Source organism: Flavobacterium cellulosilyticum, from assembly GCF_004349355.1.
Classification (GTDB): domain Bacteria; phylum Bacteroidota; class Bacteroidia; order Flavobacteriales; family Flavobacteriaceae; genus Flavobacterium; species Flavobacterium cellulosilyticum.
In genome coordinates, this window is sequence record NZ_SMFK01000001.1 from 807,401 (window position 1) to 865,071 (window position 57,671).

Sequence of the window (57,671 nt, forward strand, 5' to 3'; positions counted from 1 at the left end):
GGATTTTACTGTTCCAAAAGTAACGGGACAACGAGCAATTGCCGCATATTTCATATTAGGCAAACGAAAATCGAGTCCAAAAACAGCACTTCCATTTGCGTATTTCTCAACATCAATGCTTTTTAAGCTTTTGCCAATGTATTTGTAGTTTTTTGGGTCTTTGTAGGTAATCTTTGTTGGCGCTTCAATTGATTTTGCTATTTCGACCAAATCACCAAAGCCTATTTTTTTGCCACTAGTATGAACAATAAAATGATTTTCTGCACGACATTCGCTTTCGGGTACGTTCCATTTTTTGGCTGCAGCCGATAGTAAAATCATCCTTGTTGTAGCTCCCATTTTCAACATGGTATCATATAAATAACGGACACTTCGAGAGCCATCGGTGTTTTGATCTCCATATTTTTTATGTCCAATAGCTTGTTTTACGGTTACTTTATTCCAATCCGCTTCCATTTCATCGGCAATGATTGAAGTTAATGAAGTGCGCACACCATTTCCCATTTCTGAGCGTGAGGCTATTAAAATTAAACTTCCATCAGCATTTAACTCGACAAATAAATTTGGAATAAAACTCGCCGCTAAAGCGTTTTCTCCTTGTGCAAATGCTGAAAAATTACAGGCTATAATTAGTCCACCAGTCCCTAAACCGATGTTTTTTATAAATGATCTTCGACTTATGTTTTGAATTTCACTCATTATTTCTGCAGTTTTTTAAGTTCAACTGTGTGACGAATGGCTTGCTTGATGCGTGGGTAGGTTCCACAACGGCAAATATTGGCACTCATAGCGTCGTCAATATCGGTATCGGTTGGGTTAGCATTCGCATTTAGTAAAACAGTAGCAGCTATCAGTTGACCTGGCTGACAAAATCCACATTGAGGAACATTAAACTCAGCCCATGATTTTTGTAGTAATTGTAAATTTTCGGTTGTGCCCTCAATAGTAGTTATGTTTTTTCCAACCACTTCAGAAACGGGAGTTAAACAGGAATAAATAGCTTCGTCGTTTATTAACACTTTGCAAGCTCCACAAGCTCCTGCCCCACATCCGTATTTAGTTCCAGTAAGTCCTATAACGTCCCTAATCGCCCAAAGTAAAGGCATTTCGGGAGCTACATCAATGGTGTATTTTTTCTTGTTTATGAGTAATGTCGCCATAGTTGAATTTTTAGTGAAAAAAGAACTCTAAATTTAATTTTTTTTAATTTATTTGTATTTAAATACTTAACTTATTTTTATATTATTTTAAGTTGAGGTGTAAACTCCCCACAACGCCGCTCAATAAGCCATTAAAATCAAAGTTTTCACTCAAACCAATTCGAACAATCACTAAATCGTTGCTTGGAAAAATAGCAACCATTTGTCCTTGAAAACCGCTGCAATAATACATGTCTCGTGGAGCATCAGGGAATTTTCCGCCGGCGTTCAGCCAAAAGTGAGCTCCATAATCTCCTTTGGAACCCTTAGTTGGAGTCGCTACATAGTTTATCCAACTTTCTTCAAAAAGTGGTTCTCCGTTCCAGTTTCCTTTGTGTAAATATAACAATCCCAATTTTGCCCAGTCCCTTGTTGTTGCCCAGCCATAAGAAGAACCCACATAATTTCCTGCCATATCGGTTTCGATTACCATCGAATGCATCCCAATTTTGTCAATTAATGCAGAATACCAAAAATCTAAATATTCCTGATGAGTTTTGAATTGCTTTCGCAAAATGCCAGATAGCAAATTAGTAGTTCCAGAGGAATAATTCCAATGAGTGTTGGGTTCATATAGTGCCGGTTTTTGAATTTGTGCTTGGCTCATGTCTTCAGACAAGAAAAGCATTTTTGTGGCGTCCGAAATTTTAGTGTAGTCTTCTTCCCATTCTAAGCCGGAGTTCATGTGTAGTAAATCATTGATGGTGATTTTGGCTCGTTTGTCTTTTGCCCATTCGACAATTGGAGCGGGTTTATTGATGTTAATTTTTGCTTGTTTTTGTAAAATTCCATACAATGTTGCTGCAATACTTTTGGTCATGGACCAACCCAATATTTTAGAATTTTTATTGAAACCCACCTCGTATTTTTCGGCGATAATTTTGTCTTTATAAATCACGATAATTGACCGGGTTCTCTTCTTTTTCTCTCCTTTTGTATCAAATGCATTGGCGATTGTCTTTTCTAACTTAGCATAATCTATATTGGAAAAAAAAGTATCTTTCGGTTCATGGTTTCCATAAGGAAAAGCTAAGTTGTTTTTGAATTGTATTCTTTTTGGAACTTCGTAAGCTTTTGAAATATCAAAATTGTCGTTGATTAATGTCGCTCCTAATCCTTCGCGATAGATGGCTTTTCGTTCTTTCAACCCAAAAACAGAAGCACTAGCAAATTTTCCTTTTTCATCAATTGTGTTACTCGCTAAGTCAATAGGGTCAAAATCATTGTCCCCTTTTTCAATCATTTCTTGAGAACGATTGTCTATGAAATGTCCTGATGCAACACTTTTGGCTGAAAATCCCGAAATTAAAGCCAGTTTGGGATAATTAATATATCCTAAATAGATGGCAACTAATAAAAAAGAGATGCCAAGAATTTTGACTGTTTTGTGCATACAAGTGAATTATAAATCAATGCAATTTAATTTTTTTTAGCCACGAATTCTCAAATTTTGTTATGAAATTACATCAAAATTAACACAAGTAAATTGGCGAATACGTGGCGAAACCAATTTAGTTTTATTACTTTTGTATTTAGAATTTTTCTAAATAAAGAAATGCCAATTTTAAATGGTGTTATCTTAATGATTGTTAATTACAGGCATTGAATATGACCTATAAAGTACAATATAAAGCAGATACAATGTTAGATATTAATAAAGTTAGAGCCGATTTTCCAATACTCTCTCAAAAAGTAAACGGAAAACAATTGGTTTATTTTGATAACGGCGCCACCTCGCAAAAACCACAAGTTGTGATTGATGCAATAGCGCAATATTATCAAGAAATCAATGCAAATATTCATCGTGGAGTACATACTTTGAGCCAATTGGCAACTGATGCTTATGAAGTATCACGAGCTACAATTCAAAATCATATCAATGCCAAATTTGCTCACGAGGTGATTTTCACCTCGGGAACAACGCATGGAATTAATGCTGTCGCCAATGGTTTTGCTTCAATATTAAAGGTTGGTGATGAGGTTTTAGTTTCGGCCATGGAACATCATAGCAATATTGTACCTTGGCAAATGTTGTGTGAGAAAACAGGAGCCACATTGAGAGTGATCCCAATGAATGAAAACGGCGAATTGATTATGGCCGAATATGATAAATTAGTATCGGAAAAAACTAAAATCGTAACGGTAAATCATATTTCAAACGCTTTGGGAACGATCAATCCAATCAAATACATGATTGATAAAGCGCATGAATTTGGTGCTGCGATTTTAATTGATGGAGCACAAGCCGTTCCACATTTAAAACCCGATGTTCAAGAATTGGATTGTGATTTTTATGTGTTTTCTGGACACAAAATGTGTGGGCCAACTGGAACTGGAATTTTATACGGTAAAGAAGCGTGGTTGAACCAATTGCCTCCATATCAAGGTGGTGGCGAAATGATAAAGGAAGTCACTTTCGAAAAATCTACTTATGCTGATTTGCCTCATAAATTTGAAGCAGGAACGCCTAATATTGCAGGAGGAATTGTGCTGGGAACTGCAGTTGATTATATGAATTCCATTGGTTTTGAAAACATTCAACAACAGGAAAAAGAATTAGTAGAATACGGTACCAAGCGATTATTAGAAATTGAAGGATTAAAAATTTACGGTACTGCCAAGGAAAAAACATCTGTGATTTCATTTAATGTTGGCGAAATTCATCCATATGATATTGGTACAATTGTGGATAAGTTAGGAATAGCTGTACGAACTGGACATCATTGCGCACAACCCATCATGGAATTTTTTAAAATTCCTGGGACTATTAGAGCTAGTTTTTCATTTTATAATACAAAAGAGGAAATAGACGTTATGGTTGAAGCAGTCAAAAAAGCACAACTAATGCTTTCTTAAAACAATAGAAATGAAATTATATACGATGCTGTTTTTGAGTTTATTTCTAAGCAAAAGCTGTTCAAGTCAATCACAACAGGATTGTAAAGATGCAGTTTTAGAATATACAGCCAATACGAGAGGTTTTTATCAAAAGATAACCATCCAAAACCAAACGGTGATGGTTTCGAAAGATAGAAGCGGTAACGATAAACCGATTACCACAAATATTACAGATAAAGACTGGAAAGAGTTGGTTGGTTATTTTGAAACGATCAATTTGGATAGTTTGCCAACTTATAAAGGGCCAAGTCAAAAACGATTTCATGATGGGGCAGCAATCGCCAATTTGAAAGTTGTTTTTAAAGGTAAGACTTATGAAACAAGTTCTTTTGATCATGGAAATCCACCAGTTGAAATCAAAAAATTAGTTGATAAAATAAATACCTTTGTTAAAAAATAATAATGACAATAAAAGAAATACAAGAAGAAATAATAGATGAGTTTTCGATGTTTGACGATTGGATGCAGCGCTATGAATACATAATTGATTTGGGTAAAAATTTACCATTAATCCAAGAAGAATTCAAAAGCGATGACAATCTCATCAAAGGATGTCAGTCGAAAGTGTGGCTCAAAGGAGAACAGGATGGTGACAAAATTCTTTTCACTGCCGACAGTGATGCCATTTTAACTAAAGGAATTATAGCCATACTAATTCGTGTTTTTTCAAATCAAGCTGCAATGGATATTTTGAATGCTGAAATGGATTTTATAGATGAAATTGGTTTAAAAGAACATTTATCACCCACTCGCGCCAATGGATTGGTTTCGATGATAAAAAATATAAAAATGTACGCATTGGCATTCGATGCAAAAAAATAAATCTCCTAACATATAAGGCAATTAAGGTCAAATAAGTTAGAAAATATATTTATTAGCATTAAAAAAATTATGAAAAAAACATATTTAAAAAATTTAGTGTATCAAGTGAATGGAGCTGCAATTGAAGTTCACAAACATCTTGGACCAGGACTTTTAGAAAGTGTATATCATAATTGTCTAAAAAAAGAATTAAATTTAAGAGGAATTGAATTTAAAACTGAACTTATAATTCCTGTTAATTACAAAGGATTAGATGTAGAGGCAGGCTTGAAATGTGATTTATTAGTAGAAAGTAGTTTGGTAGTAGAGTTAAAGGCAGTAGAAAAAGTTATGCCAATACACGAATCACAACTATTAACTTATATGAAACTTTTGGAAGTACCAATAGCATTAATTATAAATTTTAATGTTATGCATATTTTTAAAGAAGGACAGAAATCTTATGTTAACGAATTATATAGATATTTAGAAGAATAATTAACTAATCACTTAGGACATTTAAGTTCAAAATTAAATCAAAACAAAAACTTAATGACCTTAAATTCCTTATATGGTTAAAAAAAATAAAAATTATGGAACAAGCAATAGACACTAACTTATTAGGAACTGAAATTGTAGCAAAACTTAAAACAATCTACGATCCAGAGATTCCTGTTGATATTTACGAATTAGGATTGATTTACGACGTTATGGTTAGTACGGATTTTGAAGTAAAAATTCTGATGACGCTTACTTCGCCAAACTGTCCTGTGGCAGAAAGTTTACCTAGAGAAGTAGAAGAGAAAGTAAAATCGATTGAACACATTAAAAATGCTGAAGTAGAAATTACTTTTGATCCACCATGGAGCAAAGATTTAATGAGTGAAGAAGCAAAATTAGAACTAGGAATGCTTTAAAATACAGTCATAAAGTTAAAAGTCATAAAGTTTCAAGTCAGACTTTATGACTTTCGAGCTTTGACTTTAAGACCTAATTATGGAAGAAATAGTAAATAAAGTAGCCAATAGTGCCTTGGAGGTTTTCGATCTCGAAGATTATTATCCAAAGGGAATTCGTGTGCAAATTGATATTTCGCAATGGCTTCTTGAAGGATTTCTTTTGAAAGAAAAAGACTTTAGAGAACATCTAAAGTCCCACGATTGGGCACAATATCAAGACCAGTTTGTTGCTATTAATTGTAGCACAGGTGCTATTGTTCCTGCTTGGGCTTCTATTTTGGTTGCGGTGCAATTGGTGCCTTATGCCAAGAAAATTGTAAACGGAACAATTGAGGATTTGGACTCTGCTTTATATGAAGAATTACTTTCTAAAGTAGATTATTCAGTGTATGAAAATAAGGCAGTGATAATCAAAGGTTGCTCGAAAAAACCAGTGCCTATGCGTGCTTATATTATAGTAGCACAGTACTTGCAATCCTATGCCAGAAGTATAATGTATGGAGAAGCTTGTTCTGCAGTGCCCTTGTATAAAGCTTCTAAAAAATAAATTTAGTGACCTAATTATCAATTCAGTTAATAGAAAATTTGAGCGTTTTTTTTTATATTTGTTAGACTAACAAAAAAATGAAAAATCATGAAAAATCTTCTGCTAAGTGTTGTTTTTTTAGTTTCCATTTTCTATGTTCAAGCTCAAACTTCAGAAAAAGAGCTTCTCAAAAACACTGAAAAAGCAGTGAAAACCATTGCAGATACGACAACAAATGGATGGGAAAATAAGGGTAATATTTCCTTATTATTCAACCAAGCCAACTTTAACAACTGGATTGCTGGAGGCGAAAGCAGTCTTTCAGGAAATATAGGAATCAATTATGAGTTCAACTATAAACAAGATTTAGTAACTTGGGACAACAAGTTAATTGGATCTTACGGAATGCTGCGAACAAAAAATTCAAATTTTGAAAAGAAAACGGACGATCGTTTTGAATTCAACTCTGTTTATGGAAAAAAGGCCTTTGGAGATTGGTATTATTCTTTGTTCTTAAATTTTAAAACACAATTTTCTGCGGGATATGTTTACGGAAAAGATAGCAACGGCTCTGAAACGAGAGTGAAAAATACGGAGTTATTCTCGCCAGCATATCTTGCTTTTGGACCTGGATTATATTGGAAGAAAAATGATAAAGTAAAAGTAAATTTTGCTCCAATAACTTCTAAATTAACTTTTGTAAATAGTAAATATACTTCTGGATTGGGCTATATAGACGGAAGTTATTTTGGCGTAGATGCCAATAAAAGCATACGATATGAACTTGGGTTTTATGCTGCAGGGTATTACAAATTAAATTTAATGAGTAATGTTAATGTTGAAAATATCTTAAGCTTATATTCTAATTATTTAGACAAACCTGGAAACGTAGACATTGATTATCAAATTAATATTTTAATGAAAGTCAATCGACTATTGACTGCAAATATTACATTTCATGCGATATATGATGATAATGCTTTTCAAGGTTTTCAAACTAGGGAAGTATTTGGTTTAGGACTTAATTATGGTTTTTAATTTATAGTACACTACATAAAAAAGGCTGTTCAGAAAATATTCCGGACAGCCTTTATTGCGTTTAATTAACGTCTTCCATGGTTTTCATGTTTATAATGTCCTTTTTGGTTGCGATCGTTTGAAGCATATCTATTTTCTTTCCAGTTTTCACGGTTATTTTCATGGTCATCTTCATGGTTATTTTCATGATACTCTTTACGATCATAATTTCGATTCATGACATGACTATGATTTTCACCTCTATACCCTTCATAATATCTCCTTCTATCATTATTGAAGTTTTGATAAGGATGGTGACCGTGATAATCATTCAAACTTACTCTATATCCATTTCGGGCATCATAATTTCTATATTGATAAGGTAAGTTTCTAGTACGTATCCAACTTCCTCCATCTAAATAAACATATTGACAAGCACGAACATCATAATAAGTTTCAATGTCAGGTAGGTAATAATATTCTACAACGACATTTTCTGTATGGTGATATACCGGAGGAGTCCCTATGTTTAGATTAATTGAAATTTGTGCATTTGAAGTGCTTGATACAAATAGAATTATTCCAACGGCAATTAATTTCAAAGTTTTCATGATTTCAATATTTTTAAATTATATTTTTTATTCGTTTCGTTTATATATTTACAGAATTCCAACAACTGTGCCACAATATGTTTTTAAAAAATAATTGGGCTTAATAACTTATCTATTATTCGTATATTTTAAATTTAAAATATTGAATATTACTAGGTTGTGGTTCATTCTTAAAGATGTTTTTTTTATTGAAAATGGTTTTTTTATTTACCCGTAAATAAGTGTTGAGTTCGCAATTAGGATAGTATTAGAAATCCTTTTAAGTAACGCAGTGAAATAAAAGATTATTTCATCTAACAGATATTTTTTTTTAGTTCAGTGAACTTACTTTATAATGAAAAGCCTGAAACTGTTTTAAGGATTGTAGCAGGGTCATGCCCAAAAAAAAATCCCTATTGAAAGATGTCAAAAGGGATTCGTGAATGTAATATTAGCGTAAATTATTTTTCTTCTTTTTCAACAGCATCCTTATAATCTGGATACAAAAACTTATTGTAAGGAAAACGAGTAATGTGAATCTGTCTTACGGCTTCATAAACCCGTTCACGGAATTCTTCAAAATTTTCTTTCTCAGTAGCTGAAATAAACAAGGCGTTTTCCTCACCCACACGGCTCATCCAGGTGGATTTCCATTCTTCGAGAGTGAAGTGACGCGGAGTCTTTTGAGTCATTAAATCATCTTCGTCAATGGTCAAATGTTTGTAAGCGTCAATTTTATTGAAAACCATAATTATTGGCTTATCATTCGCTTTGATGTCCAATAAAGTTTGGTTTACTGAGGCAATGTGATCTTCGAATTCGGGATGTGATATGTCGACAACGTGCAATAACAAGTCGGCTTCGCGAACCTCATCAAGTGTGCTTTTGAAAGAATCCACCAGTTGAGTGGGTAGTTTTCTTATAAAACCTACGGTGTCTGAAAGTAAAAAAGGAAGGTTTTTTATTACTACTTTTCGAACTGTTGTGTCTAAAGTGGCAAAAAGTTTGTTCTCTACAAAAACATCACTTTTCCCAATGGCATTCATCAAAGTCGATTTTCCCACATTGGTATAACCTACTAAAGCAACACGAACCATTGCGCCGCGATTGCTGCGTTGGGTTCCCATTTGCTTGTCAATGGCTTTGATTTTGTCTTTTAATAAGGCAATTCTATCGCGTACAATACGTCTATCGGTTTCAATTTCCGTTTCTCCAGGTCCACGCATTCCAATTCCCCCTTTTTGACGCTCAAGGTGAGTCCACATTCCAGAAAGGCGAGGCAATAAATATTGGCATTGCGCCAATTCTACTTGAGTTCTAGCGTAGGATGTTTCAGCTCTTTGCGCAAAAATATCAAGAATTAGATGGGTTCTATCTAAGATTTTACAATCTTCAATAAGTTTGGATATGTTTTTTTGTTGTGAAGGTGTCAATTCATCGTCAAAAATCAGTGTCGAAATACTATTTTCTTTTACATAAAGTAATATTTCTTCTAATTTTCCAGTTCCAACAAAAGTCTTTGGATTAGGGCGCTCCATTTTTTGTGAAAATCGTTTCACCACTTCACCACCAGCAGTATAGGTCAAAAACTCTAATTCGTCAAGATACTCTTTGAGTTTTTCTTCACTTTGATTTTGAGTGACGATCCCTACGATTGCGGTTTTTTCGAAATTTATTGTTTCTTTTTCTAACATAATTATGAATAAGCTACAAATTTAATGATTTGAAAGGGACTTATTGACTTATGGGTATGTTTTTAATATTTCCTTAGGATTATGAGTTTAAGCTTACTCCATTTCCTTAACTTTTTTTACTAAGAAAGCGATCAAAATACCGAACATACCAATAAATGCAAATGAAAATTGCAGACCGAAAACTTCAGCAATGTGACCAATAACGGGTGGTCCCATCAAGAAGCCTAGAAAACTTACGCTTGAAACGGCTGTCAAGGCTTCGCCTGTTGGAATTGTTGGATGTTTTCCTGCGATACTATAAAGTGTAGGTATAACAGTAGAAACTCCTACGCCTACTATCATAAAAGCAATGGTACACGGAATGATATAGGGCAAAAGTACGGCCATAAACAATCCAGTAGAAATCATAACACCACTAATTTGCATCACCGTTTTTCGACCAAATTTATTAATTAAACGATCTCCAAAAAACCGTCCGCTTGCCATCATAATCATAAAAGAAGTATAGCCTAAAACGATTAATGAACCAGGAGCCTTTACTATATCTTTAAAATACACACCGCTCCAATCGAACATAATTCCTTCACTAGCCATACTGCAAAATCCAATAACTCCCAATAAAATCAATGATTTATCGGGTTTATTAAATCTTTTTTTCTTGTCAGGACGTTTGGTTTCTTTGGCTTTAACTAAGTATTTTAAATTTAATGCAACCAATAACAAAACAATTGCGCCAACAATTAGAAAATGAGAATAAGTTGTGATTTTCAAAGTTAGCATTCCAAGGCCAACTAATGCACCGGAAAATCCAGCCAAACTCCACATGCCGTGAAAAGAGGACATAATAGTTCTTTTGAAAAGTCCCTCGGTATAAACCCCTTGAGTGTTTAGAGCTATGTTTGTTAAGTTGCCTGAGACACCAAAAAAAACTAATCCTAGTCCCAATTGCCATGAATTATGAGCCAAACCAATATTTGTTAAACTGATAGTATACAATAAAACAGCTAAAGGAAGTACACGATGACTGCCAAATCGAGTCACCAGTTTTCCTGAAAAAATCATCATTATTAACTGTCCTACTGGTAATGCAAAAAGGATTGTTCCTAATTGTCCATCACTCAAATGTAAATCAGCTTTGATCGTTGGGATTCGACTCGCCCAACTGGAGAAACACAAACCCATACCAAAATAAAATAGAGAAACTGCCCAACGAATTCTGTTCAGGTAGGATTCTTTCGCATCACGATAGGATTTCTTGTATTTGCCTTTCGCTTTATATTGGCCAATAAAATTAAAATATTGCAAAACGTTTTTATTTAAAATTGAATCCGCAAAAATACAAAATCAAAATGTTTTTTATTTGTTTATTTCTCTCAATAAGGTTTAGTATAACGTTATTGTTTATAAATTGATTGCGCTTTTTTGCTGGTTGCTTAGTATCGCGGCTTCAATAATTTGCATTACGTTTACGCCATCTTGTGCCGTTACAGGCTCAATTGTATTGTTAATTAAGGATTGGTGCACTTCATCAAAATAATCGTAATAATTACCTTGAAGCGTTGGTATAGTATCTCTAAAGATGCTACCATTGAGTTCTGTATGCAAGATTCCTTCTTTGGTTTTAGGTTCTGTTCCCCAAGTTGTAAAATTTGGTTTTTTTCCTAATTTAAGTTCGTCTTCTTGTACATCACCTCGCGACTTTAAAAAAGAACCTTTTTTTCCGTGAAAAATAAAGGAAGGAAGCGCTTCTCGAATAAAGTATCCAGCCTTCAATCGTACTCTAAATTCAGGATAATACAACAAAATATCAAAATAATCCTCAACTAATGTGTTTTCTCTTGTAAATCGAACATCAGCAAAAATAGCTTTGGGCATACCAAACAATACTAAAGCTTGATCGATAATATGGGGTCCTAAATCTCTTAAAATCCCAGAGCCAGGATTGGCAGTTTCCTTATGTATTTTAGGACTTAAATCAGGTGTATAACGATCATAATGTATTTCGGCTTCTACGATATCGCCAAGCAAATTATCAGAAAGCACTTTTTTTACCGTTTTGAAATCACTATCCCATCTTCTGTTTTGGAAAACGAACAATTTCAACCCTTTTTCTTTTGCAAGAGCATCTAATTCCTTTGCTTCGGCCAATGTGGAGGTAAATGCTTTTTCGACCAAAGCATGTTTTCCAGCCAACAAAACTTTTTTGGCATATTCAAAATGCGATGCTGTAGGGGTATTTACCACCACTAAATCGATGGATTTGTCTTCTAAAATGGCTTCTAAACTAGGATAGCTTATCGTATTTGGATAATCGGATTGGATGTTCTTACTGCTTCTCTCCCAAGATCCTAATAGTTCAAAACCAGGATGAAGCTCCATATATGGGGCATGAAATACTTTACCTGACATTCCGTAGGACAATAACGCTGCTTTTATTTTTTTCATAATTAATTTTAGATTTTAGAGTGTAGATTTTAGATTAGTTGGAGAGGAAAGTTGATTTTAGATTTTCTGTCGATTTCAAGTTCAATACTTCAAATTAGAGGTTTGGCATATATTAACACAAAATCTAAACTCTGAAGTCTGAACTCTAAAATTTATTTAGCTCTTTCGTATTGTATTGGCCACTGAATAGTAGCATTCAATTCATTAGCAAAGTCTAACGCTAAATTAGGGTTTCTCAAGGATTCTCTGGCAAATAAAACTAAATCGGATTTTCCGGTGGCAACAATAGATTCCGCTTGACTTGCTTCTGTTATCATTCCAACTGCGCCAGTTAAAATTCCTGTTTCTTTTTTGATTCTTTCGGCAAAAGGAACTTGATAATTGGGTCCCAGAGGAATTTGCTGATGAGAAACCAAACCACCAGAAGAAACATCAATTAAATCGACTCCTTTTTCTTTTACAATTTTCGAAAGCTGTACTGATTCCTCAATATTCCATCCGCCATCTGCCCAATCTGTGGCTGATATTCTAATAAATAGAGGTAAATTGGCTTGCCATTCGGATTGTACGGCTTCCAGAACTGCTAGAAGAAATCGAGTTCTGTTTTCGAAACTTCCGCCGTATTCATCCGTTCGGAAATTAGATAATGGCGAAAGGAATTGATGTAGTAAATAGCCGTGGGCTGCGTGGATTTCAATTACTTGAAAGCCAGCTTGCAATGCTCTTTTGGTTGCCGATTTAAAATCAGAAATTACTTTTTGAATTCCTATTTTGTCTAATGAAATTGGCGGTTTTTCAGTGGAATGATATCCTATAGCACTTGGAGCAACTGTATCCCAACCGCCATTGGTTTCATCCAGTTTTTTGTTTCCGTTCCAAGGTTCTGAAACACTCGATTTTCTACCAGCATGTGCCAGTTGAATTCCAGGAATTGCATTTTGAGAAACAATAAATTGATTGATGGATTGATATTTATCGATGTGTTCCTCTTTCCAAAGACCTAAATCACCTGGAGATATTCGACCTTCGGGAGAAACAGCAGTCGCTTCCTGGATGATTAAAGCTGCTCCACCGCTGGCACGACTGCCAAGATGTACTAAATGCCAATCATTAGCAAATCCATCTTGGGCTGAATATTGACACATTGGAGAAATAGCCATTCGGTTTTTGAACTGAATACTTTTAATTTGAAGAGGGGAGAATAATTGTGTTGACATTAACTATTTGATTTATCATTTTACAATTTTTTCAAAAATTATAAAATTTAGTTTTGAAGGGTAAAGTTAAATGACATGTAAGTAAGATAAAAGTATAATCGTATATTTATTAACAAATTTTTATCGTCTTGGCCAAAACTAAATCTTTGCAACTAAAATAGAAAGGCTTACTTTTGTGCGCAATACAGAAATTAAAAACAAGAAATGGAAATAGTTATCAAGCTTTCTCAATTTTTATTGAGCTTATCATTACTGATTATACTTCACGAATTAGGACATTTTATCCCTGCAAAAATATTTAAAACCCGAGTAGAAAAATTCTATTTGTTCTTTGACGTAAAATATTCATTGTTCAAAAAGAAAATTGGCGAAACCGAATATGGTATTGGCTGGTTGCCACTTGGAGGTTATGTTAAAATATCAGGAATGATAGATGAAAGTATGGATAAGGAACAAATGGCTTTGCCTCCACAACCATGGGAATTTCGTTCGAAACCAACTTGGCAACGATTAATAATCATGTTAGGAGGTGTTACCGTAAACTTCATTTTGGCTTTCATTATTTATATTGGAATGGCGTATGCCTATGGTGATTCGTACCTTAATAACTCTGAAGTAAAAGACGGAATTAGTACAAGCGAAGTAGGTAAAGAGTTAGGATTTAAAACAGGAGATAAAATAATTGCTGTAGATGGAGAAAAAATACTTCATTTTGATGAAATTCCTATGAAGCTATTGTTTTCAAAATCGGCTTTGATTGTGCGTAACGGACAAGAACAAACCATCAATTTCCCAGTAGACTTAATTGATAAAGTTTTAAAAGGTGAAAAACGGCCTTTTATTGGGTTGAGAGAGCCTTTTTTGGTTGCTTCGGTTCCAGACTCCTCTTCAAATAGTAAATCACTTTTGCCAAAAGACATCATACAATCTATGAATGGAGTCACTACAAAATATGCGGATCAAGTTAAAGACTTTTTAGAAACCAACAAAAACCAGACCGTTGATGCGGTAGTTTTAAGGGATGAAAAAGACGTTCCTGTTAAGATTAATATCAACAAAGAAGGTAAATTGGGAATTATGACCGCCTCTTTAGGATCTAAAAGTTTGGAGAAATTAGGTCTTTATAAATTCAGTACACAAGAATATGGTTTCTTTGAAGCTTTTCCAGTAGGAATTACAAAAGGTGCAAACCAATTAATAGGATACGGAAAACAGCTCAAAGCGATTTTTAATCCAGACACAGGTGCTTACAAAGGTGTGGGTGGTTTTAAAGCCATTTTTGACATTTTTCCTAGTACATGGAGTTGGGAAGTTTTCTGGTCCATTACCGCTTTGTTATCAATTATGCTAGGAGTCATGAACTTATTGCCAATTCCAGCACTTGATGGTGGTCATGTAATATTTTTATTATACGAAATGATTAGCGGTAAAAAACCGAGTGATAAGTTCTTAGAAAATGCACAAATGGTTGGTTTCTTTCTACTTATAACCTTGTTGTTGTTTGCCAATGGAAATGATATCTACAAGGCAATTATTGGAAAGTAGAAAAAAAGAAAAAATTTTTATTTTTTTCTTGCAGAAATCAAATTTAGCACTATCTTTGCCACCGCTTAGACAAACAAATAATATTTGAACTAAGCATAAAAAAACGTTCATTCATTAGTAGAATATAAATATACAGTTTCCTTCTTAGCTCAGTTGGTTAGAGCATCTGACTGTTAATCAGAGGGTCCTTGGTTCGAGCCCAAGAGAGGGAGCTTTTTAAAAAGACTTTACAGCAATGTAAGGTCTTTTTTGTTTTATAGCTATTGTGAAATCAGTACTTACAGTAGTTTTAGATAAAAAAAGAATTTTTGTCGTTTGACAAGTTTGATAAGTTATTGTATGAAATTAGTTTAATAGAGTAGTTGTCGAATTAAAATATAATTACCCTTATAGCTGAAGTTAAAAAATGGTTTTAATTATTTAAAGTTTGGTTTAATAGTTTAAAAAAAAATGGGCAGAATTAGAATATTTATCATTTTTAAAAAGATAAAAAAATTCTAATTCTGCCCAAAATAATTACTTAAGCAATAAAACAAATTGCTTAAGAGTAGTACTTGTTTTTAACTGTTTTTCACACTAACAAATAAACCAGCAATAGTAAAACTCAATTTTAATTTAGTTCCAGAAGTCTTAGTAATATAGATATCATAACTTCCGTCAGATTCTAAATGAGCTTCTGTAATAATAGCGCCCGGATAATTAGTAGTAATATATGTTTTTATATTGGCTATTAAATCTTTTACTATAACAGCCATCATTTCAGGACCATGATTGTTATTTGAATCAGAACCTACTACGAATGCACCAATTGAGCTGAAATTTAATTCCAATCGAACACCTGCTGCGGTAGTAATATGCACTTCGAAACCACCATTCCAATCTTTTTCTGCCGATGTAATTGTGGCCCCTGCATAATTGGTTGTAATGTAAGTAGTGATATCAGCCAATAGACTTGTAATTTCAATTGAAGTCTCGTGATTGGAATGATTATTGCCATTTGAGCTAACCGAAACAAAATCACCTGCAGCACTAAAATTCAAATTCAAATTGGCGCCAGCAGCAGTGGTAATTAATACATCAAAACTACCATCAGACTCTTTATGTGCCGATGTAATTGTAGCTCCAGTATAAGTGGTCGAGATGTAGGTTGTTATACTTGCAGCTAAATCAGCAATAGCAACCGGTGTTTGATGGTCTCCATGATTGTGATTGTGATTTCCATGTAATTTAAATACATGAGCGGAAACAAAAGTACCATCTGCGGTAAATTCCAATTTAATTTTGCTGCCATCAGCTGCCTTAATAAATACATCAAAACTACCATCAGATTCTGAATGTGCGGCTACTGTTGTAGCTCCTACATAATTAGTTTCGATATAAGTTTTAATTGCTGGCAATAAATCAGCAATAGCAACAGTCGTGTCTGTTTTTGTAGACACTAATGCACCTTTGGCTGTAAATTTCAATTTAATAATTACAATTGAAGTTTTGGATGTTGTTCCTGGCGCTAGTGAAACATAAGTTACATAAGATCCGTCGGAGTTTAAATTTACTTCGGTAGTCGTCGATCCTGCATATTTTGATGCAATATAAGACGAAATTGTACTTGGCAATGCAGCAGCAGAAACTACTTCATAACTTGAGTTTAATGCAGTAGTGTTTGCGCTTGTTGAAGCGGGGTCGTTATTAGTACAGCTAAATAGTACGCATGATAACGCTAATGCGAAAAGGGATTTTAGATTGTTTTTCATTGGGTTAAAAATTAAAAGTTAGGTAAATATTATATCATATTTTTTTTAATTGAATTGCATTCGTTATGTATAGAACATTTAGACATAAAATAACCCTACCTTTCTTTTGATGTTTTTTAAAGAAATTACATATATAATTAATTTAAAAAAGGCAATCCATTTTTATCACAGCTTATGTAATGACATTTATCGGGTTTTTGTAGTGTAGAATAATTGGTTTAGCAATTGTTAATCAAATAATTAAAAATGGATTGCACACGTACTTCCGTCTGTTTTTCTAAAAGAGAGTAGATTAATTAATGATATTTTAGTATCTTCGATTTTAATGGTTCATAAATACGAGAACTAAAAAAGCAAAATCATGGCGAAATACACATCAATACTACTTTTTTCTATTTTTGTTAGTTGTAATGCACAACAAAAACAAAACGATATTCCATTACTTGATGAAGTAAAAAACTACACTTTTGAAACTGTAGCCTCCGGTATTCCTATTCCTTGGGGAATGGCTTGGTTACCTGATGGAACGATGCTAGTTACAGAAAAAAGTGGTATAATTTATCATATTGTAAATGGTGTAAAAACCGAAATTAAAAATGTGCCAAAAGTATATAACCGCGGTCAAGGGGGTTTACTTGATATTGTCTTGCATCCCAATTATGCTAAAAATGGTTGGATTTATATCACTTATGCTTCAACTGAAGGCGAAGGCGAAGGAGGCAATACCAAACTCATTCGTGCCAAATTAGAAAACGAAAGTTTGACACAAATTGAATCATTGTACAAAGCAGGTCCAAATACTACTAAAGGACAGCATTTTGGTTCACGAATCGTCTTTGATAAAGACGGTTTTCTATATTTCTCGGCTGGAGAAAGAGGAAATCATTTTGTGAATCCACAAGACATCACCCGTGATAACGGAAAAATATACCGATTGAATGATGACGGGAGTATTCCAGCAACCAATCCTTTTGTAGGGCAAAAAGGAGCAAAAGAAGCCATTTATTCCTATGGACATAGGAATCCACAAGGCATGGCAATAAATCCGGTTTCAGGAGAAATTTGGGAACACGAACATGGGCCTCAGGGTGGAGATGAAATTAATATAATAAAAAAAGGAGCGAATTATGGCTGGCCAGTTGTTACTTATGGGATTGATTATGATGGAACAACTATAAGTACTCAAACTGAAAAACCAGGTATCGAAAATCCTATTTATTATTGGGTTCCTTCAATTGCACCCAGCGGAATGGTGTTTGTAACTAGCAATCTTTATCCAGAATGGAAAGGACATTTGTTGGTAGGTTCTTTAAAATTTCAATACTTGGAATTGGTAAAATTAAAAAACAATACAATCATTGGAAGACAAAAAATTGGCACTGATATTGGACGTGTAAGAAATGTAGCACAAGGCCCCGACGGCTATATTTATATTGGGGTAGAAGGGAAAGGAATTCTTAAAATTATACCAAATTAGTATGACAACATTTAAATATATTTTGGGGTTACCCCTTTTGCTATTGTATGCTTTTTATTTTTCAAACTCTAAGTCAACTCGTGGTTTTAGTACTGAAAAGGAATATCTGACTATTGAAAAAGTAATTCAGAAAAAAACGGACTTACAAAAAAGTATCGAAAAAGGAAAAGAAGTGTATGCTGATTTTTGTATCCAATGCCACATGGCAAATGGGAAAGGAGATTTGAAGAATTTCCCTCCTTTAGATGGCTCTAATTGGCTAATTAAAAATATAAATCAAAGTATTCATGCGGTGAAATTTGGGCAAACGGGTGAAATACTAGTTAATGGTAAAAAATTCAACAATACTATGCCTTCCATGGGATTGTCAAATCAGGAAGTTGCTGATGTAATGAATTATATTAGGAACTCTTGGAGCAACAAACAACAAAAAATGATTAGTCTCAAACAAGTGGAGGCTATTAAGCAATAAGTTATTACCACAAATTAAAAAAGCAAAACATCTAAGGATTTATTCATCAAACTACTTATGGACTTCAAGACTATAAGTAGTTTAGTTATAAAATACAAGAGGTACATTCGTAAGTTGGCTTCCTGAATAATTGACATCTCCAACTACAAAATCTTTAATTTTCACATCTTTATATACCCCAGAAAGTTGTTGCGGTATCAAACTGATGTCAACAAACTCTTATCTATTTAAAGACGCTACGCAATAAAAGGAAATAAATTAATCGCTTTGATTATCGCTTTGATTTTTTCATTCGCTCAAGTAAGATTAAAATGTTAAGTAAAATTAATATGGAGCCCCGTAGTTCAACGGATAGAATGGGAGTTTCCTAAACTTTTGATTCGGGTTCGATTCCCGACGGGGTTACAACTAATGATGTTCTATTTTTTAATAAAAAATAAGTATTATCTGTTTTTTAGTTGAATTTATTTTTAACTATATTATTCTTTTGCATAGTTGATGGATCTATAATTAGACGCTATAAATAATTTCAATTTCACATAAATAAAACTTTTAATATTAGTTAACAAAGTCTCATATTTACCTTAAATATAGTATTCTTTGCTCTGCTAATTTTGTAATTGAATAGACTTTATGGTCACCTATAATCTTTCTTTTATTTACAACTTAAAGTTAGATTTTAAATTCACTTTCATGTTGACAGGTAAAATCTTTTCACAATAGATAAAACGGAATAGTTACAGTCCCTACAGGACATTAGGATTAGATTGACTTGATTTATTTCTACCAATATTTTGCTCCTAAAGGAGCTTATCTCGTAGAGGTTAAATATTGGTAGTAAAACAGTTGTAATATGTGCTTTGTACCTTAGGGACTGTTTTTTTAAAAAGAATTAATTTTATCGGGCAATAATGATTCACTTTATTAAAAGCAGTTAAAAAACACATTTTTAAACTTATCCAGTCATTTTATTACTGTCTTTGTTTGTTATCAAAAAGTTAATTTTATTTTAAATGAAGAAAAGTACAGTTATAAATTAACAATGAATTAAATTGTTAAAATTAAACAATTAGCTTATATTCAAACACATACGACTAAAATAGCGGCATATTGAATGGGTTTAAATTATAAAAAGGTTAAGCTACTGAAATGCATGGTTTTTAAAAAAGCGAAATATTTAGGTTTGTAAAAAATTTAAGTTGTGCATAATAAAAACATTTTTCTACTTACTCTAGTCCTTTTTATTGTTTCTTTTTTTAATGTAATTTATGGAGGCGAAATTAAAGGTAAAATAATTGATAGTACTACGAATGAACCTATAATTGGGGCAACTATTTTTCTGACAAATAAGGCATTTGGCTATTCTGGTTTTGATGGAAGTTATTCTATAAAGAATGTGCCTGAGGGAACTTATAAAGTGGTATGTAGCAATATGGGATTTGCTGATCAAGAGAAAACTATTTTTGTACCTACTTCAATTGTAGCATTGAACTTTATTTTAAAGGAAAAGCAAACATCACTTAAAGAAGTTGTGATTGCTGCCAAACAAAATAAAGAAGGAGAAAAATATGCTCTAAACAGAGAGAAAAACTCTCAAAATATTTTAAATGCGATAAGCGCTAAAACAATCCAACTACTTCCAGATATAACTACCGCAGCTGTTTTACAGCGTATGTCGGGTGTTTCGCTAGAGCGCACCAGTAATGGAGAAGCGCGATTTGCCATTATTAGAGGGATGGACAAACGGTACAATTACACACTGGTTAACGGAATCAAAATTCCTAGTCCTGATGATAAATTTCGATATGTGCCAATGGATATGTTCCCGGCTGATTTATTAGAACGTTTAGAAGTCATCAAAGCATTAACACCAGCAATGGAAGGAGATGCAATAGGTGGAGCGATGGATTTAATAATGAAAAATGCTCCAAACAAATTGACAATAACTGCTAATCTTGCAACAGGTTTTAGTCAATTTATTAGCGATAACGGCTATGAAAATTTCGATAAAAATGTGATAAACAGCAAATCTCCAGCAGCTATTAATGGGCCTAGTTATATTGCTACTCCCAACGATTTTACTTACAAAAATTTTGATTACAACAAAAAAAGTTTACCCTTAAATACCAACTTAGGATTTTCTATAGGGAATCGTTTTTTGAAAGATAAAAAACTGGGTGTTGTCGTGGCAACAAGTTATCAAAATGAACTTAAAGGGACTAATAGTACTTGGTTTAAACCTGAAAATCAACCAGCACCAGGCAATGTTCCAGCATTTACCGATCTGTATTCTAGAAGGTATAACACCAACCAAACCCGTTTTGGAGTCCACACCAAATTGGATTATATTCTAAATGCTAAAAATAAAATTAGTCTTTATAATGTATATTTAAAATCTGAGGAAACTCAGAATCGTAAATCAATTGACACCAGTTTATCGATAGGTAGATCGGGAGTAGGAACAGGAAATACTTATAAATTATACCGTTCAAGATATATCAAACAAAGTATTTATAATAGCACTTTGCAAGGGGAACATCAATTAAATAATCATCTGAGTACGGATTGGTCAGCAGTTTATTCTTTGGCGAAAAGTGCCACACCGGATTGGTCTGAATACCAAACTGTAGAACGTGTTGGATACGATATCGATCACAATCAAACCGTAACACCAGTGGTTTTAAATATACCATTTAAAAGGATTTGGATGGATAACTCTGATAGAGATTATGCAGGCTATTTAAATTTAAAATACAAAAGAGAGTTATTTAACAAACCAATGGTTATATCCGTTGGGGGACTTTATAGAAGCAAATCAAGAAATAACAATTACGATGAATATAATTTAATTCCAAATAGCTCCAGTTCAGGTGAAGCCATTCCTTATGATGGTGTTTTATCTCCAGATAAATTTCATTTTAATGGTGATTCTGCGGCACAAGGAAGCCCTAATAATGCATTGAATTATGATGCTACTGAGAAAATAGCGGCCTATTATTTTCAGGATGATATTCAAATTAATGATAAATTTTCGATTCTTGGTGGGTTACGAATAGAAAACACAGCCCAAACCTGGAAAACAGCGCAGGATGCAACAATAATTGCAGGAGCAATTGGATCAATTACCTATACCGATTATCTACCAAGCATTCATTTTAAATACAAATTAAGTGAAAAAGAAAATCTTCGATTTTCCTATTTTAGTGCCATAAATAGACCTGGTTTCTACGAATATATTCCTTTTAAAATAGATGGAGAGGATTTTAATTTGAGTGGTAATCCAAATCTAAAACATGCAGTCGCCTCTAACTTTGATTTTAGATATGAATTATTCCCAAAAGGATTAGATCAGTTCTTGATTGGAGGTTTTTATAAAAACATTCAAAACCCAATAGAATCTGCTATTTTATTTTCTGGAACTTCTAGCGCCACTTTAAAACCAATAAATTTCGGTACTGCCACAAACTATGGAGTTGAGGTAAATATGGCGAAGTATTTTGGAAAATTTGGGGTGAGTGCTAATTATACCTACACCTATTCAAAAATAACGACTTCAAAATTGTTTTATAATAGTTCGTACGTGAGTGAAGAAACAACTCAAACAAGACCATTGCAAGGGCAATCACCTCACATAGCCAATGTGTCATTATTATACAAAAATCAAAAATCAGGTTTAGATGTACAATTGGCCTATGTCTACACGGGTAAAAAAATCACCTTGGTTTCCCCCTACAAAGATTTAGATTATTGGCAAAAAGGGATATCACAACTTGATTTTTCTATTGAAAAAAAGGCATTTAAATATTTTACTTTCTATAGTAAAATTACTAATCTTTTAAACACTCCAGTAATTGTTCAAATCTTGCAACCGAACATTTATACCACAGGAAATTTTGCACTACCCAATCAAACAGATCCTAACAGAGTTACCGTGCAAAAAGATTTGTATGGACAAAATTTCACTTTTGGAATGCGCTATAAATTTTAATAATAAACAACTAAACTTTAAATAAATTAAAAAATGAAAAATAAATTAAATCTTGGAATACTGGCTATAGCAGTAATAGCTTTATCCTCTTGTAGTAATAATGACACATCTGTAGTTTCGGTGCCGCAATTTAAAGCTGGGACAACTATTACAGGCGAAACACTTACAGGAAGTGTAAAAGGAACGATGGAATCAGGCAAAACATACTATTTTGCTTCAAAAGTTACCATTAATGCCAATGATACCTTGGTTATGCAAAGTGGGGTTAAATTGTTAGCAACAAATCCTGCAGCGGAACTAATTGTTAAAGGAGTTTTTATATCATTAGGAACTAAAGAAAAACCAAACTGGATTACAGGTAAAGCAGCCGATTTAAACCCAAACACTTTCAAATTAACAACACTTCAAGATCCTAACACGGACCCAGCTTTGAAACCAGATGGTAAAATGTGGGGAGGAATTCAATGTGAGGCCACTTGTAAATTATTAGACATTAAATGGACGCATTTGGATTTTGCAGGAGGAACAGCTGATGATTTAAATGTGGATCAAGGATACAAATCAGGCGATGATTTATTCAATATTAAATTCAATAACCCTGATGGAATTTTGATCTTAGAAGATTCTTGGATTTATGGATCAACTACAGATGCTGTACGTGCCAATGGTGGTAAAGTACATATCATGAGAAATACTGTCGAAAAAGTAGCCTATAATGATGGAGATTGTTTCAATGTAAAAAATTCAACTGTAGGTGATATGGCTTATAACTTAATCATAGGAACTGCCAAAGGAGGTACAAAAGCATCTAACAAAGGGACTTACGGAAGTGTGCAAACTGAAATAAATATGTACAACAATACCTATGTTTCTGGTGGTTTTAGAAGTGTAGATCCAGATCGTGGCGCCAATGCAAATATTGAGCAAGGTGCTAAAGGTAAAGTATACAACAACCTTTTTGTAAATTGTAGAACAGGATTGCGTATTCTAGAAAATCCTGCTGCCGATTTTGCTAATTGTTTTTACGGAAATAATTTAAGCTACGGAGATACTGCTGCAATTGTAAATGAGTTTTACCCAACGACACATGCAACGACTCCTCAAACTACAGATATTCCTTTACCTTCTTCTTTTTTACCAGCTGGTTATGTGAATGGTGCGGTATACAGTGCTCCACAATTAGTAGGTAAAAACAATCCTAAATTTGTTAATTTCCCATTGCCAGTTGCTGATGTTTCTAAATTAACATTATACAATTTTCAAGGAACTTATGACTTTCATTTAGCGTCAGACTCTCCTGCAATAGGAAAAGGAAATACAGCATTTTCTGCTGTAAATGCAACGGCTTCTTTAACAAATTTACAATTAAAAGCCACTGTTTCACCTCCAAGTGTTGACTTAGGAGCTTTTCCTAAAAATGGTTCAGGAAACCAACATAATTAAGAAAGTTAAATAATTAAGACAGGCAGCGGGATTTCCTTCTGCCTGTATTTATTTTCAATACACTTATGAAATTACGTATTTGCTTTCTATATGTGTTTACGCTAGTAAACGCCTTTTGTTTTTCTCAAAACAAAGAAAAACCTTTTACTTTTTTTGTACTTGGAGATATGCCTTACCATTTGCCAGAGGACAATGCCAAGTTTGAAAATGTTATTAAAGAACTCAACAAACAAGAACAGGTTTTTAATGTTTTTGTGGGTGATTTCAAATCGAGTAAAACGCCTTGTTCTGATGTTGCTTTTAATAAAATACTGGGCTATTTCAACAGCTTCAGAAAACCGTTGATTTATACTCCTGGCGACAACGAATGGACCGATTGTGGAAAACCACAAGCAGGATCATTCGATACAAATGAGCGTTTGTCTGCAATTAGAACACAGTTTTTTAAGGATACTTTGCATAGTTTGGGAAAATCGAAAATGGAATTGATTTCAGAATCTTCCAATAAAGACTATGCCAAATTTGTCGAAAATAAAATGTGGGATTATAATAAAATTTCGTTTGCAACAATTCATCTTGTAGGTTCCAATAATAATTTCGATACCGACCCATCAAAATCAAATGAGGAGTTTTTTGAACGTTCTAAAGCTGATGTTTTTTGGTTGAACGAAGTTTTCGAAAAAGCAAAAGCAAACAATAGTTTAGGGATTGTCATTTTTGAACATGCCGATATGATAACACCCGATAAAGGAAAAGAAGGCTTTGTTACTTTTCTAAAAGAACTTCAAAAACTTGTCGAAGCCTATAAAAAACCGGTTTTATTAATCAACGGAGATTCTCATGAATATAAAGTGGATAAACCGTTATATGAAAATGAGGAATTGAAAAAAGCGGTTCTCAATTTTACCCGATTACAGGTTTTTGGCGAAGCCGATATGCATGCCGTAAAAGTGACAGTCAACCCAAAAAATCCAACACTTTTCGAAATCAATCAATTTCTAATTGAAGAAAACCAGTAAATACAATTTAATAGAAAATGAAACGTACTTTTAGTTTTATCCTTGCTTGTTTAAGTCTATTATCAGTTAGTTGTACGAGCAATTCAGTTACTGATGAAAGTGTGCCAGAAGTTGTAATTCCAGAGCCTGTTCCTGCAGTTGTTAAGTCAAATTTAGTTACAGAAGTTGGTTTTATGTGGACATTCGCAACAGAGTCTTCGGGAGTTGTTTTGTCGGATGGATTCATTTATACCCATAACGATTCAGGAAACTCAAGTGTTTTTTTCAAAGTAAACCCTACCGATGGAACTCTAATTCAAACTATAAAAGTCACTAATTTTTCGAACGTAGATTGGGAAGATATTACAGCTGATGATGATTTTATTTACATCGGTGATTTTGGGAACAATGATGGCATTCGTAAAGACTTAAAAGTATTAAAAATCAGTAAATCGCAATTTAAAAACGCAACAGATGCTGTAGTCTACGTAACTGCCGAAGCGATTCAGTTTTCGTATACCGAGCAAACTAGTTTTATAACAACAAGCACACATAATTTTGATTGTGAGACTGTAATTTCTAAAGGAGATTCTCTTTACATTTTTACAAAAGACCGAGGCGATAATGCCACTCGAGTTTACAAATTATCCAAAACACCTGGGGAATATGCTTTAACTGCAATTGGGGGTTATAATGTAAAAGGATTGGTAACAGGAGGCGATTACAATGCTCAAACAAACGAAGTGGTATTAATAGGTTATTCGGCCTCGGGACATAAAAATTCATTTATTTACTTATTGTCTAATTTTACTGCGGATTCCTTTTTTTCAGGGAAAGTGGTTGAAAAAATAATTGGAAATTCGACCAATGATTGGCAAACCGAAGGAATCACTTTTGGCTCTGCCGATGGGAAAAAACTATTTCTTTCTTGTGAAACTACGGCTTTTACCAAATCTGAATTATACACTACAGATAAAACTACTTTAGGGTTCTAATTTAGAAGTAATTTGATATAAAATAGATCCAAAAGGCTATCGTCACAGATAGCTTTTCGGATTTTTAAACCATTAATTAATAACAATATCATCAATTTGCATTGTTGTAGTTATTCCGGTAGTACCATCATATTCAAAAATAAAATAACCATTTCCAGTTAAAGAAGTTGGAATTAGATACGTTCCACTGCTAATGAAAGCAGGAGCATAACTCGAAGTGTTTCCTGTGGAAATTTTAAATTTATGGGTAATATTTACTAGAGTCGCTTGACTAACATTGTTGCCAGGAATATAGTCTGTGGAGTAATATACTGTTAATGGATCTCCGTCATTATAGCCATCTTCTGTTTTAAATGAAAATCCATTTGCAACAGTAAAATCAACAGGTACTATGAAATAAGATTTCGTACATCCATTGTTAAAAGCAGATGCCTTAATATACTTATTTTTACTAAATAGGACCACATCCCAATATTTTGAACCAATGGCAGCATCATTAATGTATTTTGGAAAGTTTGCACCAGAAGTTGTTGCAGCATAGCTTTCAAAATTTTCTGAAAAAGAACCTAAATATTGAAGGTTTGTACCAACTTTAGGCAAAGAAACAGTTTGAACTCTTGGATTGGTGAGTTTAACATCTCTTTGGGTTCTAATTATGATTTGGTACAGACTATTGTATTTGGTTAAAATACCTCTAATTGTTCCGCTTCCCAATGGAACTTGGTAACCGGCAAAATTGGCATACCTACTGGTTCTTAGGTCAAGGGTCTTCGTTCCGTCTGTGATTTTTAAACTAGTATCAAAATCGGCATTACTATAAGTGGTACAATCTGTTTTAAATTGCACATCATCAATTTCTACTAAAGTATTCAAGTAGGTGTCGCTTGAAGCTTGTGCCAATGTGATTTTTTTAACTATGGCATCCTCGCTAATGATGTCACAGGAAGGGATTAAATAATTTTTGTATACTGAAGAAGCTAGTCTATCAACAGCATAAACATCTGTAGGAGTAGCTCCAAATAGTAACCCCCTACCATAAGTTAATGGATTGGCATAAGCGAGTCCGTTTAGTTTTAAGAATACTTTTTTACCTACTTGAAAGTTTTTTGTGTACACATTTCCTTCATCTATTGATAAATTAAATCCTTTTGAACCATCTAGAGGTTGGAAATACATACTTTTATAGAAATTACCCCCTTCATCACTTGAAATGATGTAGGCTTCAATATAGTCATCCACTTCTCCTTTTGTTGGGTCAGTAGGATCTATATAATGATGATAAATGATGGTTGTTCCATTTTTGGGCGAACTGGTATATAAATCGGCCACTTTTTTCGTTTTTGTCACACTAGGACTTACGCAAGTATCTTGTACTGGAGTTTCAAAGGAATCGTTGATGCAACCTGACATCAAACTGGCTAGGGTAATAAGGCTAAATATATTTTTTACTTTGTTTTTCATAACACTTGTTTTTAAAGGGTGAAATAAAGATTTGCCATAAATGTTCTTCCGTAACCATAGAAATATTTTGGGGCAAATTTGCTATTACTTCCACTTTGATGATCTTCATAATCTGCAGTGTAATTGGAATCTCTAGATTGTTCGAAACCCCCAGTTTTATAAGTAATGTCTAATACATTATTTAGGATTGCAAAAAGTCCTATGGATTTATTTCCTTTAATTCTCCAAGATTTTCCACCTACTATATTAAAAAGGAAAAAAGGGGCGAATTTTTCTTGTTTCAAATAACTATCGGCCAAGGATTGATTTATGGTTCTGTAATTAGTAGTTGCATCATAATCGTAGTAGTTAGAAGTTCTTCGAATAGCAGAAATATCAATATAATTATCTGCTAAATAATTAGCATTGGCACCAATCCACCAGAATTTTGGATCCCTGTATTCTATTCCAAAAGAGTACGCTTGTTGCGGCATTCCTGCTTGTCTTACTCCAGTGAAATTAGCTTTGCCTAAATTAGTTGTTGTAGCTGAAGCGTCATCAGTCACGGATACATTTGCATTATTTGTAAATGTATATTCTCCATAAGCAGCAACACCAGTAACTTTGAAAGTGGACGTTAGTTGGTACTCAAGTCCCGCTTCAAGACCTCTGTTTTTTTTGTTAATTCCAGTGACCAATTCAGATACAAAAGCGCCTTCACCACCCACCGCATCTGCATAATAGTAGTTGATATCCGTAGTGTTTGAAGTTTCAGAAAAATAGCCTGTAAAACGAGCTTTAAACTTCGGCGACTTAACAATATAACTAACATCTACTGCCTTGATATTCTCAGTATCACTATTTGGTGTAATAGTATTGTTTAGACGAGAATTTGGAAAAACAGTGGTAGAATTTGGCGCTTTAGTCATATAAATTCCGTTGAGGTCAATAAAATTTCTCCCCGTTATTTTATAGGTCATTCCGCCTTTAAAGCCAAAATTATCAAAATTTATTTTTTCGCTTTTTCCGAAAGAATTATTTGGATAATACCCATTTTTATACAAGCCCTCTCTTTGAAAACCAGAACGGGAAAAAGATTGAGCCAAGTAGAAATCGACCTTTTTATATACAAATTTAAATTGGGTAAAAGCATCCAATCGCGTTACATCAACCGTGTAGTTGTAGCCATAATGTTCTCCAACTCCCAAAGTTCTGTCAATGTTATTCAAATCAGATTGTTGTTGGACCCCTCTGCCAAAAGTGCTGATGTCTGTAAAATAAGTTCCTCCCAAAAGATCCAACATGTTTTTGAAATACCTTGTTTTTGAATCCAAATAGTTTACACCGGCAGTGAGTATGATATCATCAGAAAGTTGGGATGTCAATAGTGAATTCAAATTGGCAATAGTCTCATCACTTCGATCTTCGTATAAAACCATTCGGCTGCCATTGGCACTATTTTCTTGATTTATTCTATAAATGTCTTTCCAATTTAATTGTTTATTGGACAAGAAAAATGCTTTTTGATCTTCTGCTTTGGCGATATATTCAGGAGTGTTTCCAACATAATTTGTCTTTAAAAAGGAATTCGCCCAAAAACTGGGTAGTTTTCTATAATAAGTCGGATCAGGATTGTCCACTTTCGTATAATCAATACGACTATTTCCTATTTGCCCTGTTTGATACGATGCTGTGGTATTCAAATTTGTTTTGGGGTTTATTTTCCAAAAGTGAGTTAACATAAAAATGGGTTCTTCGGTTTTTTTGATTCTTGAATTTCTTATTTCACCTTCTTGATAACCCCAATACGAATTGTATTTTTGTCCCGCTAATTCCGTTTGTTCGGCAGTATTCGGTGAATTTTTACCTCTATTGTTTTCTGCATAAACGGCAGTTAAATTCATACTGTGTTTGTCATCTATTTTTTTCTCGATGCTTACAAAGGCAGAATTGGCATCATAATTAGTGCCTTCAAAATAGCCGTTTTGAGCCCAACGACGACCTGCCGAAAGCACATAAGCCCAACCGCTGCGGCTCATTCCAGAAGCATGAGTTGCCATTGTTCTAAAACTATAATTGGTATTGGTCGATAAAAATGAAATCCGAGTTCCAGGTCTGTAAATAGAGGCTCTTGTGTTTATTTCTTGAGTTCCTGCAATTCCGCCAAAAGCATAATCAGATGGTGCAGATCCATTGGTGTATTCTTGGTTTCGGGTAGCGTCATTCAATCCGCCCCAGTTGCTGTATTGAGGTCTTCCATCAGCTACACGATTCATAGAGATGCCATTAATCATAACATTAGCATATTTATTGTCTATGCCTCTAACGCTAAATCTGGCTGCACCAAAATTATAGGCTGCAGCTTGTAAAAAAGCGTCCTTAGTGGACTGTAGTAAACTAGCGGTACTTTCTGAACCGCTGTTATCATCACTTAAATCATTGTCCGTAATGGCAACTAATACGGTTTGTTGTTCAGCAGTTATGTCTAATTCTAATGCCAAGATTCCGATATCAATTATTTTATCCTCCGTAATTGCTACTTTAAACAATTGCTCTTTGTAGCCATTGGTTCTAATGCTTAATACATAATTTCCAATGGCGACATTCTCAAAAGAGAATTTTCCGTCTGAGTCTGAAAGTTGCATTAAATTGGTATTTTGAATCGTGATTATGACACTTTGAAGTGGGATTTGTGATTCCGAATCCACAATTTTGCCTTTTAATCCTGTGTTTGATTGTGAGAAAGCAAATGCGAAATACAGGGAAAATAGGAGGCTGAGTATACTTTTTTTCATATATAAAAAATTAAGTAAAATACGTATTAAAAGTAAAACATTTCTTAACATGATAAAAAAAATAGTGTTATTTTTATTGTTATTTTTCGGACTTAATTATTTGAAGTCCTTTATATTATAAAAAATCACGACTGTTAAAATGAAAAATGCAATTGTAGTATGGTTTGTGTTGTTTTCTATGCTTGGTGTTACGGCACAAACCAAGAAATACATCGTACATACTGTCGCTTTCTACAACTTCGAAAATTTATTTGACACCATTAACAATCCTAATTTTGATGAAGAGTGGACACCAAAAGGATTGCAGCGATGGACTTCTAAAAAATACAATCAAAAACTAGAAAACCTTTCAAGAGTTTTAAAACAAATCGGTACGAATGACCAACAAAAAGAAGCACCAACAATCATTGGTTGTTCTGAAATTGAAAACCGTGGCGTACTCGAAGATTTAATAAAACAACCCAATCTAATTAATGAAGATTACGGAATTGTTCATTATGATTCTCCTGACAAAAGAGGAATCGATGTTGGTTTTTTGTATAAAAAGAAACAATTCAGACCAACAAGTTCCATCAATATCCCCCTGATTATTTATAAAGGAAATGCTGTTGCTATAGAAAACACCGACAATGAAACTATAGAAGATAAAGCGGATAATGATGTCACGGTATTTGCTAAAAACAATCGTGTGTATACAAGAGATATTCTGTTAGTAACGGGTTTTCTGGATGGGGAAGAAATAAATATTTTAGTAAATCACTGGCCATCCCGTTCTGGAGGTGAGAAAAAAAGCAGTCCTTTTCGGGAAGCGGCAGGCAAACTAGCCCGAAAAATCATGGATTCTATTTATAAAGTAAATCCAAATTCAAAAATAATTTTAATGGGTGATTTGAATGATGGTACCTATAATAAAAGTGTAAAAGAAGGCCTTGGTGCCAAATTAAAAAAATCGGAAGTCAGACAATTTGGTATTTTCAATCCTTTTGAACAAATGGCCAAAGACGGCAATTCCACCTTATTTTATAGAGATGCAGGAGATATTTTCGATCAAATTATGGTTTCAGAAACACTTATCAAAAATGATTTTTCCACTTTCGAATACTGGAAATCCGGAATTTACAACAAACCCTTTATGATTACAAAATACGGTCGTTATGCCGGCTATCCCTTACGCCATACCGAAAGTGAAATAGGATTTAGCGATCACTTTCCGGTATATGTTTATTTGATAAAGGAGATGAAGTAGAGTTAATAACAGTAAAAAGGATTGGTGTTTTTACATGAAATAGTTGAACGCTATTTGATACTTTGTAAGCAAAAATCAATATATTTGATAAACATTAAAAGCGAAACAAACCTTCGCCAATCTACCCAAATAGGGGTGTATATATGAAGGTTTGTTGCGCCTATATACAAGTTATCTACCATTTTTCATCCCACCCTCCCATTTGCACTTAAAGTGCGGTATTCATTGACTTTATATTTTTGAACAAAGCAGAATAAGGCATAAAAAAGCATAGAAATACTTGTTTTGTTGTACCTATTGTTGTACCTTCGTAGCACGATGCACCCGATTGAAAACCCTTGTTTTTCAATACCTTCACTCAATTGCACCTCTTTGCAAATATAGTATAACATTTCTAAATCCTCTATATTATGGCTTCAATTAAATTAATCCTTAGAACACATCAGGTTGATCAAACTGGTCATAGTCCTTTGTACATCCGCGTTATAAAAGACAGAAAAACGAAATTTATCACTGCTGGAGTAAAACTCAAAGAGAGCGAATGGGATGAAGTAAAGCAGAAAGTAAAAAAGAACCATTCCAACAGTGCCAGAATGAATGCTGCCTTGTCTCAAAAGATTGCCGATGCTGAAGGCCAAGTTGCCGATATGGAACGCAAAGTAAAAACAGTATCCGTAAAGAAACTCAAAGAAGCCATTAAGGGCAAAGAAGTGCCTAACTTTTTTGAATATGCCAAGAAGAAATTAGAAAAAATCAAAAGCACACTCTCCTATTCAACCTTTAAAGCTTACACAAATCAGGTAGACAAGTTTGCAACCTTTATGGGAACAAAGGATGTATATTTTGATGAAATTACGGTTGCCTTGTTAAACGACTATAAATTTTATTTAGCTGACAAATTAAAAAACGGTGATACAACCCAGCGCCTTGCCATAATTGTACTCGGGACAATATTCAGGGATGCCATAAAGGAGGAAGTTATTCCCGAAAATATGTTTCCATTCAGTAAAATAACACTCAAAATAAGCACTTCTAAACGATTATTTCTTAACAAAGCACAGATTGAGAATCTTACCACAGAAAAGCTTGTAGAGGGCAGAAAAGCTATGATGTGGAGGGATTTATTCCTTTTCTCCATATATGCCGGAGGATTGCGTTTTAGTGATGTTATCGAAATGAAATATGCCAATTACAATGAGGCAGAACATAAAATCAACAAACTCATTCGCAAAACTGGAAGAGTACACCAGTTCAAAATAGGTCAAGTGGCAATAGATATTCTGGAAAAATACAAAAAGGAAAATGCGGAACACGATGAGTACATCTTTCCAATTATTGTAGATAAAGAAGGCTATGAAAAAAACGAAGGCAAACGTTATTTCCAAAGTGCAAAATTTAATAAATTAGCAAATTGGCACCTCAAAAAATTAGGAGAAAAAATAAAACTCCCTTTCGACCTCACTTTTCATTTATCCAGACACAGCTTCGCCACCAATGCTTTAAATAACGGAATGAGAATTGAACACGTTTCAAAGTTAATGGATCACCGCGACATTGGAACCACGCAGATTTACGCCAAAATCATCAGTGAGGAACTGGACAAAGCGGTTGACAGTTTTATCTACTAAATTAGAGCTATATTTTTCGTAACTATCTTGTAATAAACGACTTAATAAATTGTTAATAACTTAGGTCATAATCATTTCGTAGGAATTTCTTTTTATATCTACATTTACGTAGAAGAAAATTAGTAATTTCTAATGCATTCTAAACGAGGGAGTAACGAGCTATAGTTGAAAGCACTGGCATTCGTCCCGAAGTGAAAATAAAAGTTTACCATTAGTTGCCGTTAAAACCAGAATGAAACATCTAAATCAAATATCATCAATTGAATTCAAAGGATCAAAATATGCAAACAGCCCCGTTTGTAGAATTATTGGCAGCGCCTTCAGCTCTGTCCAAAAATCCTGTATATGATATTATTATTGATGAAAAAGTAACACTTCAGAATTATTGCAACGCTCTAGTTGAAAAAATCTTCACGCTCCGACAATCCGACTTCCCGGCTTTTATCAACTATCAATCCGATCAGGTTAAAAACACTATCATTTGGTTAAACAAACTGGAAAAGCTATTGGCCAACAATGAAGAAGTTTTCATTTTAAGAAAAGCTTTGTGTCGTTACAATAAACTCTATACTTTAATCGAAAAAAAACGAACAGAAATGCAATCTTCAAGCTTGAAAGATCCTGTAAGCAAAACTCCAAAAAAGTTTATAAATGCTGAAAGTGAAGATCGATATTTTTCATTTTATGAGATAAAAAAGCAGCTTGAAAAAATCACTGACGACAATCAAAAAATATTATTGTTGACCAAAGAAATGTTTGCATACCAACAAGCAAATATTGAGTTTATCAATCAAAAGACACCTTTTTATGACGCTCAGTGTACAAAAGAAATAGAGAATATTTATGCTTTACAGAAAATACAATCGGCAATTGAAAAAGCTCAAATTCACAAAACAAGTAATCAAATGCCATTCAAAAAAATGCAAATCAATTGCAATTTAAACCAGTTCATAGATATTCATTTCCAGTTCACCAGAGAATTATTCGTGGATGGAAAACCAATCCTTGATGGTTCGGTGAATGATTTGGTGGCAATTGTTGTAAATTCTTTCCTTGACAAAGAAGGAAAAGATATAAGTCCTGAAACAGTCAAAACAATTCTTACTCCTTCTCGAACAGAAAAACGTCCGAAACCCCACAAAAGAATAGACATCGACAAAATGCTCTAAAACAAAATAGTCCTGAAAGACCTTTTCAGGACTTTTGGACTTTTTTTATTTTCTTCCATTTGCACCATAACAATTTAAAACATTTAAAAATGGAAGCAATTATCTTAACAAAAGACCAGTTCAATGATCTAATGACCAAATTAGACACTATTCAATCCCAACTCCGTTTCAAGGCCGACCCAAGGAAGGAAATCTTCCTGGACAACAACGAGTTTATGACCCTTTTAAAAGTCTGCAAACGGACAGCTCAAACCTGGAGAGACGAAGGCAAAATTTCCTTCAGCCAAGTAGGGAACAAAATCTACTACAAATTAACAGATGTGGAAAAGTTGATGCAAGAGAATTACAACAAAGCTTTCAAAAGTAAATAGGATGAACAGCTGCAACGGAACCTGCGAGACTTGCGATTGCAAGTCTCGTACAAACGAGAACCAACAGCCGCAAATCATCAACTATCAACTTTAAGCTATGGTAACCATCTTCAAAAACTTCAACGAAGTCGTTGAACACAAATCGCTCCCGGCAATTCTGGAGGAAATACACACCGGAAAATACAAACACGCCATTGTTTACTTGCGTAAATCATTAGCCGAAAAAAAAGAAGAAGCCTACAGCAAAGCCAAAAAAGCCCTTCCGGCTTTTACTCCTTCCGGCAAGTTTGTTGGAGGTAGAAAAATGGAATTCTTAACGGAATATTCCAATACCATCATTTTGGACATTGATAAATTAAGCAAAGAAGAGCTAACAAAAGCCAGTCATTTAGCCAATCAATCCGAGTTTACCTATGCCAGCTTCATCAGTCCCTCGGGAAATGGTTTAAAAATATTGGTAAAAATTGCCTCTTCAAAAGCAGAACACAAAGAAACCTTTCTCCTGGTCCAGGCACATTATGAAAAACTCCTAGAACTGGAAATTGACAAATCCGGCAAGGACATAACCCGATTATGTTTTTATTCCTGGGACGAAAATCTATACCTAAATCCCGAAGCACAAACCTTTGTCACTCTGAACGCAATGGAAGAGATTTTTCCACCAACCGCAATGCCAGAAGCAAAAACTAATCTTTCTGATAAGCAGCCAAAAACGGATACCGGAAAACCGATAACCGAGGATTTTGATACCATCTACAACCACTGCATAAAATTCACTGAAAAAAAAGTGCAATTTGGGGAAGGTAGCCGAAATGTATTCGTACACCAACTAGCGTGTAACCTAAATCGCAAAGCAATGCCACTTTCAGTGGCATTAGGGTACATTCTTTGTGATTTCAATTACGATGATAAAGAAGTCCTGCAGGCAGTCAACAGCGCCTATGGAAACATCCAGGAGTTTGGCAAAAATGAAAAGTCAAAATCTGTCAGCCCGAACGCAGTCGAGGGAACTAAACCCAAAACCTCCGATACAGATGAAGACGACGAAGACAAACCAAAACCTACCCAGATTGATCGCTTGGAGCTCTTTTTATCCAACAAATATGTATTTCGACACAACATAGTCTCTGGCAAATTAGAGTTCCAGTATTTCGGTAAAAAGAAGTGGAATGTAATGAACGATTTTATTGAAAATTCAATGCTTAGGGAATGTTTAAAAGGTAGAATTAGAACAAACCTTTCTTCATTAAGGAACTTGCTCAACTCCGACTTTTGCCCGCTATTCAATCCCTTTGAAGATTACTTTTTCAATTTACCATCTTATGACGAAAAAGAAGACTACATCACCCAATTAGCTGACACCATAACCACTACAAAACAAGACCTTTGGCGACAATGTTTCAAAAAATGGTTGGTCGCAATGGTGGGTTGTGTTCTCGATGAAAAAGTCATAAATCACACCGTAATTGTCTTTAGTGGCAAACAAGGATTAGGCAAAACAACCTGGGTAGAAAAACTAGTTCCAAGGCCATTAAAAGAATATTTATTTTCCGGAACCATAAACCCCAACAACAAAGATACTTTGGTGCAGCTTTCAGAATGTATGTTGATCAATCTGGACGAGCTCGAAAACCTAAACCGTTCCGAGATAGGATCCCTAAAAGAAATCATCACAAAAACTCAAATAAGAATGCGAAAAGCCTACGGCCACAACAACGAAACAATGCCCCGCCGGGCATCATTTGCAGGTAGTGTCAACACCGCCCAGTTCCTAAACGACACAACGGGAAGCAGAAGGTTTCTTTGTTTTGAATTGGAAGGCATCCAATACCAACACAAGGTGGATATTAATTTAGCTTTTTCACAAGCCTTGTTTCTTTTCAAAAGTGGTTTTAGACATTGGTTTGACCAGGAAGAAATCAAATCAATAACCGAAAATAACGAACAATACCAATTACACAGCCCAGAGGAAGAATTGCTATTAACTTGGTTTGAACCCTGCGAAAGAGAAATTGCCACATTGTTTTTAAATGCTTCACAAATCGGTGCCAAATTAGCGGAGAAGGCAAAAATTAACTTGAATGATGGAACAATAAACAAAATTGGGAAAGCACTCAAAAAACACAATTTCGTAAAACTAATGCGGAAAGGAAGTCCGGTATATGCTCTAAGGGAGTTTTCCTATGAAGAAGTGGACGAAGCCAATAAAAAATCCGAAACAGAAAAGTAAATTTTAACCAAAGTGGAAATCAAAAGTTTCCACTTTTTTTCTGCGATCTGACACCTGAAATCTGCCTCCTGAAAAAGGGGTGTAAGGGGTGTAACCACTTTTCAACACAAACATATTTTATTTTTTTTCTTTTAAAACTTTCGGGTAACATAAGACCACAACAGCGCATTTAAGTAAAGTGGTCGGATTTGTTTGCTCCAATACAGCCGGATGAGTCCGTTTTTTTTATTTTTAAAAAATAAAATATGTTTTACACGTTTTCCCCTTACACCCTACACCCTGCATTTATTTTCACTTATTTTCATTTATTTTCACCCTTTTACGGTTTTCCTCAAAGAATTTAAGATTGCTTTATTGTATGTTTGTATACAATCCCCAAAAAGTTATTAATGAAAATTTCTGCCGACAAACAATTTCAAAAAATCACAATAGAACAAATTAAAACTATTTTAAAAAATCAAGTTCCTGACAAGTTTGACAAAATGATTATTTCTGAAAATCAAGAGTTCAAAAGAGCAGACTACAGTTTTTCAAAAATGAGTTTTCAAAAGGTAGAAAGAGAAATTCAGTTTGTCAAATTCCCGCTTTATGATGCCGTTACAGATAATTTTAAAGAAATTGAAGGAGGAGAAAAACTTTTTGGACAAAAAGCAGTTTTAAAAAATGATAACATTTTAAAAATACTGAATCAAAAATTCAAGATTAATGGTTCTAAACTGGATAAAATACACATAGAAAACCCCCTTAAATTTCCTTTTGATGAGATTAATAATGAAATTAATCCAATTCAAAGAAAATATTTTTTCCCTGATTTAACATACAAAGAAAATTGTTCAAACTGCAAGGCCAATAAATATGTTGGTTGTCCAGATAGTGAATGTCAAGGAAGACACGATTACACTTGTCCTTCCTGTAATGGAAATAAAAAAGTAGATTGCAAACCTTGTAAATGCTCCGGTTTTATAAAATGTGATCAATGTCGAGGAAGTGGTGAATGCAAGTGTTCAAAATGTGGTGGTAAAGGAGAAATAAAATGTGGTTCTGGATTTTTTGACAGTGGTTGTAATGGTACTGGAATGGTTACTGTAAATGGAAAACAACAACGTTGTAAAAAGTGTAGCGGCCGAGGTATTTATCCTTGTTCAGATTGTCGTCAGGGAATTGTAAATTGTAGCAAATGCGCTGCTAAAGGAGAATTACGTTGTGAAAATTGCAATGGTCGTGGCGAAATAAATTGTGATTATTGCAGAGCGCAAGGCAATATAATTTGCAAAACGTGTTATGGAGACAAAGAGCGTTATGGAACGGTCGATTGTCCTACGTGCAACACAATGGGATTAATTGCACAATTGGTCTATGTTGACACTACCGTTTCAAATGACAGCATAGACAAACTTACATTTGAAGGTGAGACCATTACTGTATTGGAATCAGATATTAAAAAACACATCATTACCGATGCTCCATATTTAGAAATATACAAAAGATTAAATGCTGTAAAAACCGAAAACTACGATGAATACAGCTTAAAATTTGCAACAAATTTCGAATCAGATTTAAAACTCAACAAAGCTATTTTTCCTGTAGTAGTAAAAGAACAAATGAGTTACCAAATAATTCCTTGTGTCGAAATTACATACAAACACATTATTACAAACGAAGAACACAATCTAACTATTATTGATATTTGGAGTAATCCTGAAGTGGTTTTTCAAAGTGACGCGGAAGAATTAAAACAAAATATTGGTAACGCAACAAAAGCAGTAGGTGGTTTTTTTGGTAAGCTTTTTAAAACCAATAACTTTAAAACCAAGGAAGACAAAAGAAACGAAATCATCTTACTCATTTATTTGGCTAAAGTTGACGGTAAAATAGACGAAGCTGAAAAACTTTTCTTATCAGATATGATTGGAAATCTAAACGAGTTTACAAATACGGAAAAACACCTTTTATTTGATTTAATGAATGCTTCGGTTTTACCCGAATTAACAGTCAAAGAAACTGCTTTCAGTTCCAAAGAAAGAGCAAACGAAGTAATGGATAATTTAAATCAGTTAGCGGCAAGTGATGGCGAAATAGAAGCAACCGAAAAAATATTAATCGATAAAATAACACAATTAATCAAGTCCTAAAAAAGTATAGGAACCTAAATGGGTAAATACTTTTTTTAAAATAATTTTCACAAACAATAATGACAAACGAACAACTCAAAAAACTAGAAAAAGACCTGTGGGATTCTGCCAATTCACTACGAGCTTACGGCGGACTAAAAGCAGCCGACTATGCAGTGCCAGTTCTTGGACTTATTTTTCTACGATTTGCAGAAAACAAATACAGCCATTACGAGCCAGAAATCCTTAAAGAATATGAGGCGGAAAAAGGCACAAGATTAGAAAGAACTATTGATGCTATTGCATTGTCTAAATGTGGTTTTTATTTACCTCACTTTGCCCGATATGATTTTTTACTAAATCTTCCTGGAGACGAAAGTTTGGCAAAAAAACTTCGTGAAGCAATGGAAGGCATTGAAAAATACCAAGACGATAAATTCAAAGATGTTTTGCCAAAAGAAGCCTACTTTGAAATAGAAAAAAAGAAAGCCGATATATTACCACAGTTACTAAAAACATTCTCAGACATTCCTAAAAATGCAACTGGAGATATTTTTGGTAAAATATATGAATTCTTCCTTGGAGAGTTTGCAATGAGCGAAGGACAAAAAGGAGGTGAATTCTTTACACCAACTTCTGTAGTACGATTTATTGTAGAAGTTATTGAACCGTATGCCGGAAAGATATATGATCCAGCTTGTGGTTCGGGAGGTATGTTTGTGCAAAGTGCCACTTTCGTTAAAGAAGCCAAACACGATTTGAGTGATATTTATGTGTACGGACAAGAATATATGGGCGAAACGGCACGTTTGGCAAAGATGAACTTGATGGTCAATAATATTCGTGGCGAAATTACCGAAACCAACTCCTACGAAAATGACCCTTATGAGGGTTTAGGAAAGTTCGATTTTGTAATGGCAAATCCACCGTTTAACGTAAAATCAGTAAAAGAAAGCACCGTTAAAAACGACGAACGTTTCTACAAATACGGCTTGCCTAAAAACAAAGGCAAAAACACCAACGACAGCATTACCGATGCCAATTACCTTTGGATTTCATTGTTCGCTACATCATTAAACGATAAAGGAAGAGCTGGTTTTGTTATGCCTAATTCTGCTTCTGATGCTGGAAATTCAGAATATGAAATTCGTAAAAAAGTGGTCGATAGCGGCATTGTAGATTGTATGGTTTCAATGCCTTCCAATATGTTTTTGACCGTAACCTTACCTGCAACGCTCTGGTTTTTTGACAAACAAAAAATCAACACAGAACGCAAAGACAAAATCTTATTCATAGATGCTCGAAATACCTACCATCAAAGAGACCGTGCACACCGCGAATGGAAAGAAGAACACATTCAAAACCTAACTGCAATTGTACGTTTATACCGCGGCGAAAACGAACGCTATCTTGAATTAATTGGTCGTTACATCAACCAATCCAATGAAGCGATAGACAAAGTGCCAGCAGCTTATAATGACTATTTTACTATTTTAAAAAGTACGATAATTAATTTACAACAGTATTCAAGAGATAGTAAAACCAAGCACAAACCCGAAGCGTTCAAAAAAATCATAGAAAGTGGTTTAATCGACAAGATTACAAGTTTATCATTACCACATATATCATTACCAGTCATTGCGAGGAACGAAGCAATCTCATCAAACGAACAACAATTAGCTTATGCAAAAAATTTAGAAGCTTACACTGCCCAAGTAAAAGAAATAGAAACTGTTTTAAAAGCCAGCAAAGACGCTTTACTAGAAGTGTTAGCACTTGCAGACAAAGAAATTAAAGTTAAAAACGATAAAGACTGGATAGCTTTAGGCTTAAATGGGATAAAATTAATTGAAGAACTACAACAACAATGGAAAGATAGTACCGATGAAGTTACCTATTTCAAAACCAATATGGACTGGTTGCAAAGTCGTTTCCCGGAAGCAAAATATGCTGATGTAGCTGGATTATGCAAAGTAGCAGAAAGAACAGAATATGTTGAAGAGCAAGATTATTCTATGAATGCTGGTAGATATGTTGGTCTTGAGCTGGACGGGAACACCATAAGCAATAAAGAATTTATTGAAATTATTAATTCTAAATGTGATGAATTAAATGTTTTAAATAAAAGATCAAATGAATTAATCCATTTTATAACTCAAAATAGCAAAGAATTTATATAAATGGAAAATTGGATAGAATATAAAATAGGAGAGTTATGTGAGGTTGGAAGAGGTTCTTCACCAAGACCAATAATTGACCAACGTTATTTTGTTGATGGGGATATTCCTTGGGTAAAGATTGCTGATGCAACTGCTTCTGGTAAATATATTTATGAAACTAAAGAATATGTAAATGAATTTGGAGCAAGTTTCAGCAGACATCTTGAACCAAATTCATTAATAATATCTGCAAGTGGTTCAATTGGTTTGATAAAATTTTTAGGTGTAAAAGGATGTATTCACGACGGTTGGCTTTATGTCTCAAACTACAATGAAAATTTTATTGATAAGGAATATTTATACTATTTTTTAATTTATTATTCAGTACAATTTAATAATTACTCTTCGGGTGCTGCAATTCAAAATATCAATACCGAAATACTTCGAAATACAAAAATAAAACTTCCATCAATTCCGATCCAACAAAAAATCGCATCAATATTATCTTCCTATGACGAACTGATTGAGAACAACAAAAAACGAATCAAGTTATTAGAAGAAATGGCTGACGAAATCTATAACGAATGGTTTGTGCGTCTGCGTTTTCCGGGTTATGAAAGCACGAAAATTGTAGATGGTTTGCCAGAAGGTTGGAAGAATCTTAAAATTGGTGACATATGTACAGTTGGACGAGGTTCTTCACCAAGACCTATAACAGATTTTAGTTTTTTTGAAAATGGAAATATACCTTGGATAAAAATTGCTGATGCTACTGCATCTTCAAAATTTGTATTAGAAACAAAAGAATATGTAAATGAATATGGTGCATCTTTTAGTCGTTATTTAGATGAAGGAAGTTTAATAATAGCAACTAGTGGTACTTTAGGCTTTTGTGTTTTCTTAGGAATAAAAGGGTGTATTCACGATGGTTGGCTTTATACAAATAGTTACAAAATGAACATGAAACCTTCTTATTTATATTACAGAATAAATTCACTGACAGAGTATTTTAATAACTTTTCTTATGGTGCTGCAATACAAAATATTAATACTGACATTTTAAGAAAGACATCGGTTTTAATTCCTACGGAAGATATATTAAATAATTTTTATTCAATTATAAATTCTATTGATTTAGAACACAAATTATTGTTACAAAAAACTAAACTTGTTCAAGAATCTTTCGATTTATTACTACCAAGATTAATCAGTGGTAAGTTGAAGGTTGAGCATCTATCGGAGGAGAAGGAATTATTAATGGTAGCAGAGCCAAGAGCCGAATATCAAAATCAAAATAGTATCAAATAAATGGAAGCATTGAATGTTCAGTCTGTTGCCAATAAAGATATTTTGGAACTTATACAACAAAGGAGAAGTACCTATTTGAATGAGCCTCTCTCAATAGTTGAACATTTCGGTATTGAGAATAGTATTGTTGATGAATATACAGGACGTCAATTGCTCGAAATGATTCAAAATGCAAATGATGAGAGCGATACAGTAAAACCAAAGAAAGTAAAAATACTTTTAGAAAATGATACTTTAATAATAGCTAATAATGGAAATCCTTTTTCATTGGGTGGTGTAGAATCATTAATGTATAGCCATTTGAGTCCAAAAGTAATGGAAGAGAATAAAGTTGGACAAAAAGGTCTTGGCTTTCGTTCTGTACTTAATTGGTCGAAAGAAATTTATATCGCAAGCTATGATTTACACTTAAAATTTTCCAAACAACACGCAAATGCTTTTTTAGCTGAAATACTGGAAGAAAGACCTGAAATAAAAGAAATTATTAAACGTAAAACTAATGAAAAGTCTTCTGTTTCTGTTTTACGTTGTCCTTACATAGAAGAGGACACATCCAGTAAAAAGGAAGTCGACTATGATACCGTTATTGAATTAACATTAAAAAAGGATGTCGAAAAAGATATCAAAAATCAAATTGAAATTGATATAATCCCAGAGATTTTAATATTTTTAAATAAACTTGAAGAAATTGAAGTAAAAACAGATGAACATCATTTTATTTTAAAAAAAGAAGTTAATGATGATGTCATAAAAATAACCAAAATAGACTATTTAAATGATGATAATAATGGTAATTGGTTATGGTATGTAATGGAAGACAAGGGCTCAATGAGCAATGCTAAAGGTTCAAAAAATTATGAAATAAAAATTGCCTTCAATCCTGAAATTATCCCTTCAACTCAAAAATTATTTTCTTACTTCAGAACAGAGGTAGATTTTCCATATCCTGTATTGGCTCACGGGTCTTTTGAATTATCTTCCAATAGAAATCAGCTACAAAATGTAGAAAATGGATTTAACATACAGTTAATTGATAAGTTAGCGAATTTGCTTGTAAAATGCGCTCTAAATTTAACTGCTAATAAAAGATGTAATTACGATGCGTTAAAATTGGTTATTCCATCAATTTATAACAATAGTAGCCTAAATAATGCTCCGTGGAATTTAAAAGGTTCAATTGATAACTATATTAAAGAATTACCCATTTTTCCCTCTATAAATAAAAAATATTTAAAACTTTCAGACAACATTAAATTTTATGAGGTAGACATTCAAAACTGTATTCCTAAAAAAGGACATCAATTATTTAATTCGCTTTTACAACAAACTTCAGATAGAGAGATTATCTATTATCTATCAACTCTAAAAATTAATTTAAAATATCCAGATAGCGAGTTTACCAATAAAATCAATCAAATTATTGACAATGATTTTTTAACTGAAAAACAACGTGTCGATTGGATTTATTTAGTTTGCGAAAAAACCAAAGACATTTATAGTGGTAAAAATCCAACTTTGCCGTTTTTACTTAATAATTTCGAAGATAAAAGAATCAAAAGCTTTGATACGGTAATTGTGCCTCCAAAAGAGATTACTTACAACCTTCCTAAAGGAATTAAATTACAATTCTTAAACCAAGATTTGTACAGAAGAATTAGATCTCGATTTGGTAATATTCCTCCACGTCAAGTTATTGAAAAACTGAATCTATACAATGTGGCAGAATATGCGATGAATGTAGTGGTTCAAAAAATTATTTCAAGTACAAATGAAATTATTAGAATAGGAAAAAAAGATAAAGTCAATGCAATTGCAGAAATGCATAGGGCTTTATTTAGTATTTACAACTCTTTAGATGACAATACAGATGCTAAAAACACTTTTCCAGTTACATTAACTTCACCATATTTATTTACAAGAAATAATGAATTAAAAGAGGCCAATAAATTATATTTTGGAAAAGAATACGGATTAGGATATTTAATGGAAGATTTGCTGAAAGAAGTCAAAGAAGATGTTTTTGCGGGTTCTTTTGAACAAAATGGGTTAGTTCAAGAAATTCATCAATCAGAAATTTTACTGTCAAATCATTCTGTTGAAAATTATTTGAAATGGTTGGGTGTTGCTGATTTTCCAAAAAGAGAGAATAAAGAAATTAACGAATGGTCTCTTGGTAGCAATGATTTTATAAAGTTTACTCTAAAATCTATAAAGTATCCTTTTAATACAGTTGGATATAATGAGATAATTGAAAGTTTTTCAGATTTAAAAAAATGTTGGGATTTTAGATGTAATGTTTTATGGTATGAACATTTTGAAGCAATAATTACTGGTGCATCATTTGAATGTCTGTTGGCTTGGTTTTTAAAAGATAATGAATTATACAATTCGCTTACAACAAATCAAGAATTCTATGGTAGCCAATTAAGATTTGCAGCTCCTCACAAAGTACACCATAGAAATTTACCTAAAAATCATATAAAATCATATATTAATTTTATAATTCAAAAAACAGCTTTTATTCCTGTTGAAAATGGCGAAAAGTCAATACCTAATAATTGTTTGTTGGACAGCAATAATTTAAGTCCATTGGTCAAAACACCAAAAATAAATTATACAGCAACGCCTTTCATTAACAACAATATTGATGAAGAGCAAATCAACTATTTTTTAAAAAGAATAGGGTTAAAAGACAGCTTGAAAGACTTATCAATTCCGTCACTTTACACATTATTAAGCCAACACAATACCCATTTTTCAGAAGCAACCAGCAATATTCAAAGTTTTTATATGGCTATTATAGAGGCTACCAAAAACAGAGAAGTTATTGAAGACAGTGTAGAAAGGAAAAAATATTTTGAAACAGGTCAGATATATGCTTTTTTTGAAGGCAAAAATAGTTTTACGCCCATAAGTGAAGTAACCTATGTTGACAATCCAAATTTCAGTCAGGAGTTATTGAAAAAATTAAAAGTTGCTAAGTTACCACATCGTGCAGGCAACCAAAGAATCCAGAGTTTATTTGGGGTGCAACCATTGGATTACATCAAATTTAGTGTTCAAAAAAATGTCGAATCTAATCATAAGCTCAATGAAGCTTTCATAGGAGAGTTAAATGAAATGAAACCTCATTTATTTGCATATCGTTTTCAAAAAGGATTGAAAAAAACACAATTAGATTTTGAACTATCTGCAATAAAAAACATCAAAATTACAATAGCGTTTAATATTGATGTAAAGTTTCGTTTAAATGGAGTTGACAATGATTTATCATTAAACAAATATGAATACATTCAAGATGATGTTTCAAAAATATTCTATATTAAACTGGACCGTGATAATTCAAATTATCAAGAATTAAAAAAAGATTATAGATTAAAAGAAACTATTGCCGATATTATTTGTGGCGCTTTAAAAGTAACCGAAAATAGAAAAGATTTTATTTTATTATTGGGCGAAAGTCCTTCCAATTGGATTCATCTTTTAAAAAGAGAGTTTGAAGATTATGGAACTATTGAAAAAGAAATCTTAGGAAAGTTTGAAGGAGTTTTATCATCAGAACAAAGATTTTGGAAACTAATATTGGATATAAAAGAAATAAAATTTAAATCTGAAATAGATTTGAATAGTGACTTTATTCATAGTAAATTATTTGTAAAATTAGATAAAGATGAGTTTTATGATATATTCAGAAAGTTAGATTACAATAATCTTTCAGACCGTAAAAACTTCTTATACATCCAAAAAATATTCCAACACATAAAAATTGATTTATCTGATTTTAATGCTTTCGGCTATAAAATTTTAAATTTTGAAAGCCATATCGAAAATCAAATATATACCTATCATAAAGTCTTTTCAGATAAATATGCTTCTTTTCTATTTAACAAAAAGCAATCAAAGGACTTTATAGAAAAATGGGAACAAGTTTCTAAATTCAATTCCTTTAAAGTTAGCAACTCAATTAATTTTGTGGTCCAAAAGGCTCATAAATTAGCTATTTCAAAAAATCGTTCAGAGATTAATTATGATGCTATTGATGCTACTTTAAAAATAGATTTAGAGTCAATCTACAATAAAAACTTCCGGGCATTTGAATCTCAAATGAGATTAGTGTCAAATTTTAATGATACTATTTTCAATGATAATAAATACGAAACTGAATTTAGAAATGCTGTTTTTTTTAATGAGGTTGAAAACTTAAAAATAGATTTGATTAAAAAATTCAATAGTCTAACCAAAGATGATGGCGAGCTACAAATAAATATTGCTAATACTTCGGTTGCCTTTTCAGATAATAACGTAAATGATTTATTAGATTTTATCGAAGAGCAAGTAAAAAATAATGATTTCAAAATGGAACATTATGATCCTACAAAAGCTCCGGAGGCAAATAGCAATGGAAAAGGGAATAGTTCAACTGGACAATCTTTTAATGGAAAATCTAAAAAATACAAAAATGAAGATATTGGTTTTATTGGGGAGAAATTTGCTTTTGAATTATTAAAGAAAGAATTTGATAGTGTAGAATGGGTTTCGGAATATGCAATTAAAGCTGGGTTTCCTAAGGGTAAAGATGGTTTAGGTTATGATTTTGAGTGTAAAAAAGGGGAAGAAACACGATTTGTTGAAGTAAAAAGTTCAGTAACAAAAAATTATTCATTCAACATTACTACTACCGAAGTTAAAATAGGGCATTCAAAAGAAAAATCATTTGATATACTTTTAATAACCAATCTTTTATCCGAAGATATTAATTTCAAATATCTAAAAAATATATTTAATTACACAAACAACGAAAGCTTTTTGGAAAACACCAAATTTCTTGTTGAAAATGACAGTTATAAAATTAAGTTTAAATAGTTAACTATGGCATATCTAAACGAATCACATATTGAAGTAGCCGACATCAATTTCTTTACCGAAAAGTTAGGCTACACACACATCAATGCTTGGGAGAAAAAACTAATGGGTAGAGAAACACTTAAAGATGTAGTGTTACTCGGCCGATTAAGAAGTAGTTTAGAAAACCTAAATAAAAATTTACCGTCAGAATGTATTGACCACGCTATTTATGAATTGACAAAAAGCAGAGCTACACTTACTCCAATAATTGCCAACAAGGAAATTTATGAGTTAATAAAAAATGGAATTCAGGTTGAATTTAAAAACGCATTAGGTCGTGAAGAAAATGATTATGTAAAAGTTATTGATTTTAATGAAAAGACAGAGAATGATTTTTTATTGGTTTCGCAATTAAGTATCGAATACCAGGAAACGCAAAACATTACCAGAAGACCAGATTTGTTGCTCTATATCAATGGTTTGCCATTGGTAATGATTGAATTAAAAAATGCTACTGAAAAAGTAAAAACAGGATTTGATCTAAACTTAAAAAATTATAAACGAGATATTCCTCAATTGTTTTGGTACAATTTATTTGTTTGTGTTTCTAACGGAATCCAAACCAGAGTTGGTAGTTTCAATGCACCTTGGGATCATTTCTTTTCTTGGTTAAAACTAACCGACACCGCCATAACGCACGATCAGCCAACAAAAGACGAAATTGAGATTGAAAGCCAAAGAACCGGAGAACATTTAAGTCTAAAAATCTTTGGGGAAGGACTTTGCAGCAAAGAAAACATACTAGATTATTTTGAAAACTTTGTGTTATACCATAAAAATAAGGTTAAAATTATTGCTAAAAACCACCAATATTTAGGAGTAAATAATGCTATACTTGCTCTACAGAATAAAGATACCAACAAAGGAAAGTTAGGTATATTTTGGCACACACAAGGTTCTGGAAAATCTTATTCAATGATTTTTTTCTCCAAAAAAATCCATCGAAAAGTTACAGGAAATTGGTCGTTTTTGGTCATTACAGACCGTAAAGATTTGGACGGCCAGATTTACAGAAACTTTCTAGAAACAGAAGCCATTGTTGAAACCAAAGACCAAAAAGAAAACTATTTCAGACCAAAAGACAAAGTAAATCTTCGGGAGTATCTGCAATCCAACAGAGCGTATGTTTTTACATTAATTTTTAAATTCGGTATAGAAAGCGGTAAAACATATCCACAACTAACCGACAGAAAAGATTGGATTGTAATTGTAGATGAAGCACACAGAACACAATACAAAAGTTTGGCAGAAAATATGCGTATTGCATTGCCAAATGCCCAATACATAGCTTTCACCGGAACACCATTATTAAAAAGCGAATTAACTAAGGATTGGTTTGGCTCCTATATTTCAGAATATAACTTTGCTCAAAGTATTGAAGATGGAGCAACAGTTCCCATTTTCTATAAAAAAAGTGTGCCAAGAGTAGAACAAGTAAATCCTGATTTAGTTGGTGAAGCTGCAGCCATTCTAGAAAATGAAAATCTTACTGAAGAACAAAAAAGCAAATTAGATAAAGAGTTTTCTACCTTATTGAATGTAGTTAGAAGGGACGACCGCCTAGAAGAAATTGCAAAACATATAGTGAAACATTTTCCGTATCGTTTAGATGTGGTAGATGAAGATGACAGAAGAAGACCAATGAAAGCAATGGTAATTAGCATTGATAAATTCACAGCGGTTAAAATGTATGATAAGGTGCAATACCACCTAAAAGAAGAAATCAAAGAGTTAAGAAAGAAAATAGCTAGTGAAACCAATCCCGAACTAAAAACAAGATATGAAAAGGCAATCGCTTTTATGACCGAAACCAAAATGGCAGTGGTGATTAGTCAAGAAGGAAGCGATAAAGAAGAAGAAAAAACATTTAGTGAAGCGGGTTTAAATATTAAACACCATCGTCAATTAATAGACAGCCCCGATGAAGACGGTCGTAACATTGAAGATTATTTCAAAGACCCGAACAATACCTATCGCATCGTTTTTGTTACCGCAATGTGGATGACTGGTTTTGATGCTCCATCGGTTTCAACACTTTATTTGGATAAACCGTTACAAAATCACACGTTAATGCAAACTATTGCAAGAACAAATCGGGTTATTGAAGGAAAGAAAAATGGTTTAGTAATAGATTATTTTGGGGTTTTTAGAAATCTTAAAATAGCTTTAGCGGCCTATGCCGAAGGAACTAAAGGCAGAAATAATGAAGTTGATGAAGACGAATACCCAGCAAAAGAGTTTGAGGAATTGTTAGCATTGTTAGACCAAGCAATAATTGAAGCAAAGCTATTTTGTAACGAATTGGGAGCTGATGTAGATAAAATTCTATCGATGGGCGAAAGAGGATTTAAAGAAATAGAACTGTTTCAAGAATATGCCAACATCATTTTGGCTAAAGACGAACATAGAAAACAATTAGGATTATTCGTGAACACTATTGTTTCGTTATATGATTCTGCAAAACCCGAAGTATATGAATTTCAGAATGTAAAAAGGAACCGGGATGTATTACAATATCTTAGAGATGTTGTCGATAGAAATGTAGATCAGGATGAAGCAGTAGAAAGGGCCAAGAAAAAGATTGAAGAATTATTAGATACTAGCATTGTTGGAAAAGGAGATTTACAAGATGTTGCAAATTTTGAATATAAGATGGATGATTCAAAGCAAATCGATTTAAGTAAATTAAATTTCGAATTACTGAGAAGTGAGTTTCCAGACAAAAAATATAAAAACATTCAGTTTGCAGATTTAAGAGAATTGCTCGAAGTCAAATTAAAGCAAATGATGGCTCAAAATAAAACGAGAGGTTCATTTTTGGAAAATTTTCAAAAGATAATCGATGATTATAATTCTGGAAGTTTATCAATTGAGCAGGCTTATGAAGATTTATTGAAACTAGCAGAAGATTCGAATGAAGAGCAACAAAGAGCTGCTAAAAATGAAATGACTGAAGAAGAGCAAGAACTTTTTGATTTATTAAAAAAAGATAAATTAACCAAAGAAGAGGAAAAATCAGTTCGATTGGCTGCAAGGTCTTTATTAAAGAAATTATATGACGCTAAAAATAAAATCCTAATCCAAGAATGGCATAAAGAAAAAGCAACACAGGAAAAAGTAAAAAGAGAAATCCAATTAGTACTTGGAAACTTGTTGCCAGAAACCAGTTATGACCGATTAGTTTTTTCTCAAAAAGTAGATGTAGCATTTCAGCATTTTTATGAATTAGCACAAACGGGAAGAGGTTTTGCAGCGTAATATGTATTGAAACTTTATTTGATCATTTATAAATAGTGGTTCATATTATTTATTTTTGTTTGAAAAATTGCAACTTAACATAGATCCGCAATAAAAATGGTAAAACACTTTTTTCTAGTTTGGTATAATGTTATGTTATTATTTTAAAAATATTATTAGTTTTTATTAAACGAAATCGGCCTAAATGCATATCGGATGCATTTAAAATGGCTTTTTTTATTACTTTTGTTTTATGGCGACAGCGGAACAATTAAAATCATTATTGCAATCTCATTACAAAAACGATAATGAGAGATTCACTTCTATTGCTCTTCAAGTAGCAGCACACGAAGCCAGACAAGGACATATGTCTATTGCAAAAGAAATAAAAGATTTAGTTGATAGGTCAAAAACGGATGGTTTTAAAGTAATAAGAATTAATCCTGACTTAAGTGATTTGGTTTTAGTGTACTATCCCGAAAACAGATTAAATGAATTAATACTTTCTGCCGAGGTTTCAAATAAACTAAATCGAATAATAAGAGAGTATAAAGAACGAGATAAGATTCTAAAACATGGTTTACAAAACCGTAGAAAAGTATTATTGTCGGGTCTTCCAGGAACAGGCAAAACAGTTACGGCTTCCGCTATATCAGGGGAATTAAAACTACCATTATATGTTGTTATGATGGATAAATTAATGACCAAGTATATGGGAGAAACAGCTTCTAAACTGAGACAGATTTTTGATATGATGGTTTCAAACAGAGGTGTTTACTTATTTGATGAATTTGATGCTATAGGGGCGGAAAGAGGAAGAGACAATGAAGTTGGTGAAATGCGTAGAGTATTAAATTCATTCCTGCAATTTATAGAACAGGATTCATCAGAAAGTATAATTTTTGGTGCTACCAATAATATTAAAATTTTAGATTCTGCGTTATTCAGACGCTTCGATGATATTATTACATATTCTTTACCAAAAAAAGAAGAAATAGAAGAATTAATAAAACTGAAACTACACAAATTTCTTGGAGACTTCTCCCTTAAAACGGCAGTTGATGCTGCAATTGGATTAAGTCATGCAGAAATAACAAATGCTTGTAATGACTCACTCAAGGAAATCATTTTAACGGATAAAAATAGTGTCACTCAAAAGTTATTAGTCCAAATGATGAAGGATCGAAAAACAAGTCATTTGATATAATCATTTATGAGGGAAGATTTTAAGCCACATCTTTTTATAAAGAATGTTCACACATCACACAGCTACACAACACCACCCTCTGGAGGACGAGGTGATGCTAATTTACCAGAAAGAAATAAAAATGAACATGGCTACGCCATATTGTCGTCATTAAATGAAATATGGGGGAAGTATGAACAGCAAATTGCATTAAGAAAAGAAAATGGTTTGCCAACTAAAGAAGGGGAATACATAACTTTTACAAGTGCCAGAGATAATACTTTAAAAATTGAATCTCTTGATTCAAGCGGTGCGGTTTTGTTAAACGTAAATACCAACATAGACACAAATCAACAAATCGCAACGGTTTTCATTCCTGAAGATAAAAAAAATAACTTTGTAGATAAAGTTGAAAAGTACATCAACACTAATGATGGTATTAAACCTAGAAATCAGGAATTAATTGAAAAAATTGATACTGTTGAAATATCCACAGTTGAATATTTATGGAGTAGTCCCATAGAATTTATTCCCAAAGAATCAGCAATTTGGTGTGAAATATGGTTAGCAACAGAAGGGCAAGCTATTAAACCTATAACAAACCATTTGACTGAAATTTGTACACTATTTGAAATAGAATTTCTTGATGGTGTTTTGGAATTTCCTCAAAGAACTATTTTTATAATCAAGGCGAACCATGCTCAATTAAATGAACTAATTATGTCATTTGGTTGGATTGCCGAAATACGTAAAACAGAAGAATTAAATAACTTTTGGATTAATCAGAGAATTTCAGAGAATAATCAATGGGTCGATGAAGCTTTAAGAATTACAACTTTTACAAAAACTAATAATTTTATTTGTATCCTTGATACCGGGATTAACAATGGTCACTCATTAATCGCACCAATACTTGATAATCCAAATTTAATGACAGTAGAACCCGGATGGGGCCTCAATGATAGCGACGGTCATGGTACCAGTATGGCAGGTGTAGTTGCTTATGGTAATTTGAATGCGATTCTTGAAAATAAAAATCCAATTGAAATTTACCATCAATTAGAATCAGTAAAAATTTTACATCCAGCTTACCCTAATGATAGACTAAAATTACCCTTAATTACTTTAGATGCTGTTAACAGAGCCATAATTAATAATCCTGATAACAATAGAATTTTTTGCATGGCAATTACTACAGATTTTCAAGTATATTTTGGCAAACCGTCTGCATATTCATCGGTAATAGACAGGATTATTTTTGGTGAGGGTAATGATGATAAAAAATTATTTGTTATTAGTGCCGGTAATGTTAGAGATGAAGAAGATTACAAAAATTACCCTGAAAGTAATTTGAATAGTTCAACAGAAAGTCCAGCGCAGTCTTGGAATGCAATTTGTGTTGGAGCCTACACAGAAAAATTATTACCAAATGCAAATACTATAGCAAATAAATTTGAACTATCTCCTTACAGTAGAACTTCAAGTTCATGGGATAATAGTTGGCCAATAAAGCCAGAAGTTGTATTTGAAGGTGGTAATCGTATTCTTTTAGAAAATGGTGAAACAGAAGGGCATGATGATTTAGAAGTTTTGACAACTCACAGAAACGCCTTGGTTCATAATTTCACAACTATATCGGCTACTAGTTCTGCAACCGCATTCGCTTCTAATTTTCTGGCAAAACTTAGAAATATATATCCTAATGCATGGGTGGAAACACTCAGAGGTTTGATGATTCATTCCGCTTCTTGGAAAGATGAAATGATTAGTCAATTCCAAATAGATACTACCAAAAAAGGAGATATTCAAGAACTTCTCAAAATTGTTGGTTACGGTATTCCTAATCTTGAAAAAGCTATAGAATGCAAATCAAATTATTTAACATTTATATCCGAACAGATTATTCAGCCTTATAAGCTTGAAGGAAGTGATGTAAAAACAAATGAAATTCATTATTATGAATTTCCTTGGCCTAAAGATATTCTAGAGAGTATAGGTGCTGAAGATGTTACTATGAGAGTTACTTTGTCCTATTATATTGAGCCTAATCCAGGAGAAAAAGGATATTCAACAAAATATTCGTACCAATCATGTGCTTTAAAATTTCATTTAATTAAGCCTAATGAAACATTCAATAGTTTCCAAGTAAGAACAAATAAAATAAATCAAGATAATTTAAAAGAAGCACTTGGTAAAACTACCTTAGACGATAATGATTACGCAAAAGGTTCTTTGAGTGAAAGATGGTTTTATGGTTCTAAGAATATTTTTAAAGGCTCAATTCATAGTGATTTTTGGAAAGGTTCTGCTGCTGACATTGCATCTTGTAATATTCTTGCCGTTTATCCTCTTGCTTCTGGTTGGTGGAAACAACTTAAGAAACAAAATAAAAGTAATTCCCAATTACGTTATTCATTAATTGTATCAATTGAAACTCCTGAAAATACAATAGATATTTATACTCCGATTGCTACTCAAGTTGCAGTTGAAAATTTCATAGTGGTTTAAAATATATTTATTAACTGAACCAATATATTCCTACTCAATTCAATTATCTCATTCAGCTGCACAAAAATCGCTCCTAGTCCAAGTATTCCTAGCATCAATTCTTTGTTTGCTTCATTTCGCTAATTTCATTTTTTAAACAACATTTTGTACCTTTAATTCTGATTTTTAAAGAGGTACTTTTTATGGAAACTATCGAATTAACTAGAAAACAACTCTATGATTTAGTGTGGTCAACACCCATTATCAAACTAGCATTGCAATATGCAATCTCAATCGACGGTCTGAAAAAGTTATGCAAGCAATTTGACATCCCGATTCCTGTCGGTGGCTATTGGATGAAACTCAAACATAATAAACCGGTAAAAAAAACAAAATTCAATGACATTTTTGGAGGTGTGGGCAAAATAGTCCTTACAATCCGCGAAGAAGGTAGTACCGTAAACCTGGACCAAACACCGCTAACCATAAGAACCAAAGAAATCGAGAATGATCCTGATGCTCCATTAATTGTTCCTGATGTAATAATAAAACCGGATATTCTGACAATTCAAACAAGGGATTTCTGGAAAGCCGCAAAGAACAATATATTTTACACAGACGATACCAAAATACATTATCCAATTAGATTTGAAATAAGCAATAGAGAAAGAGCTTTACGATTTATGGATACTTTTACAAAGTTAATTAGACATAGAGGACACACTATTTCTAAAGAGTATCATAATACTTGTGTACTAATTGATGGTGTTTTTATCGAAATAGATTTGAGGGAAGCTTCCAAAAGAGTCCAAGCAAAACCTCCCTATTATGGCACAACTCTAGAGCCTACAGGTGAATTTATTTTTAAAATCGAGAGTTATCTCGATGATAAAGAATGGAGAGACGGGAAGGTTAAAATAGAAACATTATTGGCAAAAATAGTAGCCAAGATAGAAATAGAAGCAGAAAAGAAAAAAATAAGGAAGGAAGAATCTCGTCTCTGGCATATAAAATATGAAGAAGAGCTAAAACGCAAAGAAGAAATTAAAAAACGCAGGGATGAAGAAGTTGAAAAATTCAATAGATTAGTCAAACTTTCCGAGCAATATGACAAAACCCGCTTAATCAGGCAATACATTGAAGCCAGGAAGCAAAACGCCATCGATACCAATACCTTGACTACCGAAAAACAAGAATGGATCAATTGGGCCAACGACAAAGCAGATTGGCTTGATCCCTTAATCAACAAACCAGATGAAATACTGGATACCAAATAAAATACCAAAATATTTTTAGCCCCCGCTTAAAATTCACATCCAATAGTACCTCTTTTGTTTAATCATAAGTACCGATAAAATGGAAAATCCTTTTGAAATTATCCTAGAAAGACTGGACCGCATAGAAAAATCTATCGAACTATTAAGTGCCAACGGTCCATTAGCACATAAAAACGATCCAATGGATATAAAAGCCTTATCAGCTTACATAAAAACAAGCCCTTCTGCTATTTATAAATTCACTTCTGAAGGTTCAATCCCTCATTATAAAAATGGCAAAAGACTATATTTTAAAAGAGAAGAAATTAATGATTGGATATTTACAACCAAGGTAAAAACAGCTTATGACATAGATAAAGCAGCAGATGAATACATAAGAAAACATCCAAGAAAATATTGAATAAGCCATCCCTTTCAATAAATAAATTCTTACTTTTGATTAACCCATTAAATGTAAATGATAATTCAAAATGAATAACCAATCCAAATACACTGAAGAACTATTGCGCTTTCTGGAGAATGAAGAAAACTATCCTGAAATGATCGAATGGATTGAAGATCTTCCAGAACTAGATCAACCCGATGTGTTTAGAGAAATGGAAGCTATTTTTAAAGAACGCCATTTAAAAACAGGCGAACAGGATTGGTTAGACAAAGCCAATTTAATCGCTAGTGGCATTGACGATTTTGAAGAAGAAATCCTGGACAATAAACTGGACAAAGCATTATTTATGATGCAATTTGACAACATAGAGATTAATCCGGAACAAGCACCATTATTTTTAATTGAAGCCAGAAAAGTAATAATTAAAGTCATCCTCTCCAATCCCGAAGACATCAAAGAAATGTGGAAGCTTGCCAAAAAAATAATTAAACTTGAAAAAGAAGCAGGCATTTACGACCCAGCCAATTGGATAGAAATCTTATGATGCCAAATTTATAAAGAAATCCAAAAAAACATAACACCCCTTCCAATTAAAAAAAGATAGGAACGCTAACGCTGACCTTTTTGCGCCCACCCGGCCAACGCTCTGCCAACGCTCCTGTGGTTTTGGGCTTCTGCCAACGCTCTAACAGCACATTGCTTTTTTTATTAGACTTTATTATTGTTTTTTTGGTTTAATAAGAAAAAGCAATAAGCTGTTTCCCAACGCTCGAAAGCCCAAAACCACCCCCAAGCTATCTTACATAATAAGTCGTTATAGTTCAAGCCCTGCGAACCCCGCAGGACTCGAAACTATAAACATATTATGTAACATAGCCGCACCCCAACGCCCCCACCCGCAATAGGAACAGTATTTTCATTGTTTTTTGAAGATGCCATAGCAACTCCTAACAACGTTTTCCGATAAATAAAAACACTCCATTTCAAAAAAACAGTTAGGCATCCTCAAAAATCAAATTTCCCCACAAGAGTATCGTTTTTTATTTGCCACCACCACCCCAGTAATTGCTTTCCCAAAAAGCCGATGCCATATCGGTCTTATTGATGCCTATTTGAAGTTAGAAGCATTATCTTTCTTTCATAAGTCTGGCATCAACTTTTCCGGGAAAGCAATCAGCAACATCCAATTCCACAAATAGAAAAACGATACACTTGTTTCGCTTCTGCCAACGCACTAGGAACGTTCAGTTGGGGGAATCTTCCATTCCCCCAAACCCCCTTGGATGCAATTTTTTTTGAAAGAATGCCAAAGCATCCTTTTTCAAAATCACCACCCCACTCAGCATTCTCTCAAAAAAAACAGCTCCGATTCCCCTCTTATCCGATTGATCTCTGACAAATTTGAAGATTGAGGCATACTTGTGAATCTTTTTCGGATAAATAAAATCCCTTTTGACTGACAGATGAGCACTACCAAAGCCCAACATAAGTGCCACATATTCCGCCCACTTAAATAAAACGGTGAAAAGCAAAGCAAATCACCTCTTACCAACGCTATAAACGAAAAAAGCTCCGAATTTCGGAGCTAATTTGACTGATTTTAGACTTTTTTACTTGTCTGGTTCTGCTTCCTCTTCGGTTTTTACTCCAGTTTGAGAAACTACTGAAATAATACTTCCGCCCAGGATTAAATATCCTGCGGCCGTCACGATTCCGACAGGC

At 33.3% G+C, this 57,671-nt stretch carries 41 protein-coding genes and 2 tRNA genes (2 of these 43 running past the window's edge); 31 read left to right on the forward strand and 12 right to left on the reverse strand.

The window, feature by feature from the left end:
* The 3 genes from E0F76_RS03120 to E0F76_RS03130 form a co-directional block, all read right to left on the reverse strand.
* Positions 1–699: the beginning of a xanthine dehydrogenase family protein molybdopterin-binding subunit gene (locus E0F76_RS03120; RefSeq protein ID WP_132001189.1), read on the reverse strand. 1,482 nt of this gene lie to the left of the window's left edge; only the first 699 of its 2,181 coding nucleotides appear in the window; its start codon is at positions 697–699; its stop codon lies beyond the left edge, outside the window.
* Positions 699–1,160, reverse strand: a complete 462-nt coding sequence (locus E0F76_RS03125; RefSeq protein ID WP_132001192.1) for a (2Fe-2S)-binding protein — start codon at positions 1,158–1,160, stop codon at positions 699–701. Before E0F76_RS03125 ends, E0F76_RS03120 begins: the two co-directional genes overlap by 1 nt.
* A gap of 82 nt (positions 1,161–1,242) precedes the next feature.
* Positions 1,243–2,592, reverse strand: a complete 1,350-nt coding sequence (locus tag E0F76_RS03130) for a serine hydrolase domain-containing protein (protein WP_132001195.1) — start codon at positions 2,590–2,592, stop codon at positions 1,243–1,245.
* A 248-nt stretch (positions 2,593–2,840) separates the two neighbouring features.
* On the opposite strand from E0F76_RS03130, the gene E0F76_RS03135 reads away from it, so the two are divergent.
* The 7 genes from E0F76_RS03135 (at position 2,841) to E0F76_RS03165 (ending at position 7,421) form a co-directional block, all read left to right on the forward strand.
* The gene (locus tag E0F76_RS03135; RefSeq protein ID WP_132001650.1) at positions 2,841–4,055 is read left to right on the forward strand and encodes an aminotransferase class V-fold PLP-dependent enzyme; all 1,215 of its coding nucleotides are present in this window, start codon (positions 2,841–2,843) and stop codon (positions 4,053–4,055) included.
* Between the two features lie 10 nt (positions 4,056–4,065).
* Positions 4,066–4,497, forward strand: a complete 432-nt coding sequence (locus tag E0F76_RS03140) for a hypothetical protein (RefSeq protein WP_132001198.1) — start codon at positions 4,066–4,068, stop codon at positions 4,495–4,497.
* A gap of 2 nt (positions 4,498–4,499) precedes the next feature.
* Positions 4,500–4,919, forward strand: coding sequence for a SufE family protein (locus E0F76_RS03145; protein ID WP_132001201.1), 420 nt, complete (start codon positions 4,500–4,502; stop codon positions 4,917–4,919).
* A gap of 69 nt (positions 4,920–4,988) precedes the next feature.
* Positions 4,989–5,396: a GxxExxY protein gene (locus E0F76_RS03150; protein WP_132001204.1), complete on the forward strand. Its 408-nt coding sequence runs from the start codon at positions 4,989–4,991 to the stop codon at positions 5,394–5,396.
* A 95-nt stretch (positions 5,397–5,491) separates the two neighbouring features.
* A complete protein-coding gene (locus tag E0F76_RS03155) occupies positions 5,492–5,815 on the forward strand; it encodes an SUF system Fe-S cluster assembly protein (protein ID WP_132001206.1) in 324 nt (107 codons plus the stop codon).
* Between the two features lie 79 nt (positions 5,816–5,894).
* The gene (locus E0F76_RS03160) at positions 5,895–6,404 is read left to right on the forward strand and encodes a DUF2480 family protein (RefSeq protein ID WP_132001209.1); all 510 of its coding nucleotides are present in this window, start codon (positions 5,895–5,897) and stop codon (positions 6,402–6,404) included.
* Positions 6,405–6,491: 87 nt separating this feature from the next.
* On the forward strand, positions 6,492–7,421 hold the full coding sequence (locus E0F76_RS03165) for a DUF3078 domain-containing protein (RefSeq protein ID WP_132001212.1): 930 nt from the start codon (positions 6,492–6,494) through the stop codon (positions 7,419–7,421).
* Positions 7,422–7,486: 65 nt separating this feature from the next.
* Here E0F76_RS03165 and E0F76_RS03170 read toward each other — a convergent pair whose 3' ends face one another.
* The 5 genes from E0F76_RS03170 to E0F76_RS03190 all read right to left on the reverse strand — a co-directional run bounded on the left by E0F76_RS03170 (position 7,487) and on the right by E0F76_RS03190 (position 13,346).
* Complete coding sequence (locus E0F76_RS03170) at positions 7,487–8,011, reverse strand: hypothetical protein (protein ID WP_132001215.1); 525 nt, start codon at positions 8,009–8,011, stop codon at positions 7,487–7,489.
* Positions 8,012–8,451: 440 nt separating this feature from the next.
* Positions 8,452–9,684 (reverse strand): GTPase HflX, encoded by a 1,233-nt coding sequence (hflX, locus tag E0F76_RS03175; RefSeq protein ID WP_132001218.1) that lies wholly within the window; start codon positions 9,682–9,684, stop codon positions 8,452–8,454.
* A 93-nt stretch (positions 9,685–9,777) separates the two neighbouring features.
* The gene (locus E0F76_RS03180) at positions 9,778–10,989 is read right to left on the reverse strand and encodes an MFS transporter (RefSeq protein WP_132001221.1); all 1,212 of its coding nucleotides are present in this window, start codon (positions 10,987–10,989) and stop codon (positions 9,778–9,780) included.
* 96 nt (positions 10,990–11,085) lie between these two features.
* Complete coding sequence (locus tag E0F76_RS03185) at positions 11,086–12,129, reverse strand: Gfo/Idh/MocA family oxidoreductase (protein ID WP_132001224.1); 1,044 nt, start codon at positions 12,127–12,129, stop codon at positions 11,086–11,088.
* 152 nt (positions 12,130–12,281) lie between these two features.
* Positions 12,282–13,346, reverse strand: coding sequence for an NADH:flavin oxidoreductase/NADH oxidase (locus tag E0F76_RS03190; RefSeq protein ID WP_132001227.1), 1,065 nt, complete (start codon positions 13,344–13,346; stop codon positions 12,282–12,284).
* Positions 13,347–13,550: 204 nt separating this feature from the next.
* Here E0F76_RS03190 and rseP point away from each other — a divergent pair, with 204 nt between their 5' ends.
* Positions 13,551–14,891 carry an RIP metalloprotease RseP gene (gene rseP, locus E0F76_RS03195; RefSeq protein WP_132001230.1) on the forward strand — a complete coding sequence of 447 codons (1,341 nt, stop codon included), beginning with the start codon at positions 13,551–13,553 and terminating at the stop codon, positions 14,889–14,891.
* Positions 14,892–15,029: 138 nt separating this feature from the next.
* Positions 15,030–15,103 (forward strand) — tRNA-Asn (locus E0F76_RS03200).
* 348 nt (positions 15,104–15,451) lie between these two features.
* Here E0F76_RS03200 and E0F76_RS03205 read toward each other — a convergent pair.
* Positions 15,452–16,642: a PepSY-like domain-containing protein gene (locus E0F76_RS03205; protein ID WP_132001233.1), complete on the reverse strand. Its 1,191-nt coding sequence runs from the start codon at positions 16,640–16,642 to the stop codon at positions 15,452–15,454.
* Between the two features lie 361 nt (positions 16,643–17,003).
* Between E0F76_RS03205 and E0F76_RS03210 the strand changes: the two genes are divergently transcribed.
* From E0F76_RS03210 to E0F76_RS03240, 7 genes are all read left to right on the forward strand, one after another.
* Positions 17,004–18,119: a PQQ-dependent sugar dehydrogenase gene (locus E0F76_RS03210; protein ID WP_132001237.1), complete on the forward strand. Its 1,116-nt coding sequence runs from the start codon at positions 17,004–17,006 to the stop codon at positions 18,117–18,119.
* Between the two features lies 1 nt (position 18,120).
* The gene (locus tag E0F76_RS03215; RefSeq protein WP_132001240.1) at positions 18,121–18,591 is read left to right on the forward strand and encodes a c-type cytochrome; all 471 of its coding nucleotides are present in this window, start codon (positions 18,121–18,123) and stop codon (positions 18,589–18,591) included.
* Positions 18,592–18,924: 333 nt separating this feature from the next.
* Positions 18,925–18,996, forward strand: a tRNA-Arg gene (locus tag E0F76_RS03220).
* 796 nt (positions 18,997–19,792) lie between these two features.
* Positions 19,793–22,579, forward strand: coding sequence for a TonB-dependent receptor (locus tag E0F76_RS03225; protein ID WP_132001243.1), 2,787 nt, complete (start codon positions 19,793–19,795; stop codon positions 22,577–22,579).
* A gap of 33 nt (positions 22,580–22,612) precedes the next feature.
* A complete protein-coding gene (locus E0F76_RS03230) occupies positions 22,613–24,022 on the forward strand; it encodes a hypothetical protein (RefSeq protein WP_132001246.1) in 1,410 nt (469 codons plus the stop codon).
* A gap of 65 nt (positions 24,023–24,087) precedes the next feature.
* Entirely contained in the window at positions 24,088–25,041 is a 954-nt protein-coding gene (locus E0F76_RS03235) for a metallophosphoesterase (RefSeq protein ID WP_132001249.1), read from the forward strand.
* Positions 25,042–25,058: 17 nt separating this feature from the next.
* A complete protein-coding gene (locus tag E0F76_RS03240) occupies positions 25,059–26,015 on the forward strand; it encodes a hypothetical protein (RefSeq protein ID WP_132001252.1) in 957 nt (318 codons plus the stop codon).
* Between the two features lie 72 nt (positions 26,016–26,087).
* On the opposite strand, the gene E0F76_RS03245 is transcribed toward E0F76_RS03240, so the two are convergent.
* Together E0F76_RS03245 and E0F76_RS03250 are read right to left on the reverse strand one after the other, a co-directional pair.
* Entirely contained in the window at positions 26,088–27,476 is a 1,389-nt protein-coding gene (locus E0F76_RS03245) for a DUF5689 domain-containing protein (RefSeq protein WP_132001255.1), read from the reverse strand.
* Positions 27,477–27,487: 11 nt separating this feature from the next.
* Complete coding sequence (locus tag E0F76_RS03250) at positions 27,488–30,250, reverse strand: carboxypeptidase-like regulatory domain-containing protein (protein ID WP_132001258.1); 2,763 nt, start codon at positions 30,248–30,250, stop codon at positions 27,488–27,490.
* A gap of 139 nt (positions 30,251–30,389) precedes the next feature.
* On the opposite strand from E0F76_RS03250, the gene E0F76_RS03255 reads away from it, so the two are divergent.
* The 15 genes from E0F76_RS03255 to E0F76_RS03325 all read left to right on the forward strand — a co-directional run bounded on the left by E0F76_RS03255 (position 30,390) and on the right by E0F76_RS03325 (position 56,493).
* A complete protein-coding gene (locus tag E0F76_RS03255; protein ID WP_132001261.1) occupies positions 30,390–31,496 on the forward strand; it encodes an endonuclease/exonuclease/phosphatase family protein in 1,107 nt (368 codons plus the stop codon).
* Between the two features lie 410 nt (positions 31,497–31,906).
* Complete coding sequence (locus tag E0F76_RS03260; protein ID WP_132001264.1) at positions 31,907–33,124, forward strand: site-specific integrase; 1,218 nt, start codon at positions 31,907–31,909, stop codon at positions 33,122–33,124.
* A gap of 281 nt (positions 33,125–33,405) precedes the next feature.
* Positions 33,406–34,293 (forward strand): hypothetical protein, encoded by an 888-nt coding sequence (locus tag E0F76_RS19225; RefSeq protein WP_165932623.1) that lies wholly within the window; start codon positions 33,406–33,408, stop codon positions 34,291–34,293.
* 89 nt (positions 34,294–34,382) lie between these two features.
* The gene (locus E0F76_RS03270) at positions 34,383–34,664 is read left to right on the forward strand and encodes a helix-turn-helix domain-containing protein (RefSeq protein WP_132001267.1); all 282 of its coding nucleotides are present in this window, start codon (positions 34,383–34,385) and stop codon (positions 34,662–34,664) included.
* Positions 34,665–34,761: 97 nt separating this feature from the next.
* Entirely contained in the window at positions 34,762–36,894 is a 2,133-nt protein-coding gene (locus E0F76_RS03275; RefSeq protein WP_132001270.1) for a VapE domain-containing protein, read from the forward strand.
* A 389-nt stretch (positions 36,895–37,283) separates the two neighbouring features.
* A complete protein-coding gene (locus tag E0F76_RS03280; RefSeq protein ID WP_132001273.1) occupies positions 37,284–39,026 on the forward strand; it encodes a TerB family tellurite resistance protein in 1,743 nt (580 codons plus the stop codon).
* Positions 39,027–39,085: 59 nt separating this feature from the next.
* The gene (locus E0F76_RS03285) at positions 39,086–41,185 is read left to right on the forward strand and encodes a type I restriction-modification system subunit M (protein ID WP_132001276.1); all 2,100 of its coding nucleotides are present in this window, start codon (positions 39,086–39,088) and stop codon (positions 41,183–41,185) included.
* Positions 41,186–42,472, forward strand: coding sequence for a restriction endonuclease subunit S (locus tag E0F76_RS03290; RefSeq protein WP_132001279.1), 1,287 nt, complete (start codon positions 41,186–41,188; stop codon positions 42,470–42,472).
* Positions 42,473–47,335: a sacsin N-terminal ATP-binding-like domain-containing protein gene (locus tag E0F76_RS03295; protein WP_132001282.1), complete on the forward strand. Its 4,863-nt coding sequence runs from the start codon at positions 42,473–42,475 to the stop codon at positions 47,333–47,335.
* Positions 47,336–47,341: 6 nt separating this feature from the next.
* Positions 47,342–50,635, forward strand: a complete 3,294-nt coding sequence (locus tag E0F76_RS03300; RefSeq protein WP_132001285.1) for a type I restriction endonuclease subunit R — start codon at positions 47,342–47,344, stop codon at positions 50,633–50,635.
* Positions 50,636–50,867: 232 nt separating this feature from the next.
* Positions 50,868–51,821, forward strand: a complete 954-nt coding sequence (locus E0F76_RS03305; protein WP_132001288.1) for an AAA family ATPase — start codon at positions 50,868–50,870, stop codon at positions 51,819–51,821.
* 6 nt (positions 51,822–51,827) lie between these two features.
* Positions 51,828–54,308, forward strand: a complete 2,481-nt coding sequence (locus E0F76_RS03310) for a S8 family peptidase (protein ID WP_132001291.1) — start codon at positions 51,828–51,830, stop codon at positions 54,306–54,308.
* 182 nt (positions 54,309–54,490) lie between these two features.
* On the forward strand, positions 54,491–55,564 hold the full coding sequence (locus tag E0F76_RS03315) for a hypothetical protein (protein WP_132001294.1): 1,074 nt from the start codon (positions 54,491–54,493) through the stop codon (positions 55,562–55,564).
* 79 nt (positions 55,565–55,643) lie between these two features.
* The gene (locus E0F76_RS03320) at positions 55,644–55,964 is read left to right on the forward strand and encodes a helix-turn-helix domain-containing protein (protein ID WP_132001297.1); all 321 of its coding nucleotides are present in this window, start codon (positions 55,644–55,646) and stop codon (positions 55,962–55,964) included.
* A 70-nt stretch (positions 55,965–56,034) separates the two neighbouring features.
* Entirely contained in the window at positions 56,035–56,493 is a 459-nt protein-coding gene (locus tag E0F76_RS03325) for a hypothetical protein (RefSeq protein ID WP_132001300.1), read from the forward strand.
* Between the two features lie 1,066 nt (positions 56,494–57,559).
* On the opposite strand, the gene E0F76_RS03330 is transcribed toward E0F76_RS03325, so the two are convergent.
* Positions 57,560–57,671, reverse strand: partial view of a hypothetical protein gene (locus tag E0F76_RS03330; protein WP_220398890.1) — the end only. The gene runs 116 nt beyond the window's last position; the window shows 112 of its 228 coding nt (coding positions 117–228); its start codon lies off the right edge, out of view; its stop codon occupies positions 57,560–57,562.

What these genes read in the sequence shown, in the direction of transcription:
- E0F76_RS03125 (WP_132001192.1), bottom strand. Translation starts at nt 1,160, where the DNA reads ATGGCGACATTACTCATAAACAAGAAAAAATACACCATTGATGTAGCT.
- E0F76_RS03130 (WP_132001195.1), bottom strand. Translation starts at nt 2,592, where the DNA reads ATGCACAAAACAGTCAAAATTCTTGGCATCTCTTTTTTATTAGTTGCC.
- E0F76_RS03135 (WP_132001650.1), top strand. Translation starts at nt 2,841, where the DNA reads ATGTTAGATATTAATAAAGTTAGAGCCGATTTTCCAATACTCTCTCAA.
- E0F76_RS03140 (WP_132001198.1), top strand. Translation starts at nt 4,066, where the DNA reads ATGAAATTATATACGATGCTGTTTTTGAGTTTATTTCTAAGCAAAAGC.
- E0F76_RS03145 (WP_132001201.1), top strand. Translation starts at nt 4,500, where the DNA reads ATGACAATAAAAGAAATACAAGAAGAAATAATAGATGAGTTTTCGATG.
- E0F76_RS03150 (WP_132001204.1), top strand. Translation starts at nt 4,989, where the DNA reads ATGAAAAAAACATATTTAAAAAATTTAGTGTATCAAGTGAATGGAGCT.
- E0F76_RS03155 (WP_132001206.1), top strand. Translation starts at nt 5,492, where the DNA reads ATGGAACAAGCAATAGACACTAACTTATTAGGAACTGAAATTGTAGCA.
- E0F76_RS03160 (WP_132001209.1), top strand. Translation starts at nt 5,895, where the DNA reads ATGGAAGAAATAGTAAATAAAGTAGCCAATAGTGCCTTGGAGGTTTTC.
- E0F76_RS03165 (WP_132001212.1), top strand. Translation starts at nt 6,492, where the DNA reads ATGAAAAATCTTCTGCTAAGTGTTGTTTTTTTAGTTTCCATTTTCTAT.
- E0F76_RS03170 (WP_132001215.1), bottom strand. Translation starts at nt 8,011, where the DNA reads ATGAAAACTTTGAAATTAATTGCCGTTGGAATAATTCTATTTGTATCA.
- hflX (WP_132001218.1), bottom strand. Translation starts at nt 9,684, where the DNA reads ATGTTAGAAAAAGAAACAATAAATTTCGAAAAAACCGCAATCGTAGGG.
- E0F76_RS03185 (WP_132001224.1), bottom strand. Translation starts at nt 12,129, where the DNA reads ATGAAAAAAATAAAAGCAGCGTTATTGTCCTACGGAATGTCAGGTAAA.
- E0F76_RS03190 (WP_132001227.1), bottom strand. Translation starts at nt 13,346, where the DNA reads ATGTCAACACAATTATTCTCCCCTCTTCAAATTAAAAGTATTCAGTTC.
- rseP (WP_132001230.1), top strand. Translation starts at nt 13,551, where the DNA reads ATGGAAATAGTTATCAAGCTTTCTCAATTTTTATTGAGCTTATCATTA.
- E0F76_RS03205 (WP_132001233.1), bottom strand. Translation starts at nt 16,642, where the DNA reads ATGAAAAACAATCTAAAATCCCTTTTCGCATTAGCGTTATCATGCGTA.
- E0F76_RS03210 (WP_132001237.1), top strand. Translation starts at nt 17,004, where the DNA reads ATGGCGAAATACACATCAATACTACTTTTTTCTATTTTTGTTAGTTGT.
- E0F76_RS03215 (WP_132001240.1), top strand. Translation starts at nt 18,121, where the DNA reads ATGACAACATTTAAATATATTTTGGGGTTACCCCTTTTGCTATTGTAT.
- E0F76_RS03230 (WP_132001246.1), top strand. Translation starts at nt 22,613, where the DNA reads ATGAAAAATAAATTAAATCTTGGAATACTGGCTATAGCAGTAATAGCT.
- E0F76_RS03235 (WP_132001249.1), top strand. Translation starts at nt 24,088, where the DNA reads ATGAAATTACGTATTTGCTTTCTATATGTGTTTACGCTAGTAAACGCC.
- E0F76_RS03240 (WP_132001252.1), top strand. Translation starts at nt 25,059, where the DNA reads ATGAAACGTACTTTTAGTTTTATCCTTGCTTGTTTAAGTCTATTATCA.
- E0F76_RS03245 (WP_132001255.1), bottom strand. Translation starts at nt 27,476, where the DNA reads ATGAAAAACAAAGTAAAAAATATATTTAGCCTTATTACCCTAGCCAGT.
- E0F76_RS03250 (WP_132001258.1), bottom strand. Translation starts at nt 30,250, where the DNA reads ATGAAAAAAAGTATACTCAGCCTCCTATTTTCCCTGTATTTCGCATTT.
- E0F76_RS03255 (WP_132001261.1), top strand. Translation starts at nt 30,390, where the DNA reads ATGAAAAATGCAATTGTAGTATGGTTTGTGTTGTTTTCTATGCTTGGT.
- E0F76_RS03260 (WP_132001264.1), top strand. Translation starts at nt 31,907, where the DNA reads ATGGCTTCAATTAAATTAATCCTTAGAACACATCAGGTTGATCAAACT.
- E0F76_RS19225 (WP_165932623.1), top strand. Translation starts at nt 33,406, where the DNA reads ATGCAAACAGCCCCGTTTGTAGAATTATTGGCAGCGCCTTCAGCTCTG.
- E0F76_RS03270 (WP_132001267.1), top strand. Translation starts at nt 34,383, where the DNA reads ATGGAAGCAATTATCTTAACAAAAGACCAGTTCAATGATCTAATGACC.
- E0F76_RS03275 (WP_132001270.1), top strand. Translation starts at nt 34,762, where the DNA reads ATGGTAACCATCTTCAAAAACTTCAACGAAGTCGTTGAACACAAATCG.
- E0F76_RS03280 (WP_132001273.1), top strand. Translation starts at nt 37,284, where the DNA reads ATGAAAATTTCTGCCGACAAACAATTTCAAAAAATCACAATAGAACAA.
- E0F76_RS03285 (WP_132001276.1), top strand. Translation starts at nt 39,086, where the DNA reads ATGACAAACGAACAACTCAAAAAACTAGAAAAAGACCTGTGGGATTCT.
- E0F76_RS03290 (WP_132001279.1), top strand. Translation starts at nt 41,186, where the DNA reads ATGGAAAATTGGATAGAATATAAAATAGGAGAGTTATGTGAGGTTGGA.
- E0F76_RS03295 (WP_132001282.1), top strand. Translation starts at nt 42,473, where the DNA reads ATGGAAGCATTGAATGTTCAGTCTGTTGCCAATAAAGATATTTTGGAA.
- E0F76_RS03300 (WP_132001285.1), top strand. Translation starts at nt 47,342, where the DNA reads ATGGCATATCTAAACGAATCACATATTGAAGTAGCCGACATCAATTTC.
- E0F76_RS03305 (WP_132001288.1), top strand. Translation starts at nt 50,868, where the DNA reads ATGGCGACAGCGGAACAATTAAAATCATTATTGCAATCTCATTACAAA.
- E0F76_RS03310 (WP_132001291.1), top strand. Translation starts at nt 51,828, where the DNA reads ATGAGGGAAGATTTTAAGCCACATCTTTTTATAAAGAATGTTCACACA.
- E0F76_RS03315 (WP_132001294.1), top strand. Translation starts at nt 54,491, where the DNA reads ATGGAAACTATCGAATTAACTAGAAAACAACTCTATGATTTAGTGTGG.
- E0F76_RS03320 (WP_132001297.1), top strand. Translation starts at nt 55,644, where the DNA reads ATGGAAAATCCTTTTGAAATTATCCTAGAAAGACTGGACCGCATAGAA.
- E0F76_RS03325 (WP_132001300.1), top strand. Translation starts at nt 56,035, where the DNA reads ATGAATAACCAATCCAAATACACTGAAGAACTATTGCGCTTTCTGGAG.